Source organism: Pseudaeromonas sharmana (assembly GCF_042649925.1).
Lineage (GTDB): Bacteria > Pseudomonadota > Gammaproteobacteria > Enterobacterales > Aeromonadaceae > Pseudaeromonas > Pseudaeromonas sharmana.
The window spans coordinates 519,044-576,443 of record NZ_JBHSAF010000014.1 but is presented as its reverse complement, the minus strand read 5'-3'; the positions used below and the strand labels follow the sequence as shown (position 1 = coordinate 576,443).

Sequence of the window (57,400 nt, the reverse complement as noted above, 5' to 3'; positions counted from 1 at the left end):
TCAAGCAGTGTCCTTGGACCTGCCACCGGGGATTGCACATAGAGGATCAGCCCGGGGTGGCGGTTGAGTGGCAAATTGCCGGTGCCGACGACATAACCCAGTTGTTGCCGGGTGCGGAGTTCATTGAAAAACGGCGATGACAGCAGGTGATTGGCCAATGTAAAACAGGCAATGTCCTGCGGACTCGGTCGGGGTGACTGGTAGTAGACCAGCACGGCCGAGTCGGCATGGACACAGTTGCGTTCACAGATCTGGGTGCCATGTCCGGCGATATCGATCAGTCGGCGCTGTGTCTCTCGGCTGGGCAAACTCAGCGGCGTCAGTTCCCGCTCCAGTAGCCCGGCAATCATGCGCACATCCTCTTCCAGCCAATCGCCATGTGCCAGAACTTCAAGGTGGACGGCTTTGTACAATTGGCGGACAAACTCGGGCAGTTCTTGATGTGTCGCCCGTTCGAGGTGCGGAATTAACTGCTCGACTGGCGGGTTGTTGGGTTGTAGCACGCTGGTTAGATGGGAAAAGAGCTGCGAGATGGGCCGCCCCTTGTTTTGATTCTGCCAGTTTTGCAGCAACTGTTGCCGGATAATGGCAAACCGGGTCGGATCGACACGGCCGAAGGTGCGATTCTTCAGTATCAGTTCCAGTAGCCGCGGCAGACGGCTGCTAAATCCTGACAACTGTAAGGTGTAGCCTCCCTGATGGGCATAGAGGTCGTAGCTTAAACCGGCAATTTCGGCCGGATAGGTCAACTCATTGAGATGATCGATCAGCAGCTCTACTGTCAGGCGCATCAAGGCGATATGCCGTGGTGAGCGCACGGCGTGCTCGCTATCGACGGCAATATATAGCGAGCCTTTGGGGACCGGATATTCGGCATCGTGCAGATGCCAGACGCGAATGCCACTGCGCTCGATCAGACACTGCGGGATGGCGTGAACATGCTCGACGGGGTGTGCCATCGGGCGATCACAAATAAATGGATTCGGCTCCGGCAGCGTCAGTCCGCTTGGGCACACCGGCGTTTTCCAGCGACGTAGCCAGACGCTCTCTATGGGTTCGACTTTGTAGGGGGTGCCGTACCACTGCGCACTCTTGTCGGTGCTGACCCCTGGTGCAGCTAGCTGGATGCGCATGTTCTCCGGCACCATTAGATCGAGCATCGCCAGGGTTTCTGCCGGGTTGAACCACTCCATCAAGTAATCACCGTTGACGGCATGTTCAGGAGCATAGTGGTGCAGGTTGACCGCCAGATGAGCCACATTATCAATAGGCCGACTGCCCTCCTGGTAGCGGTAGAGCAGCTCCAGTACCGAGCGCTTTTCCTGATAGCGCCATGCCTCAAGTCCTTGCTCGCGGATGAGGGCCAGGTAGGCAAACAACATCTCGACGATGCTGCCTTCATGATGTAGCCCTTCCGGTGTTAGACCAAAGCTGATGGCAAAATCTTTGAAATTACTTCCGCCAACGCCGCTGCCGGCCGAGAGCGTATTGATCCAGCCCTGGTTTCTCAGCCAGGAGAACAGGCTGCCTTTACCCTCATAGCCCAGAAGGTGGCTGATAAATGTCAGGGGTTTGGTGCGATACAAACGTTCTATACCGGGCAAGGCGAACGTGACCACCAGTTTGCGGCTCTCGCGCACGGGCTGGATCTGGATGCGCAGCGCCAAATCCTGTGGCCGATACAGCGGGACATCAATATTGGGTGATGGCAAGGCCCGGTAGGGGATTGCCGAAAAAAAACGCTCCACCCATTGCCACTGCATGGCCAGTGAGTGGGCGGAGTGTATCACCAGGGTCATACGCTCGGCACTGTACTGGTTGCGATAGAAGTCGAGCAGTTCATCGCGGATATCACTGCCATCCCGGTCGCCGAGAGTCTGCCAGTTGCCTACTGAAAACTTGGAGAAGGGGTGCTGCGGATTGACGGTTTCCTTATGCACCTGATAGCTACGCCTGACATCATCAGTCAATTTCAGCCGATATTCGGAGTCGATGGCGTTACGCTCCTTGTCGACCAGTTCGGGCTGGAATGTCGGACAGATAAAAAACTGCGAGAAACGGTGTAAGCCTTCGGCAAAGGCCTGATGTTGCAGATCAAAGTAGTAGTTGGTGAATTCTGTTCCCGTCCAGGCATTGTTACTGCCACCATGACGTGAAATAAAAGCCTGATACTCACCAGGCTCCGGATAGGTCTCGGTGCCAAGAAACAGCATGTGCTCCAGAAAGTGCGCCATCCCCAGCCGCTGTGGCGGATCTTGAAAATGGCCGACGTTGACCGCCAGTGCGGCGGCTGATTTTTCGCAGCGCGGATCTTCAATCAGCAACACGCGTAACTGATTGGTTAGCACATGGTAGGCATAAAGTTTGTGATCATTCGGGCTTTGCTGGATCGTGAGACTCGGCGTCGGAGAAACCATGTGGGGACTCATTTTATTGATCTGCAAGGTTATTATTGACCGCTGCGCCATGGGGTGCAAACCGTTTATGTGCTTTGCCCATTGTGGCTATCTCGGCAACTCAGTAAACTCGCTGTGTTTGAAATCGGTAATGGGAACCGGGATTGATGAAAGTTGTAGTGATGCGTCATGGCGATGCCGTTTTCGGTGCGGACAGCGATGCCAATCGTGCCCTGACTGAGATGGGGCGTCAGCAGTCCCGAGCCATGGCATTGTGGTTGCAGCCCCAATTGTCCGGTGCATTGCGCGTGCTGGTCAGCCCGTATCTAAGGGCCCAGCAGACCTGGCAGACCATTGCTGATCTGTTTCCGCATGCTCAAGTCGAAACAGTGGACGAGCTGGTCCCCCATGGACATGCGGCCAGCGTGGCAGACTTCCTCTGCGCTATCGAGCCAGAGAGTGAGCAATGTCTAATCATCAGTCATTTACCGCTGGTTGGATATCTCGTGGCTTCCTTGTGTCCGGGGGTCAATCCCCCCATGTTTGTGACCTCGGCGATGGTGGGAATAACCCTGACAGCAGGCCGGGGGCAACTGGAATGGCAGCAAGCACCCCAGCGATGACATGAACTGTGATCCTCCCTGCTATTGTGGAACAATCATCTGCGTAAATGTGACAAGGCAGACATTTATCTCAGTTTGAAGGAACTTTTTCGCGTACTCTAGTGTCTACTTTCATGCAGGACACGAAAGGGATACCAATAATGAGAATCTTCAAAAAATACTTGCCACTGATGATTGCCAAGTATGTGAAAACGTTTTTTAAGGGAAGGCTGTATATCCATGGACGGGGTGGATATGAGTTCGAGGGGGGGCAACTGAAACTGCCCAAGCAGGCCGATATGTTGCACAAAACGACGGTCAGCGAAGTGAACTCGACGATTTCACAGTTATCGAAGGCAGCGTAAGCCGATATCAAAACGCAGAAACAAGTATCGAGGGCCGTCATTTGACGGCCCTCTGTCGTTTAGAACCAAAGGCCGAGCATCAAGGCGCCGGCCAGGGTGAGCAACACATTCGCAACCGCATAGGTGCCGGCATAACCCAGTGCGGGAATGGAGCTGTCTGCCAGATGATTGACGACCTCCATGGCCGGTGCCGAGGTGCGTGCGCCTGTGATGGCGCCAAGCAGCAGTGCCGGGTTCATCTTCAGGATATGGATGCCAAACAGGTAACCTACCAGTACGGGGACGACGGCCACCAGGGCACCGACCAGCAGCACCACCCATCCGGTTTCATTTAAATGGCTGGCCAGTCCAGTTCCGGCCTTGAGACCTATGCTGGCCATAAACAGGGTCAGGCCCAGGTCTTTGATAAAGCGCAGGGCACCCGGCGGTATGTAGCCCATGGTGGGATGGGTTGAGCCGAGGTATCCCATTAGGATACCGCCACACAACAGCCCGACGGCATTGCCAATCCCGAATTGGAAGTGTCCAAATACCAGCGAAATACTGCCAATCAGCAGGCCACAGATGAAGAAAGTACTGAAAGCGACCAGATCCGATGCCTGGCTATGAATGCTGATGAAGCCGATGCGGCTGGCGAGCCGCTCGAGGCGATGGCGTTCGCCACTGATCTGCAAGACATCCCCTTTTTGCAGCATGATGTTTCGATCCAGTGGCATTTCAATCTGTGAACGGACAATGCGATTCAGGAAGCAGCCTTTGCCGGTCAGATCCAGCTCTACCAGATAACGACCGACATAGTTGTCGTTCTTGACGACGATCTCTTCCGTCACGATCTGCAGATCCAGCAAGTCACGGTCAAATACCTCTTTCCCGGTCCGATAACTTAGATCCAGTTTTTCGTGACTCTCCGGGTAGCCAAGCAGGGCGATATCGTCACCCTGTTGCAGAACGGTGTTGCCATCGGGGCTGGCGACAATGATACCGTTGCGACGCAAGCGTTCGACGTAGCAGCCGGTATGTGGGTAGATTCCCGTTTCCCGCAGCGAACGGCCATCGATCCAGCGCGCCATTTCCGGGCCGACACGGTAGGCTCGAATAATCGGCAAATAGGTCTTGTGTTGTCCGCCGCCGATGCCCCGTTCGCGCGCTATCTTGTGGCACTCGGCACGCAAGTCGAGGCCGAACAGGGATGGCAGGTAACGAACCAGCATCAGTAGCCCAATCAGCCCAATCATATACGTCAGGGCATAACCAACGCTCATGTTGTCGAGCATGGCGCTGATGCTGGCATTGTGTGGCAGATTGAGATAGCCACTTTGCAAGCTGTCCTGAGCACCGACCAGCGCGGGGGTCGAGGTCAGGGCGCCGGCCAGAATACCGGCAGCCAGGCCTGGGCCCAGGTCAAACAGCGACGCGAACAGGTAGGTCAACAGCATGGCGGTTGCCAGAATGACCAGCGACAAGCTGATATAGCGCAGGCCATCACGCAAGAAGACACTGAAAAAATGTGGCCCGGCCTCGATACCCACGGCGAAGATGAACAGCATGAAGGCGATGTTGCCTGCGGCAGGATTAATCGCGAATCCGAGATGGCCAAACAGCAGGGCGCTACTCATGACGCCAACGGTGTTACCCAGTTGAAAATTACCCAGACGGACTTTACCGAGCAACAAACCGAACACCAACACCATGAAGATCAGCATGACATCGTTCATGTGCAGCATGTTGCTAATATCAAGAATCATATATTTGCGAGGAGGTGGCTAGATATGCTGACAATTATGCTGGATGGTAGTTTTTTAAAGAAGCTGTTAGCCGAGAAAAAACAGAAATTCTAGCTGCCAATGCAATAGGAGGCGCTGGGTTAGCCGGTTTATACTGCCCGCCCGTTTTTGCTTGCTCATGATATCAAGATGGTTGCATGCGACTTGCCCCTGACCGAGCACTTCAGTGCACTGGATCAATTGCTGACTTGCTACGGCGAGTTTTGGTTATGTCAGCCATTTCACTGGCGGGATCTTTGCTGGCGCCATAGCCATCCTGAACTCTGTACCGCACTCGATGAACTGACATTGTCCCACTTGCAGGCGATGGAGGAGATGCCGTGTCGAGTGCAGTGGCTTGCGCCCTGGCTAGCGCACCTTCCTGATTTGCTGATGTTGTGTTCCATTGTGCAGCGTCAACCGGAGTTGCCGGCGTTGCCAGCCAGCATGGCTGCGTTCATTCCGGGTCGCAAATGGCAACAGATCCGGCATTTTGAAGCGGCGACAGGGGAGTTTGGCTTGCCGTTCCTGGAGTGGTGTGCCGGCAAAGGGCATCTGGGGCGAGTGCTGGCTTGGCGCCGGGATGTCGAGGTGGAGTCGTTGGAGTGGCAGTCTGCGTTGTGTGCCGATGGCAGGGCGCTGGCGCAAAAACAGCGCGTCCGGCAACAGTTTCATTGTGCCGATGCGTTTGCCGCATCCAGTGCGAGCCTGCTGCGAGCCGAGCAGCACGCGGTGGCGCTGCATGCCTGTGGCGATCTGCATGTTGCGTTATTGCGGCAGGGCGTGGCCGCAGGCGTGAGGGCAGTGACGATTTCGCCATGCTGTTATCACCTGATTCGCGATAGCCAGTATCAACCTCTTTCACAAGCCGGACAGGCGAGCCGGTTGCAGCTGTCGCGCAATACGCTAAGGCTGGCGGCTCAGGAAACGGTGACCGCTGGCGCGCGCGAGCGGCGCCTGCGTGACATTGAACTCCGTTGGCGCCTGGCTTTTGATCTGCTGCAACGAGCATGGCGGGGTGAGGACAGCTATCTTCCGTTGCCGACCCTCCCCGGCCAGCTGTTGACGGGGGATTTTGCAACGTTTGTCGCCTGGGCTCTGGAGCGCAAGGGGCTGGCTGTGGCACGGCCCTCGCAGCAGGTTTTGTCGCAGGCGTTGTGCCAGGCTGAGGCTCGCGTGCCTGTGGTCGCCCGTATGGAGTGGGTCCGTCACCTGTTCCGGCGGCCGCTGGAGTTGTGGTTGGTGCTGGATCGCGCGCTTTATCTGCAAGAGCAGGGCTATCAGGTCAGCATTAGCGAGTTCTGCGGGCGTGCGCTCACGCCTCGCAACCTGTTGCTTGAAGCCTGGCGAGCGCGTTGAGCCAGGCTAACGACGTTGCGCGATACCAGGGTCACTTTGTTCAATTAATACCAGAAGCGCGGCATCGCCCCCCCATTCGCGAGGAGCCTGGTGAAAGGCCTCGACAAACGGATGTTGGGCCAGCCAGCGTGGCACCTGCTGCTTGAGGATATTCTGGCCGTGGCCATGCATGACACAGGCACAGCGAATTTGCTCGCGGCGGCAGGCTTCCAGCAGGGCGGCCAGTTCCAGCTTGGCCTGTTGCTGGCTGAGGCCATGGAGATCCAGCAGCATGTCGGGGTAGTAGTCGCCGCGACGCAGTTTTTTCACCTCATAACTGGAGACATCGCCGCGTACATAACGCATCGGTCCTTCGTCACTGAGGTGGGGGATAAATTCGTCAGAAAAATAGTGGCTGCCCCCCAGGTTTTCCCGGACTTCCCGTTGCAGTGCTTTCTGCTTGACCGTCCTGTGGACGGGACTTATGGTATCCTGCTTTATTTGACGGGTACCGGCTACGGCCTCGCGGAACAGGGCGAGTTCCTGCTCATCCAGCGCGCTGTTTTTCTTCATTAATCAGGTACCTGAATAACTCTCGGACACATGATCCGATTCTACTCGACCCGGAGGCGGTTTTGGAAAAGATAATCATCGATGAGGCGGTCAACGAGCTCAAGACCGTCAATGACCTGATGCGCTGGGCCGTCAGTCGATTCAATGAAGCCGGGCTGTTTTATGGGCATGGAACCGATAATGCCTGGGATGAAGCGGTGCAACTGTTATTGCCGGCCCTGCATTTACCGCCGTTGATCAGCGAAGAGATTCGCACCGCCCGTCTGACCCGCGCCGAACGCCAGCTTCTGGTCGAGCTGATTGCTCGGCGGGTCGCAGAGCGCATTCCCGCGGCTTACCTGACCAATAAGGCTTGGTTCTGTGGTCTTGAGTTTTATGTCGATGAGCGGGTCATAGTGCCCCGCTCGCCGATTGGTGAGCTGATCAACAAGCGCTTTGCACCCTGGTTGTCCCAAGAGCCGAGCCGGATCATGGATATGTGCACCGGTTCGGGCTGTATCGCGATTGCACTGGCGCAGGCGTTCCCAGAAGCCGAAGTGGACGCCATTGATCTCTCGGCGGATGCGCTCGATGTCACCCAGATCAACATCGACATGTATGGTCTGGAGCAGCAGGTGATTCCGATGCAGTCGGATCTGTTTTCGGCGCTGCCCGCTGGCGATAAATACGATCTGATCGTCTCGAATCCCCCTTATGTGGATGCCGAGGATATGGCCGATCTGCCCGATGAATTCCAGCATGAACCCGAACTGGCGCTGGCTGCGGGTGAAGATGGATTGATCCTGGCCAAACGCATTCTGGCGCAGGCTCCCGACTTTTTACATGAACATGGCGTGCTGGTGGTCGAGGTAGGCAACAGTTATGTGCACCTGGCCGCTCAGTATCCGGATGTGCCGTTCCACTGGGTCGAGTTTGAACAGGGTGGACACGGTGTCTTTATGATGACCAAGGCCGAGCTGGATGCTGTGGCCGATCGATTTGCCGCATACAGGAGTTGATGACGCTATGGCAGGGAACAGTTTTGGACAACTCTTCCGGGTTGCAACCTTTGGCGAGAGCCACGGTGTGGCGTTGGGGGCCGTAGTTGACGGTTGCCCACCCGGACTGGAATTGAGCGAGGCCGATCTGCAACAGGATCTGGATCGACGCAAGCCCGGGACGTCTCGGTTCACGACCCAGCGCCGCGAGCCGGATGCGGTGCGGATCCTGTCTGGTGTTTTTGAAGGCAAGACTACCGGGACCTCGATTGGATTACTGATTGAAAACACCGATCAGCGCTCGAAAGATTACTCGGATATTCAGGATCTATTCCGTCCGGGGCACGCTGACTACACCTATCACCAAAAATACGGTGTTCGCGATTACCGCGGCGGCGGACGCTCCTCGGCGCGTGAAACCGCCATGCGTGTCGCTGCCGGTGCCATTGCCAAAAAGTACCTCAAGCAGGTCCATGGCATCGAGATCTTCGGCTATCTCACGCAACTCGGCCCGATCCGTGGTGAGCGTTTTGAGCGCGACATTATCGAAACCAACCCCTTCTTCTTTGCCGATCCGGACAAGCTGGAGGAGTTGGATGCGTTCATGCGCGATCTAAAGAAAGAGGGCGACTCGATCGGTGCAAGGCTGCAGGTGGTTGCCCGTCATGTCCCGGTGGGACTAGGTGAACCGGTGTTTGATCGTCTCGATGCGGAGATTGCTCATGCCATGATGGGCATCAACGCAGTGAAAGGGGTCGAGATCGGTGATGGTTTTGGCGTCGTGGAGCAGCGTGGCTCGCAACACCGCGATGAGATGACACCACAGGGATTTCTCAGCAACCATGCCGGTGGCATTCTGGGCGGTATTAGTTCGGGTCAGGACATTGTCGTCAGCATGGCGCTGAAGCCGACCTCGAGCATTACGGTACCGGGCAAGACGATTACCGTCAGTGGTGAACAGACCGAGATGATCACCCGCGGTCGTCACGACCCGTGCGTCGGCATTCGTGCTGTTCCTATTGCCGAGGCCATGCTGGCCCTGGTGCTGATGGATCATCTGCTGCGCCACCGGGCGCAGAATATGAATGTTCAGACGGTAACGCCGAAACTCAAGTAAGACGTGCAGAATGTAAAAGGCCGTGCGAATGCACGGCCTTTTTGTTGCGCTGAGAGGCGGTTAGTCCTCGATCTGCTTGTGCAGCTTGACCGCCTTTTGTTGGCTCTTGCGCAAACGCAGATTGAGCATCTCGACACCCAGTGAAAATGCCATCGCAAAGTAGATGTAACCTTTGGGAATATGCAGGTCGAAACCTTCGGCGATCAGTGCGACCCCGACCAGGATCAGGAATGATAACGCCAGCATCTTGACTGTCGGGTGAGCATCGACAAAATCACCGATTGCCTTGGCGGCAAACATCATGATGCCGACGGCTATCATGATCGCGATGACCATGACAGGCACATGGCTGGCCATGCCTACGGCGGTGATGACAGAGTCGAGGCTGAACACTATGTCCAGGATGGCGATCTGGATCAGCGTCGCAATAAAGCCGCGACCCGCCACTTCGGCCGCCGAGGTGGGCTCATCATCCCCTTCGAGTGAGCCGTGGATCTCGTGCGTACTCTTCGCCAGCAGGAAAAGACCACCGATGATCAGAATCAGGTCACGACCAGAGATCGCCTCGCCAAGTAGCGTAAACAGGGGCTCGGTCAGACGCATGACCCAGGCCAGGGATAACAGCAGCATGATGCGTGTCAGCATGGCACCGGCCAGGCCCAGAATTCTGGCGCGTTGACGTTGAGCCGGCGGTAATTTGCTGACCAGAATTGATATAAAGATGATGTTATCGATACCGAGCACGATCTCCAGCAGTGTCAGGGTGGCCAAAGCCATCCAGGCGCTGGGATCCAGTAACCATTCGAACATGAGTCTATCCTGTAATGTGTAGAGGGCATCCGTTGAAACGCGGGCGCTAGTCTAGCAGCCTGGTCGGATTTCATAAACTTTTGACGCGCTAGCAAGATGAGAAAAAAAACGCCATCGGAGTATCGGCAGCGCTGGCAAAACCAACCATGCTCAGGCAGTATCTGCGCCTTCGCCAGGCTCACCGGCCAAGGCGAATAACCAAGCCTTATCCCTGGCCCAGGAAAGTGATCGGAATTACATGAACATACACGAATTCGAACAACTGCTGCTTGCTCAAATTGATGCCATGGTGGCGCACGGTTCTGATGATGAACTGTTCGCCAGTGGTTACCTGCGTGGTCATATCTCGTTGGCGGTTGCCAACTGTGAAATCCATGGCAAAACCTTGGTTCGCGATGTCGAGATGAATGTGTTGCGAAGTTTGCAACAAGCTTGCTTGAACGGTGAACTGAACGATCAGGATCAACGCCTGGTGGATGAGATGTGGCAACGGTTGCTGCGACAGGTCAGGCAGCAAACTGCCTGATAGCGTCAACTAACAATAAAACAGCGGGCCTGGCCCGCTGTTTGTCATTTTGCGATTAGAGTGCCTCTTCTGCCAGCCGAGCCATCGCCTGGTCTGTCACATCGTAAATCAGGATCGCCAAGTGACGGATTTCACCGGTAAAGTCCGGTAACGGCATGATGGTCACATTCTGGTACATGTGCTCCGCTTCACCTGTGATCGGTCGGTAATTGGAGAAATGAAACAGATAAGGGCGCTGTTCCCAACTGATGAAGGCCTTGTTATTCAAGGTGCGCACCATGGTCAATTTGCGCTCCAGCCAGATTTTGTCCAGTTCGGGATAGATGTCGAATAGCACCTTGTCCTTCACCTGGTAACTGAGTTGGCTGGAGTGGCTCTCCATGAAGCCATTCCATACCTGAATGCGGTTCTCTTCGTCCAGGATCACCAGACCCACTTCCAGGTTTTGAATGATGGTCATTAGCCAGTGGAACTCTCTGATCTCCATACCTGTCTCCTCACATCAGATGTTCGATCTTGTGATTCATGAACTGAATAGAATCTTCGGTGAACAGCAGCAACAGATCGCACTGCACCTGATGATTGCGGATCTGGTAGTTGATTTCGATGGCAAGCGTGCGTTTCCAGCGGTGCTTGTTAGCCTGGATCAGCTCCTCGATCGGTCTGTGTTGTCCCAACACCACAGGATGACCTTGGCTGAATGGCGTATCCAGCTGATTGGCAAAACCGCGCAGGAATGCGCCGATCAGTACATTCGACATGTCCATTAACAGCTCCAGTTCGGTGGCCCTTGTCATGGAACCGTCGTGCCCCATCAGGCGACCCAGATCGGCAAAGCTGGAGTCGTGGAACAGCACCAGCGCCTCGCCGGCGATGCCTGCGCCAATAAAACCCTGACACACGGCGGACAGCGTCTCGGCGCCCGCGGCAGAGTTCAGCGCCATGTGCAATTCGCTGACTTCAAGGACGTTGACATTGGGTATGGGCAATATGACGAAGCCACCCAGCATGCGGGCCAGCAGGTCGGCGGCCTGACCCATGGCAACGTTGGCCAGCTCCTGGTAAACATCCCTGGCTTCGACGGTCAGATTAACACCGCCGCTATCGGGTCGATCGAGTAACTCACCGGGTTGATACAGGCCCAAGCGTCGCAGCAGATGACTTATTTGCTCGCTGCTGCAGGGTTTTTTGATGAAGTCCAGTGCACCCAGTGCCATCACTTCAGACCGGGCTTCCGGCTGAATGTCGCCGGAGACGACGATGACACGGCTGCGGATATTTTCATCGCGTAACGTTCGCAGAACCTGGTAGCCGTCCATCACAGGCATCGTCAGATCCAGAAAAACCAGATCACCATGTCCGCTGAGGATCTGCTCGACACCCTGTTGCCCGTTTTCGGCAAAGTGCAGTGTCACAGACCAGTCATCAGGTAACGCACGGGCCATCTGTTTTCGCGCAAAGGCAGAGTCGTCACAGATCAATATGTTCAAGGCCAGCCCTCTACAATGATTCATTTCAGATTCAGTATATGAACTACGGCGGTAAACGCCTGCCTAAAGAAAAGGCAATCGATGGCGAGCAGGCTTGTCAAACGCCAGAGGCTTGATTCAGCTCACGCTTTGTTACTCGAAAGGAGAGGACTCAGACTGGTATATTCGCGAAAACATAAGGAGCGGCTAATGAACAGTACCATCGAAACCTTGCAAGCCCATGCCTCGGTGCGGGCCTTTACCACCCAGACGATCAGTGACGCTCAGCGGCATGCCATACTGGCTTCGGCACGCCAGACATCCAGCTCCAGTTTTTTACAGATGGTGACCATCATTCGCATCACAGACGCGGCACTGCGGCTGCGCCTGGCGGCGTTGGCCGGCGAACAGGCGTATGTCGCCAGTGCTGCCGAATTCTGGGTGTTTTGTGCCGATTTGAACCGTAATCAGCAGATAGCACCAGAGGCCAAATTGGGGTTTGCCGAACAGTTGCTGATGGGGGCAATTGATACGGCGCTGATGGCGCAAAATGCACTGACGGCGGCTGAATCGCTTGGTTTGGGCGGGGTGTTCATCGGTGGTTTGCGTAACAATCCTGGCGAGGTGACCGCGGCTCTGGATCTTCCACGCCACGTTTTACCCTTGCTGGGCCTGTGCCTGGGGTATCCTGCGGCGCCGGCAGAACAAAAGCCGCGGTTGCCTGAGGAGCTGGTCGTGCATGAAAACCACTACCAGAGGCTGGATCCTCATCTGTTGGAGCAGTATGACGCCCGTATGCTCGATTACTATTCGGCGCGCAGCAGTAACAGCAAGCAACAGAACTGGAGCGGTCAGATCCGTGCGATTCTCTCCAAAGAGAGCCGTCCGTTCATGCTGGATTACCTGCACGCGCAAGGTTTTATCACGCGCTAATGACAGTGCGCACGGTCACATTCTCTGACAGGGTAGCGGGATTCTGATATTCTGCGTCGCCTGCAACCTGTCGGAGTTTGACATGCGCCCGTTTGCCTGGTTATCGCTGTTTCTCGTCGCAATTTATTTCGTTTACGGGGCCTATATCCCGTTCTGGTCATTGTGGTTGGCATCCCGTGATCTTAGCGCCGACCAGATCGGACTATTGATCGGTGTCGGATTGGCGATCCGCTTTGCCGGTCAGTTGCTGATCATGGGCAAAGCCAACCGGGCCAGTCTGTTGATTCCAGCGTGTCGCTATCTGGCTTTGGCCAGTGCGGTCTGTTTTTTGCTGTTCTACGGGGTGTCGGGTTTCTGGTCGATTCTAGCCTTGATGCTGGTGGCCAATTTTATCTATCCAACCCTTTTGCCCCTAAGTGAAGCGTTAGCCGCGCGAATGATGCTGCAGGTAAAACTCGACTATGGTCGCGTACGGTTATGGGGCTCGGCGGCGTTTATTCTTGGTTCCATGCTGGTTGGCGCACTGGTCAAGCAAAGTGGGGCCGACTGGGTGTTACACACCATGATAATAGGCCTGCTGGCCTTGATACTTTGTACCTGGCTGCCGATGTCGCCAGCGCCGCAGGATGCCATTTCCAGTGGCCAAAAAACCGGCTTTTTACCCTTGTTGCGGCAAAAGCCATTTCTGATGTTTTTGCTCGTCGTGTCATTGCTGCAGGGGAGTCATGCGGCCTATTACGGCTTTAGCGCCTTGCATTGGAAGGCGCACGGTTATGCCGAAAATGTGATCGGCTATCTGTGGGCTGCGGGGGTGGTTGCTGAAATTTTGATGTTTGCCATCAGCAAGCGGCTGTTCAGTCGTATTGGCTATCAGCAGATGTTTCTGATTGGTGCGGTCGGTTGTGTCATTCGCTGGACTATTTTGGCTTCCACGACTGCGCTTCCCTGGCTGGTGATCGCTCAGTTGCTGCATGCGGTCACATTCTGCGTCAGCCATCTGGCTGCTGTCCGGTATATGACGCAACAGATGCCCAGTGATCAGCTTATTCCGGCACAGACGCTGTATGCCGCCTTACCGACAGGCATGTTTACTGCGGTGCTGACCATGCTCTCTGGGGTTGCGTATCAACACAGTGGCGGTATGGCGTTCTGGGGCATGGCCGTATTGGTTCTGCCAGTCTTTGTGCTGCGGGTACCGGGGCAAAAAAAGCCACTCAGCACGCACGTCAGCTAACCACCAGCTAACAAAAAGGCGGCCTGTAGCCGCCTGTTGAGTGCGAATCCGGTTACCATTTACGCTTGGGCTGAAACAGGACATCCAGATCGTCCTTTTTCTCCTGTAACTCTTCGAGCTCTTTCTGGTTTGCCTGCTCGATCTGTTCCGTCATCTCGCGCAACGCCATGCGCATCTCCTCTTCCCGAGTGATGAGCCAAGCGTCTTTGTCATGGATGGAGGCCAAGGTACTGATGCCTTTATTCAACAGTTGTTTGGCGGAGCCAAATTGCCGATTCACTCGGGCATCCAGAGCGCGTTGGATCAGGTTGGCGATGTTGATTTTCAGCAGCAGCAACTCAAGGCGGCGATCCTCGGTAACAAACGCTTGCGGATCTATTTTGCCCTTGTTGTGTTCAATACGCACCACAGCGCGGATCTTCTTCACGATCTGCAGCATTTGCAGCGCCTGGCGATCCGACTCCGGTGAGCGGAAAATACTCTCTTCGTTATGCTGGTAATTCTCCTGCACGTAGTTGATTTGTGCGGTGACGTCCTGGATCCGTTGCTTGACCGAGGCCAGTGCCGGATTGGCGGCGGAGATGATACGCAGTGCATCCAGTATGCGGTTTTGCAATAGCAATACCAGCGTTTTGGTGTACGGCAGCCGACTGGCGTTGAGTAATAGCTCGTCGGCTTCATCGATGATGTTTTTCTGCCGTGAAATGGTGATACGGCGGTCGGTTTCCTGCTTCTGCTTGTATTGCTGGACGATGTTATAGGTGATCACCAGAAACAGCAGCGCTCCGATCGAAAACAGCACCAGAGTTAATACCATGGTGGTTTCTACCTCTTGGGTCATGACAGACACTAATTGCTTGATACTACTACAGCTGGCAGGTGTGGGGTAGGGACGCAGGGCACAGTTTGACGGCAGACTGGTTTCGCTGATGCCGTCCAACGCGATGAGACGCCAAAGCTGCAGGAAAAAGAAGCCTTTGAACTAATCTTTGTTAGTATTAGTCCACACGCTCTTATTCTGGAATGCTATGAAACTACAGCAGCTGCGCTACATCGTTGAGGTAGCCAACCACAGTCTGAATGTCTCGGCGACCGCAGAGAGTCTCTATACCTCGCAGCCTGGGATCAGCAAACAGGTGCGGATGTTAGAAGACGAGCTCGGGGTGCAGATTTTTGAACGCAGTGGCAAGCATCTGACCCAGATCACCCCTGCCGGGCGGGATATCCTGCGCATTTCGCAAGAGATCCTGGCCAAAGTCGAGAGCATTCGTTCTGTGGCCGGGCAATATACCAACCCGGATCAGGGCACCTTGAATATCTCCACCACCCATACCCAGGCGCGTTATGCCTTGCCCGAGGTGATCCGTGCCTTCATCAAGCGTTATCCCAAAGTGTCATTGCACATGCATCAGGGATCTCCGGCACAGCTGAGCGAGTCGGTGGCAAAAGGCACCACAGATTTTGCTATCGCCACCGAGGCCTTGCATCTGTATCAGGATCTGGTGATGTTGCCCTGCTACCACTGGACCCGGTGCCTGCTGGTGCCGAAAGGCCACCCTTTGACCTTGTTGCCACGTGTCGAAATCGAAGATTTGGCGCAGTATCCGCTTGTCACCTATACGTTCGGCTTTACCGGACGTTCCGAGCTGGATGCCGCTTTCAATCGCACCGGCATGGAGCCGCGCATCGTTTTTACTGCCATCGACGCCGATGTCATCAAGACCTATGTTCGTATGGGATTGGGCGTCGGGGTGCTGGCCAGCATGGCCATCGATCCGCAAACGGATACCGATCTGGTGCGAATCGACGCCCGTCACCTGTTCCAGTCCAGTACCACCAAAATCTGTTTCCGTCGCGGTATCTTCCTGCGCAGCTACATGTATGACTTCATGGAGCGTTTTGCTCCCCATCTGACGCGTGATGTCGTGGACAAGGCCCTGGCGATGAAGACGCCGTATGAAGTTGAGCAACTGTTTGTGGGCATTGAACTCCCGGAGCGTTAAGCTGCGAGTCAATCACACGGCAGAATGCGGATCGCCAGCCCGCCGCGAGAGGTTTCCCGATAACGGGCGTCCATGTCCTTGCCCGTGGCATACATGGTTTCGATGACCTTATCCAGCGAGACGCGTGCCTTGCTGGTGCGGCGCAGTGCCATGCGTGATGCGTTGATCGCCTTGACGGCCGCGATGGCGTTGCGTTCGATGCAGGGGACCTGCACCTGACCCGCAACCGGATCGCAGGTCAGCCCCAAATTGTGCTCCATACCGATCTCGGCCGCCTGACACACCTGATCTGGACTACCGCCCATCAAGGCGGTCAGTCCTGCCGCTGCCATGGAGCAGGCGACACCCACCTCACCCTGACAACCGACTTCCGCTCCGGAGAGTGAGGCATTCATCTTGTAAAGCAGGCCAATCGCGCCAGCCGTGAGCAGGAAATGACTGGCCATGGTGGCATCGACGGGTTGAACAAAGCGGTCGTAGTAGGCCAGTACGGCCGGCAGAATACCCGCCGCGCCGTTGGTCGGGGCCGTGACAATCCGGCCTCCGGCTGCATTCTCCTCGCTGACGGCGAGTGCGAAGGCATTCACCCAGTCGATAACCAGCATCGGATCCCGCGACAACGCCTCACTGCTGGCAAGCTGACGATAGAGTGCCGGTGCCCGGCGAGGTACCCGTAATGGCCCGGGAAGCACGCCTTCGGTCCGGCTGCCTCGCGCAATGGCCTCCTTCATCACACGCCAAATTTGCTGACACTCAGCCGCGACATCGCGCTCTGGCTGCAGTTGTTGCTCGTTGCAGAGCATCAGGCTGGCAATAGAGATCTCCGCCTGCTGGCATAGGCCTAACAGCTCTTCGGCGCTGGCGAAGGGATAGGGAATGGTGGTTTCAGCACTCTGGCGTGCATGGAAATTGTCCTCGCGAACGATAAAACCGCCGCCCAGCGAGTACCAGGTCTGTTCCAGGCACACAGCCTCACCCTGGTAGGCCACCAGGCGCAGCCCATTCTCGTGCAGTGTCAGCGGCGTGGGTTCAAAAAACAGATGGATCGCGTCGAAGGCCAGGGGGTGCTGGCCATTGAGCCTCAACTCGCCGCCAGCTTGCCAGCGCTGAAGCCGCAGCGGCATGCTGGATACGTCAATCTGCTGTGGTTGTTCGCCGGCGAGTCCAAACCAGATGGCCACATCTGTTTGGTGACCGCGACCGGTCAGCGCCAGGGAGCCGTACAGGGTGATGTCGATACGGGTTACTCGATTGAGTTGTTTCTCGTCCGCCAACTGCTGACTGAAGTGGGCGGCAGCCAGCATGGGGCCCACGGTGTGAGACGATGAGGGACCGATCCCGATTTTAAAAAGTTCGAAAATTGACAGCATAGTTGGACGCAGAAAGGCTACAGGATGGAGTTGTATTTTGCAGTGAAGAGTATATTTAATAAAAAATATCGCAAACAAAATATGAATTAGTTTAATCGGCTATTTGCGTGGCCAGCTGCCACAGCATACGGGCGGTAGCGCCCCAGATCAGGTGTCCTGACAGCACCATGCCATAGACAGTCTGCCTCTGGCCTGAACGCGTGACGGGCCACTGTCCATAAGCCTTGGTTTCCAGCAGCGGAGCAAGAGGGACGCTAAAGGCTGCGGCAACCTCGTCCGGCGCCGGCTGCAAGTCCAGGGGGGAGGTCAGCAGACCCAAATAGGGTGTCACCATAAAGCCGCTATGGGTCCTATGGGGAGGGAGTTGCCCCAGCAAGTGCACGGCGTGAGGGGGGATGCCCAGCTCTTCGTGTGTCTCGCGCAGCGCGGTGGCGGCCAGCGAGTGATCCTGGGCATCATGGCGGCCGCCGGGAAAGCTGATTTGTCCTGGATGATGACGCAGATGGGGGCTGCGCAGCGTGAGTAACACTTGCAAGCCTTCGGTCCGCATGATCAGCGGGATGAGTACCGCTGCGCGCTGCCAGGGTTGCCTTAGCGTAGTCGGCGCCACGCTATCATCCGCCAACGGACGTAACAGGCTAAAACGCATGCGTAGCCTCGCCAGTTGTTCTTCACCCCGCGTCATGCGTTATTCGCCAGCAATGGCAGGATCCGCCCCAGTTTGTCGAACGTCTCCTGATACTCGGCCTCAACCCGGGAGTCGGCAACGATACCGCCACCGGCCCAGACATAGAGAGTCTGCTGACAGGCGATCAGGGTGCGGATCGTGATACTGGTATCCATGCGGCCGTGGCGGCTCAGGTAGCCAATACTGCCGCAGTAGGCATTACGCCGCTGTGGTTCAAGCTCTTCGATGATCTCCATCGCGCGAATTTTTGGGGCGCCGGTGATTGACCCGCCGGGAAAGCAGGCTCGTAGCAGATCGGTGGCTGTCAGGGTTGACGGCAGCTCGCCTTCGATGGTCGACACCAGATGATGAACGGCAGGGAAGGATTCCACTGCGAACAGTGACGGAACCCGGACCGTTCCCGGAATGCAGACCCGGCCGATGTCATTGCGTAGCAGATCGACGATCATCAGATTCTCGGCCCGGTCCTTGTCGGCCTGGCGCAGCGCTTCGGCGGCGGCGGCATCGGCGGCAGCTTCGCTGTGGCGCGGCCGGGTACCCTTGATTGGTTTGGTCGAGACGCGCGCCCCTTCCAGGCTGAGAAACCGCTCCGGTGAGAGGCTTAAAATGGCGGCGTGCGGCAAACGCAAGAAGGCAGAAAAGGGCGCCGCGTTGCCGCTACTGAGCCGACAATAGGCCTCCCATTCGGACCCCTGGTATCCGGCGCAGAAGCGTTGTGTCAGATTGATCTGGTAACAATCACCGGCTGCCAAGTAAGCCTGAATACGGGCAAAGCGCTGTCGGTAACCTGCCTCATCCATGTTGGCCTGCCACTGCGTCGTGAGGCGGCAGGGCGTGAGCGACGCGGTCTGTTGCTGTTGCCACCACAGCCAGCGCTGTTGCCAGGCCGTTTCATCACCCTGAACCAACAGCGTGGCCTGACGGTGGGCCTTATCCAGGATCCAGGCCCAGTCATAGATGCCTTGCGCCATATCCGGGACAGTAATATCGGCCTGTGACAGCACGGGGAGCCGTTCAAAACGCCGTCCGAGATCATAACCAAACAAGCCGATGGCACCACCAATAAACGGCAATTCACCCGCATAGGGGGGGGCACCAAGCAGGGCACTACTGGTTTGTTGCAGCAACTGCAGGGGGTCGTCGGTCGAGACTCGCGCGGGCCGATGGGTTCCGGGGTACTCAATACGGGTTGTGGCCCCTTCGGTAACAACCGTGGCCACCGGATCGGCACTGATGATATCAAAGCGGCTGTCGGGGTGCTGCGCGCTGGCGGATTCGAGCAGCATGGCCCATGGCTGCGCCTGAAGGCGGGCAAACAGATCCCGCGCCGGCGCCGGGCCGTCAAGATGCAATTCGGCAAACGAGAAATGATGTAGGGTCAGTTGTTCGGACATCAAGATACCTGTGTTGCGTGTTCCAGCCCACCAGTGGGCACTGCGTCATGGCACGCTCTGGTCGCGCAGCGTATCATAAGGCAGCACAAGGACAAAAACTGACAGCCCGAGGCAGCTGTCCCCCGCCATGCGGGGTCACCCGGTAACGGAGAAGACCATGACCGTCATCAAACAGCACGACTTCATCGATTCGATTTTCGATGCGTTGCAGTACATTTCCTATTATCACCCGCTGGACTTTGTTGAGGCGCTGCATGCGGCGTATCAACGCGAAGAGAGTCAGGCCGCCAAGGATGCCATCGCGCAGATCCTGATCAATTCGCGAATGGCGGCAGAAGGGCATCGTCCCCTGTGTCAGGACACGGGCATCGTCACCTGTTTTGTCAAGATCGGGATGCAGGTGCAATGGGCGACGGAGATGACGGTACAGCAGATGGTGGATGAGGGCACGCGTCGGGCCTATACCCATCCGGATAACCCCTTGCGTTTATCGATCTTGGCTGATCCGGCCGGCAAGCGGGTCAATACGCGCGACAATACGCCGGCCGTGGTCCACGTCGAAATGGTCCCGGGAGACAAGGTCGATGTGCTGATTGCGGCCAAAGGGGGGGGCTCGGAGAACAAATCCAAGCTGGCGATGTTGAATCCGTCTGATTCCCTGGTTGACTGGGTGCTGAAGACAGTGCCAGGCATGGGGGCAGGCTGGTGTCCCCCTGGCATGTTGGGAATTGGCATCGGTGGTACCGCTGAAAAAGCCATGTTGATGGCTAAAGAGTCGTTGATGGAGTCCATCGATATCCAGCAGCTGAAGGCGCGCGGCGCCAGTACGACAGAAGAGGCGTTGCGCCTGGAGTTGTACGAAAAAATCAACCAGCTGGGCATCGGTGCCCAGGGGTTGGGTGGGTTGACCACGGTGCTGGATGTGAAAATCAAATCGGCCCCAACCCATGCGGTTGGCCTGCCGGTTGCCATGATCCCCAATTGCGCGGCAACCCGACACATTCATTTTACTCTGGATGGCTCCGGTCCGGCTGAGTTGGTTCCGCCCCCGCTGTCAGCATGGCCGCAGATCGAGTGGGAAGGGGCCGCCAGTGCGCGCCGGGTGAACCTTGATGGCATCAGCAAAGCGGAGATTGCCAGCTGGAAGGTCGGCGAGACGTTACTGCTGTCCGGGACTATTCTTACCGGCCGCGATGCGGCCCATAAGCGGATCCAGGATTTGCTCAAGGCAGGCAAGGCGCTTCCGGAAGGCGTCAATCTGGCGGGGCGCTTTATTTACTATGTTGGCCCTGTCGATCCGGTTCGTGACGAGGTGGTTGGGCCGGCAGGACCGACGACATCAACCCGGATGGACAAGTTCAGTGAAACCATGCTGGGCGAGGCCGGGTTGTTTGGCATGATAGGCAAGTCCGAACGCGGGCCTGAGGCGGTGGCGGCAATTAAACGCCATGGCGCTGCGTATCTGATGGCGGTGGGAGGAGCAGCCTATCTGGTATCCAAAGCGATCAAGAAGGCGCGTAAGGTGGCGTTCGAAGATCTGGGTATGGAGGCTATCTACGAGTTCGAAGTTGTCGACATGCCGGTCACCGTGGCGGTAGATAGTCGCGGTGAGAATATCCATGACATAGGACCCGCGCACTGGAAAGCGATATTGCAACCTGTCGATATCAAGACGATCGGCGAGTGACAACAAGGGAGGCCATTTGGCCTCCCTTGTCGCAATAATGAGCAAACACATTGTTTTATATGAAATTAGTATTGTAATCGCGGCACAGTTTTCCTATCATGCCGCCCGTCGTCAGCGCTGCTGCGCTTGGGGCAGGCGAGATTCCACGCCTAAACAAGGAATCAAAAAAACGGTGAGGTGTCCGAGTGGCTGCCCGAAGCCAGCGAAGCTGGCGATAAAGGAGAGCACGCAAGGCGTGCGACGCAGCCACAGACCACTGAACTGGAAAAAGGTGAGATTCCACGCCTAAACAAGGAATCAAAAAAACGGTGAGGTGTCCGAGTGGCTGAAGGAGCACGCCTGGAAAGTGTGTATACGGCAACGTATCGAGGGTTCGAATCCCTCCCTCACCGCCATCTTCAAACAGAAGCTGCAGTCATGCGGCTTTTTTTATTTGCGTGATAATCGCCACCTGCCTGGTCTGGTGATGCTCCGGGCTGTATCTGGCCTCTTGTTACCCACAGCACAACACGACCGTTTCCTCCGTGCCTGTACCCACCATCCTGTCTCCTGATTTGCAAAGCCTGCGTCATCCCCCCGTTCATCGCCGGCCGGCGCTGATGGTTTTGCTCTGCGGGCACGAGGGCTCAGCTTGACTGCCGGATCGCTGCGACCGCAGGGGCTTGAGTGCTGACCAGCCTCTCTTTTGGTTTTTCCTCACAGAAGCGAGACCGCAGTCTGGCTATGCTTGATCATGTCGCGCAAGCTGTCCTGACAGGACAGGCTGTCGCAACGTGTGCAGCAGAGTGACCCAAGGAGTGTGGCCATGCGTATCAAAAACAAGATCATTGCTCTAGCCAGTATTCCACTGATACTGGTGGTGTTATTGATCAATCTGAGCAGCTACATGATCAGTCGTGCCGATCTGCAGCAGAAGCAGGTTGAGCTGCGCGAGCAACTGATCAGTGAGAAAAAGGCGCAATTGGGCAAGTATCTGGCGTTGGCGGAAAGCGCTGTTGCCAACGTCTATGCACAAGCGGATACGCCGGAAAACCGGGAGACCGTTAAGCAGATACTGCGTGAACTGCGATATGAAGCCGATGGCTATTTCTTTGTCTACAACTATCAAGGTATCAACCAGGTGCTGGGTCCCAAGCCTGAACTCGAAGGCAAGGACCTCTCCCAGCTCAAGGATGCTGACGGCAAGCAGTTTATCCAGGCGATTATCACCTCTGCCCGTCAGGGCGATGGCTTTGTGCAGTATCAATGGCATAAGCCGTCGGTCAATCGCGATGTGGCCAAATTGAGCTTTAACAAGACCCTTGATAAGTACCAGTGGGTCGTGGGTACCGGATTCTATATCGACGACATCGAAGCTGAATTGGCCCGGCACATGCAGCTTGGTCAACAAGAGACGATCACGCTGTTGCTGCGCAACATAGCGGTGTCGTTGGCGGTATTAGTGCTGACTATCGTGGCCACCCTGGTGATTGGCAATCGGATCACCCGCCCATTGGAGGCGGCTGTTGCGGCACTGAACAACATAGCCAGTGGTGAGGGTGACCTGACGCGGCGACTAAGTGCCACCAGCACAGACGAAGTCGGGACCTTGAGTCTGGCCTTTAATCATTTCATCGAGCAGATACAGTCGCTGGTATCGCAGGTCGGCGTGACCAGCAGCCATGTCTTTGATGTTTCGGCCCGCCTCAAGGACTCCTCGTCGCAGTTCATTACCCAGATGCAGGGACACAGACGCGAAACCGAACAGGTGGTCACTGCCGTCACAGAAATGAGCTCTACGGCGCAGGAGGTGGCTTCCAGTGCGGCCAATGCGGCGACAGCGACCAGTGCGGCCAGTGCCGAGGCGGTCCAGGCGCGTGAGGTCGTGGCGGTAGCGACCCACAGTATCAATCAGCTGGTCAGTGAGGTGGATCAAGCGGCCCATGTGATTCAGCAACTGGCGCAGGAAACTGGCAAGATTGGCTCTGTGGTCGAAGTTATTCGCGGCATTGCCGAGCAGACAAATTTGCTCGCCCTGAATGCGGCCATTGAAGCCGCACGGGCGGGTGAGCAGGGACGAGGTTTTGCCGTGGTGGCTGACGAAGTGCGCTCGCTAGCGGGACGAACCCAGCAGAGCACGGTGGAGATCAACAGCATGCTGCAGCGGCTGCAATCCGGAGTGGCGGAGGCGGTCGAGGTCATGCAATCGAGCCAGGCGCGCAGTGAAGAGACCATTCACGAGACCGGAAAGATCTCCAATTCGCTGGACGGCGTAGCGGCGGCAGTGGACACCATCAATGAGATGAATCTGCAGATCGCGACCGCTGCAGAGGAGCAAAATGCGGTGGCCGAGGAGATTAATCGCAATCTCGTGGCCATCCAGCACATAGTGGAGCAGTTGACTCAGGCGGCAGATGAGTCGCAACAGAGTACGGAAGAGTTGGTGGATACAGGAAATGTGCTGAAAAATCTGGTCTCGCGCTTCAGATACTAAGCCGATTGGTTTCCCCATCAGGCGGCCCTGTGCCGCCTTTTTTGATCATGGATGCGTGGCTGTGGCTAGATCGCGGGTAGGGCACCTGCCCGCTTGGGCTGCCCCAGGACGACGAGGGTGGTGAAGCTGCGCACCTGCTCTTCATCATGCAGCACTCGGCGCGTGAAGGCCTCGTAGCTGGCCATGTCGCGGGCGGCGACATGTAAGACAAAATCCTGCTCACCCGTGACATACCACAGATCCATGACCTCTGGTTCGGTTTGCAGGCGGGCAATCAAGGCATCGACAATTCGGCTGTGATCGCGTTCGAGCGAAACCAGCACCAGCATGGTCACTGGCCAGCCCATGGTTTTCGGGGCCACCAGGGCGATCTCGCGCTCGATAAGACCCGATTCGCGCAAGGCCCTGAGCCGACGATAGCAGGCTGGGGCAGAGAGCCCGACGCGCTGCGCCAGCTCGGGAATCGGTAAACGAGCATCTTGTTGCAATGCGGTGAGCATCTGCAAATCGAAGCGGTCCAGCATGGTGTTTCCTGTATGGATAGAAGTGATAAAATTTATCGCAAGCTGGCGATAATAGAACGAATTTATCGCGAACAAACGATATATTTTATCGCTATCGTGTTATCTGGTCTGTGTTATGTCCCATTCTGTTATCGATTCCCGGTCATCTTTTTGGCAGGTGCTGGCACCGTTGGCGGCCGCTTTTGGTGCCATGTTGTCCATTACACTGGGGGCTTCACTGGCGAAGAGCCTGTTCCCCTCTGTTGGGCCCGCGGGCACCACAGTACTGAGATTGGGGATTGCCGCGCTCATGCTGTCGCTGGCATTCCGGATCTGGCGGTTACGACCTACGCTTCGGCAATGGCGGGCCATAGTGCCGTATGCCTTATCGCTCAGCTTGATGAATCTGCTGTTTTACATGGCGATTTCGCGGATCCCGCTGGGGAGTGCCCTGGCGATAGAGTTTGTCGGCCCGTTGACAGTGGCTCTGCTGGGCTCGCGGCGACGTATCGACTTTATCTGGATTGGACTGGCCGTGATCGGGTTGTTGCTGATCCTGCCATTAAGTGGCACGGCTCGGGTCATCGATCCTGTTGGCGCGGTTCTCGCGCTGGCCGCTGGCGTCTGCTGGGGGTTGTATATTGTCACTGGTCGGCGGGCCGGGCAGGCCATGGGGGCCAGCACTCCAGCGTTTGGTATGGCCATCGGTGCCCTGGTTGTCATGCCGTTTGGCTGGGCGCAAGCCGGGAGTGGCTTGCTGGATCCGAACATCCTTTGGCTGGCGGTTGCAGTCGCCGTGCTCTCGAGTGCTGTGCCTTATACGCTGGAAATGTATGCGCTGCGCCGTTTGCCACCCCATCGCTTTGGTATCTTGACCAGTGGCGAACCGGTGGTTGGGGCATTGGTCGGTTGGATTTGCCTCGCTGAGAGTCTGCCACCGAGCCAGTGGCTGGGGATAGCGGCCATCATCGCCGCGTCGGTCGGTACCACGCTTGCGGCCCGTCGGGGATGACCGTTTTCACCCCGATGCCGGCGTTCCGTCGGAGCTCAAGGCCTGCTAGGCTCTCTTCTTTGCTATTGACCATAGGCCGCGCCAGGAGCTGCCCATGACTACGCTTGATGATTTTGACTTGCAGATCCTCTCCTTGTTGCAAGGCAACGGCCGCCTGACTAATCAGGAGCTGGGCGCTTTGGTGGGGCTGTCTGCTTCCCAGTGTTCGCGTCGGCGGCTTGCCCTAGAACAGGCTCAGCATATCCTGGGTTATCACGCGCGCCTGGCTCCCGAGGCGCTTGGCATGACGATGCTGGGGTTGATTGAGGTGCGTTTGCTCAACCATACCCGCGAATGTGTCGAACGTTTCCTGCAGGTGCTGGTTGAGGTGGATGCGATCATCGATGCCTACCAGACCACGGGGGACGCCGATTATCTGCTAAAAGTGGCGGTTGCGGACTTAGCAGGGTTGAGTCGGTTGATCAGCGATATTCTGGCGCGGCATGGCAGTGTGGCACACCTCAAAACTGCAGTCGTACTCAACCGGCTCAAAGAGAATGGCAGTCCGATGCCAGCTATTCTGTCCCTCTGCGGGCGGTAGCTGGTTTATCGTGCGCGCTTCAGTCAATTGATGCGTGTTAATTGCAATAAAAGGCTAATGTTGCAAGCAATGTTTATATAAAATGCAATGACTGCTTAAATTGTGCATTCGATTTATGTGGTGACGCAGCCCGTCTATTTGCCCATCGAGGCCGTCGCTTGACCTGTACGGATCGCCATGTCTTAAGGTGGTTGCGGTGATGCGGGCTATGACTGGACCTGAACCGGCCGATGAATACCCTGTGACGGTGTGAACTGACTATGGATAACGTTATTACTCCGCAATCGCTCTCCCACAGCTGGCTTGAGGACACGCTCGCCCTGCTGTTTGGTACCTTGATGATCTCGTTCGGTGTGGTGTTGCTGCGTCAAGCTGGTGCGCTCACGGGGGGCACGGCGGGTCTGGCTTTTTTGTTGCACTACCTGGCTCACATCCCGTTTGGCGTGGCTTTTTTTGTACTGAATCTGCCGTTTTACTATCTGTCGGTACGCCGGATGGGACGAGCGTTTACGCTGAAGACCTTCTGTGCGGTGGCGTTGTTATCGCTGTTTTCCGATTTGCATGGCCACTTTATACACATCGACAGCCTGAACCCCGTTTATGCCACCTTGTTTGGCAATGTCATCATGGGGGTCGGCTTTATCGTGCTGTTCCGGCACAAGGCCAGCCTGGGTGGCCTGAATATTCTGGCGCTCTATCTGCAGGATAAGAGCGGTATTCGTGCCGGTAAATTCCAAATGGTGGTCGATGCCTGTATCGTAGTGGCGTCCCTGCTGGTGGTGAGCCTGCCGATGCTGCTGGCGTCGGTCCTGGGTGCCGTCATCCTGAACCTGATTATTGCCATGAATCACCGCCCGGGACGTTATGCGGTGTAATGGATGATACTGACGTAAAAACGGAGTGTAAGACTGTGTTTCAAAACGTAGACGCCTATGCAGGCGATCCGATTCTGTCACTGATGGAGACCTTCCGTCAGGATCCGCGAGCCGACAAGGTCAACCTGAGTATCGGCCTGTACTACAACGAAGAGGGCGTGATCCCGCAATTGGCTTCAGTGCGCCAGGCGATTGCCGATCTGCATACCCAGATGCAGCAGGCGAGCCTCTATCTGCCGATGGAAGGTCTGGCTGCGTACCGCACTGCGGTACAACGCTTGCTGTTTGGTGCCGACTCTGCGGCGCTGCAGGCCGGGCGTATCGCCACCATCCAGAGTCTGGGTGGTTCGGGCGCCTTGAAAGTGGGGGCAGATTTTCTCAAGCGCTATTTCCCCGAGTCTGAGGTCTGGGTTAGTGATCCAACGTGGGAAAACCACATCGCAATTTTTGCCGGTGCCGGTTTCAAGGTGCACAGCTACCCCTATTTCGATGCCGCCACAGGCGGCGTCAATCTCGACGCCATGCTCTCGACGCTGCAGCAGCTTCCGGCGCGCAGCATAGTGCTGCTGCACCCCTGCTGCCATAATCCGACCGGGGCTGATCTGAGCGACGCCCAGTGGGATCGGGTGATTGAGGTGCTCAAGGCGCGCGAGCTGATCGCCTTCCTCGATATCGCCTATCAGGGGTTTGGTGCCGGACTGGAGGCAGACACTTACCTGATCCGTGCCATCACCGCCGCCGGCTTGCCGGCGCTGGTCAGCAACTCGTTCTCCAAGATCTTCTCGCTGTACGGTGAGCGTGTCGGTGGTTTGTCGGTGCTGTGCGACAACGCCGAGGAAGCGGCGCGTGTGCTGGGACAACTGAAGGCGACAGTGCGGCGGAACTACTCCAGCCCGGCCAATTTCGGTGCGCAAGTGGTGGGCAAGGTGTTGAACGATGCCGCGCTCAACGCCCAGTGGCAGTCCGAAGTTGATGCCATGCGTAGCCGGATAGAGCAGATGCGCGCCGTGCTGGTGTCGGCACTTAAACAGGCGTTGCCGGAGCGTAATTTTGATTTTCTGCTGACCCAACGTGGCATGTTCAGCTATACCGGCTTCAGTGCGGCGCAGGTTGAACGTCTGCGCGAGGAATTTGGTGTTTATCTGATCGCCAGTGGACGGGTTTGCATGGCCGGCCTCAACCACAGCAATGTCGCGCGTGTTGCGGCGGCCTTCGCCGCGGTGCAATAAGCCCTGTCAGGCCTGTCGTTCAGACCGGCCTGTGTTTCTCCCCCTGCGGCTTCATTCACGCTTCTCTGCTGCTGTGGCATAATGTGTCTCGTCAGCACCTAGCGCGCTGACATCTCCCCTCCAGCAATTATTGAAGGAGGCCTCAATGGCCAAGAAGCAGGGTGTGCGCAATTTCGTGCACAAATACAGCATCGAACTCAACCGGGCAACGGTAGAGATCGACAAGAAAAAAGCGTTCAAACGCGGCTATTGCAAGCATAAAGGGGGCAAGCAGGCCCCCTTTGATTTTCTCAATTTGTGTGTCGTGCGCTCAGCGTTGACCGCGGCTTACGCATGGTAACTACCGGCACATTGCCTGGTATCCCTTCATTCGAACAGCGCTTGCTGCATGAGCGCATGTCGTGTAACGAACTCTTCCTTCCGGGCGCCATGCTCATCTTCCTCTGGTGATCCTCTCCGTAATCTGAGCCGTATCCGCCACTGAGTCGATCCCGAAGGTTGTTGGCCTGTAAAACTGCTGTTAACGTCTGCAGGATCATAATGTGTTTTTGCAAGGAGGCGATAATGAGCCCCGAGTTGCCTGTTCTGGCACCGCTGTCACCGACGCTTGATCTGAACGGTGACGATGTTGCTACCAAGCGTCGTGAAATTCGTGATTATTTTATTGAGACCTTTGAGCGCTACGAGTCGCTGTTTCGCTGTCTGGCCTGTCCCGAGGCCTGGTATCAAAAAGCGATACCGCTACGACATCCGCTGATCTTCTACTACGGCCATACCGCGGCGTTTTTCATCAACAAGTTACTCGCCGGACGCTTCATCACCAAACGTATCGATCCGCGGATCGAGTCCATGGTCGCCATCGGTGTCGACGAGATGAGCTGGGATGACCTGAATGACAGTCACTATGACTGGCCGAGTGTCGAGGCCCTGGCTGATTATCGCCAGCAGGTGCGCACCCGGTTGCTGGAGTTCATCGATACGATGCCGCTCTCGCTGCCGATTGATTGGCACAGCCCGGCGTGGGCTGTGCTGATGGGCATCGAACACGAACGCATCCATCTGGAAACTTCCTCAGTGCTGATCCGGCAGTTACCGCTGGCCCATGTGCAGCGACAGCCACAATGGCCGGTTTGTCCGCAACGGCGACAGCTCAGGGCCGAGGTTCCGACCAACAGCCTGATCAGCGTGCCGGGAGGCGAGCTGCGTCTGGGCAAGCCACAAGCAGACACCACCTATGGCTGGGACAACGAATATGGCCAACGCAAGGTGACGCTACCGCCGTTTCAGGCCAGCCGCATGCTGGTGAGTAATGCCGAGTATTACCAGTTTGTGCTGGCCGGCGGTTATCAGCAGGCGCAATGGTGGAGTGAGGAGGGCTGGCGTTGGTGTCAATTCGCCCAGGCGCGCATGCCGACCTTCTGGGTCGGAGATCCGCAGGTGGAGAACACGCTGCAACTGCGTACCCTGTGTCAGCAGATCACCATGCCGTGGGATTGGCCGGTAGAGGTGAACCAGCTTGAGGCGGCGGCATTCTGCAGCTGGAAAGCGGCGCAGACCGGCTTGAATATCACTTTGCCGACCGAGGCGGAGTGGTGTCAGCTGGCATCGCAACTGGCGGGGCCGGAAGGCGAGTGGCCCCAGCATGCTGCCAACCTGAATCTTGCGCACTGGGCCTCCTCCTGTCCGGTCGATCGCATGGCTCAGGGTGATTTTTACGATTTGGCGGGCAACGTCTGGCAGTGGACGCGTACCCCGATCGATGGTTACGACGGCTTTGCCATTCACCCCTTGTACGATGACTTCTCGACCCCGACCTTCGATGGCCGCCATGATCTGATCAAGGGGGGCTCTTGGGTTTCCTCGGGCAATCTGGCGATCCGCCATTCGCGCTATGCATTCCGCCGGCACTTTTTTCAGCACGCCGGCCTGCGTTATCTGGTCTCGGATTATCAGGAGAATGCCACCGTCAATCCGTATGTCGCGGATCTGCCGGTAGCGCAGGCGTTGGAGAGCCAGTACGGTGCTCCGGCAGCCGAGCTGGCGCTGCCTGAGGCGGCCACGATCAATCCGTGGGTCACATTGGCAGCCCTGGCTGCGCGCCATCAGCCCGCTGGTGGGCGCGCACTGGAGATGGGCTGTGGGGTGGGACGAGGCAGCTTTGAGCTGGCGCGCTATTTTGCGCATGTCGATGGCGTGGATTTTTCGGCGCGGTTTATTGATGTCGCCCTGATGCTGGCGCGCCAGGATCGCTTCCGCTATGCCTTGCCGCTGGAGGGCGCGTTGCCGGACTATCGTGAGACACAGCTGTCATGCCATGGTATCGGTGCTGAGCAGATAGCCCGCGTACACTTTAGTCAGGGTGATCCCTGTAACCTCAAGCCGGTGTACCAGGGCTACGATCTGGTGCTGGCGGTCAACCTGCTGGAGCAATTGCGCGAGCCGGCGCGCTTTGTGTCCGAGATAGTCCAGCGGCTCAACCGTGGTGGTGTCTTGCTGCTCAGCTCGGCATACCAGTGGCAGGAGGCGATCACACCGCCGGAAAACTGGCTCGGTGGGCGCCGCGAAAACGGTGAGGCGCTGGGTAGTTATCAGGCGCTGCAACGCTTACTGGCTCCCTATTGTGATGAGCTGGCTGCGCCGCAGGCGCTGTTGTTCTGGCGTCGTGATAACGCGCGTCATCTGCATGCGTTGCGCTCCGAAGTGACCTGTTGGCGGCGGCGTTAACGTCAGCGAGATTGAAAAACAGGCCCTGACGGGCCTGTTTTTTTTAGTGGTTTGCACTTTTGCAGTGGCAGCGGGAATGCCGTTCGGTGACAAAAGACACCCATCCTGAGCGTCAATACTATGCTGTAAAAGGTGAGCCTACTCTCCTTGGACTGGAGGGAGCATGAATGCACGTTCAGATCACAGGAAGGTCCTGTGTCAGCAGCTGGAGTCCTGGTTACGACGCCTTAAAGCGACGTCCGCTGAAGAGCCAGTTCCTGACGCCGAAGCCTGGCAGTCGCTGCTGCGCCAGTTTCAGCAACAGTTGCCGTTTGCCGGCGACAGCAGTTACCTGATTTTCTTTGAACAGGCCAAGACGCCTCAGTTGCTGATCGATCCGCATGATGGGCACATAGTGCAGGCCAATACGGCCGCAGCCCGTTTCTATGGTTACTCCAGCGAGCAGCTCTGCGCGATGCGCATCAGCCAGATCAACTGCTTGACGCCGGCCCAGATCCAGAGCGAGATGGCCAAAGCGCTGGCCGAGCAGCGCAGTTTCTTTCAATTTCCGCATCGACTGGCCAATGGTGACATTCGCCAGGTCGAGGTGTACAGCGGGCCTGTACAGCTGGATGGTCAGGATCTGCTCTATTCGATTATTTACGATCTGACCGAACGCCTGAATGCCGAAGCCAGGCTGCAGATCAAGCGCCAGCGCTTGCAGAATATTCTGCGTGGCACCCAGGCCGGAACCTGGGAGTGGAACCTGCCGGAGCGGCATATCGCCATCAACCAGCAGTGGGCACAGATGCTTGGCTATGACGCCGCACTGTTGCAACCGTTAACACCGGAGCGCTGGCAGGCGCTGGTTCATCCGGAGGATTGGCCGCGCATCAACGAGGTGTTGTCTGCTCATCTGGCCGCTCAAAGCAGCCACATCGAATGTGAGTTACGCATGCGGCACCGGCACGGGAACTGGGTCTGGGTGCTGTGCCGAGGCCAGGTGATGCGACAGGATAGCGACGGCAAGCCACTGCTCATCGCCGGTATTCACCTGGATATCACCGCACGCAAGCAAGTCGAGTTGGCGCTACGTGACAGCGAGGAGCGCTACCGCGCACTGCATGACAGTTTGCCGCTGGGCTGCGTGCTGCTCGATACGCAGCTATCGATCCTGGCGGTCAATCAGGAGGCGTGTCGTATTTTTACGCTGACCACCGACGAGCTGATTGGACAGGATCTGCTGCACGCCGGCTGGCAGCGACTGCGTGCAGATGGCCAGCCGCTATTGATGAGCGACCATCCAGTGCGCCGCTGTATTGACAGCGGTCAACCCGTCCGGGATGCCATCATGGGGGTGCGCCAGCCTGCCACGGCTGTAGTCTGGCTGCGAGTTAATTGTCAGCCGTTGCTGCATCCGGGGGCGGAACGGCCCCATGCGGTGATCGCCACCTTGCAAGACATCACCGCCGAACGTCAGCAGCAACAAGCACTGCAACTGGCGGCCAGCGTCTTCACTGCGGCGCGCGAGGCGATCTTGATCACCGATGTGCAAGGACAAATCGTTCAGGTCAATCAAGCCTTTAGCGAAATGACCGGCTATAGCTCGGCAGAGGTGGTCGGGGCGAATCCACGTTTACTCAAATCTGGGCATCAGGACAGCGCGTTTTATCAGGTGTTTTGGCAGGCGCTGCTGACGGTGGGCCACTGGAGTGGCGAATTGTGGAACCGGCGCAAGAATGGCGACATCTTTGCCGAGCAGGTCACGATCAGCGCTGTCTATGGGGAGGGGGGCGACATCTGCCATTTTGTCTGTCTCGGTACTGATATTTCGGAGCGCAAGCAATACCAGCGGCAGCTCGAACAGCAGGCCCACTATGACCTGTTGACCGGTTTGCCGAATCGTATGCTGCTGACCGACCGCCTGCCCGAGATGATGAGCCGAAGCGCGACCGGCAACGACACGCCACTGGTGGTGGCCTATATCGATCTGGATGGCTTCAAACAGGTTAATGATCTGCATGGCCATGCGGTCGGTGATCTGCTGTTGATGGCACTGGCACGGCGTATGCGCATGACGCTGCGGGAACAGGATTTGATCGCACGCTTGGGGGGCGATGAGTTTGTCGCCCTGATCCAGGGACCGGGCAATCAGGCGGAACTGTTACTGCTGGTGAAACGGCTGCTGCGGGTGATAGCCAAACCGGTGCAGATCCGTGAACTGCGGTTGCAGGTCAGTGCCAGCATCGGCATGGCGCTGTATTCGCCGCAACAGGACAGGGATGCCGCGACATTGCTGGCGCGGGCCGATGAGGCCATGTATCGCGTCAAGCAGCAAGGCAAGAATGGCTATTTGTTGCTGGAGTAACGACGCCGGCACTGACCTTGTGATCTTAGGTTTGGCGCTCGCCTGACCATCGCATTGCTTAAAAGAACTGCCGTGTTGTCGGCGGTTCTTTTTTATTCACCAAATTGGTTGGCCATGAATTAGCAGATGTGCCGCAATGGCGCATAAAGTGAATTATCTAGGCATGTTATTTTTTATTTAATTTAAATAAAAACACTATGGGTGGCGTAATTAAATAATCAAATCGCATGACGTTTTTAAAATAACAAAGATAGTTCGCTTTAGTGTAACTGCATAATTTTTATGGCATAAATCATGCTTTTTATGATGAGTTCTATGTGGTGGCTGGTATTTATATTTAATTGATAGTGAGCTCAATATTAATTGAGGTCGGTTGATGGCTGTTTTTTCCTGATGCCGATGCTGCTTGTTTTAATATCTCGCTCATCGTCAAAATGCAGGGGATTGCATGCAATTAACAACGCGTTTTAGATATTTATTGTGCTGTTTGCTGGCGGGCTTCATCGGTCTGGCACTGATGGTCGGCTGGTCATTTCGCACCATCGCCATCGATGGCGATCTCTATCAGGCGCTGATTGCGCGCAAGGATATGACGGCCGATGTGTTACCCCCTCCGCTCTATCTGATTGAGACCTATCTTGACACGCTGTTGCTAGCCCAACAGCCGGTGGCCGAGCGGCAAGTGATGGCTCAGGAGTTGGTGCGCTTACGCCACGAGTATGCAGACCGGTTGGCGTACTGGCAGCAGCAGCCTCTGTCGGGTGCCATGCATCAGGCCTTGTTTGGGCAGGCGGCACGCTCGGCAGAGCAGTTTTTCGGCCTGCTGCAGCAACAGTGGTTGCCGGCGTTGGCCAGTGGTGATCCTGCGCGTATCGAGACGGCTCGCCGTGCACTCAGAAGCGCCTATCAACAACACAGACAGGATATTGACGCCGTGGTGGTGCTGGCGAGCAGCGAGTACGAAACGGTGCGGGCCGAGGCCGCCCGACAGCGGACCGTTACGCTCTGGGGGCTGGGTGGCAGCTTCAGTCTGCTGTTTGGCTTGATTTTAGGGCTGAGCTACTGGATCCAGCGCAGCGTATTTCAGACCTTGGGTGGTGAGCCGGCGCTGGCCCGGGCCGCGGCCGAGCAGATGGCCACGGGCAATCTGGCCCATGCGCTGCCGAATCATGGGCGCTGGAGTAGCACGCTGTTTAGTGCGATGCAGCAGATGCAAGGCGGCCTCACCGAGCTGATCCACCACATCCAGCAGCAAAGCCGGCATATCGATCAGGCGGCGGACAAGCTGGTCTCTCAGGCCGGGGAACTCTATCTGCGGGTTGATAACCAGAATCAGGCATCAAGTACCATGTCCAGTGCCATCGAAGAGATGCTCAGCAGTATTCATGGCATCTACCGGCTGGCAGAAGAGGCCACGGCGTTGGCGGTACAAGCCAGCAGCGAAGCGGTAAACGGCAGTCAGCGTCTGGAGCGGGCGTGTGTGGCCACGCGCGGTGTCATGCAAGCGGTAGAGTCCAGTGCCGGGACCCTGCAGGTCTTGGCGGCGCACAGCGAGGAGATCTTGCAGATCACCGAGGTGATCAGTCTGCTCTCGTCGCAAACCAACCTGCTGGCGCTGAACGCAGCGATCGAAGCGGCGCGCGCCGGTGAAAAGGGGCGGGGCTTTGCGGTGGTGGCCGATGAAGTGCGTCTGTTGGCCAAACGCACCTCGGCGGCGACGGTGGAAATCGATAGCAAACTCACCAGCATGGTGGCGGTCAGTCAGGCCGCCGTGAGCAGTGTCCGCGAGGCGCAGGCCTTGGGCGTGACAGGGTATGAACAGACACAGCAGGCGCACCGTTCGTTGCAGATGCTGGAACAAGAGGCGCAGGCACTCCAGGCGCGGATAGAGGCGGTTTCCGACGCGCTGCGTGAGCAGCAAATTGTCAGTCAGGAGCTGGGACATCATCTGGCCCAACTGGTCGGCTGGGCGGAGGAGAATGCCGATACCGCCGAGGTAACCCGTCAGGAAGCCGAGTGGCTCAGCCGCAAGGCGGGTGAACTGCACAGCGCCACGGCGCGTTTCACCCTGGCGTGAGCCACCACAGAACGGGCCCGCAGGCCCGTTCATCGTCACTGTCATTGTCATTTCATGCTGCGGTGCTGGCGCGCAGCGTTCTGGCGGCCGCCACCATGTTGCGCAGCGCTGGCAGCACCTCGGCCCATTGCCGGGTTTTCAGGCCGCAGTCCGGGTTGACCCACAGCCGTTGTGGCGGGATCCGTTCGGCGGCCTTTTGCATTAACTGCACCATGTGGGCCTCGGTCGGGATGTTCGGTGAGTGAATGTCATACACACCGGGGCCGATCTCGTTGGGATAGTTGAAGTCATCGAACGCATCCAGCAACTCCATGTCCGAACGCGAGGTCTCGATGGTGATCACATCGGCATCCATCTGGGCGATCGCGGCGATGATGTCGTTGAACTCCGAATAGCACATGTGGGTGTGGATCTGGGTTTCGTCATCGACGCCATTGGCGCTGATACGGTAACAGTCGATGGCCCAGGCCAGATACTCGTCCCACTGGGCGCGACGCAGTGGCAAGCCTTCTCTGAGCGCCGCCTCGTCGATCTGGATGATGCTGACACCGGCACGTTCCAGATCCTGCACCTCCTGGCGAATGGCCAGCGCCAGTTGCTGGCAGGAGACGGCGCGGGGTTGATCGTCGCGCACGAACGACCAGTTCAGGATCGTGACCGGTCCGGTCAGCATGCCCTTCATCGGTTTGTTGGTCAGTGACTGGGCATAACGGGTCCACGAGACCGTCATCGGTTGCGGGCGCTGGATATCACCAAACAGGATCGGCGGTTTGACGCAGCGTGAGCCATAGGATTGCACCCAACCGAATTGACTGAACACGTAGCCGTCGAGCTGCTCGCCAAAGTACTCCACCATGTCATTACGTTCGGCTTCACCATGCACCAGCACATCCAGTCCCAGTGCTTCCTGCTCCCGTACCGAGCGGGCAATTTCGGCCTGCATCGCGGCCTGATAGCCGGCGGCATCCAGGCGTCCGGCGCGGTAGTCGTTGCGGGCGGCGCGGATCTGCGCCGTCTGCGGGAATGAGCCGATGGTGGTCGTCGGATAAAGCGGCAGATCCAGACGCAGTGCCTGCTTGGCGGCGCGCACCGCGTAAGGGCTCTGGCGTTGCCCCAGCGCCGGGCTCAAGGTGGCGAGCTCCGCCTGGACTGCCGGTTTGTGTACCCGTGTCGACTGGCGTCGGCTGGCCAGTGCGGCCGCGTTGGCGGTCAGCGCTTCGGCCACGCTGGCGCGGCCGTCATTCAAGGCGCGGGCCAGCAGCGTCAGCTCGTCGAGTTTTTGTCGGGCGAACGCCAGCCAGTTGCGGATCTCGCGATCCAGCTGCTGTTCGCTCTCCAGATCCACCGGCACATGCAGCAGCGAGCAGCTGGGAGCCAGCCAGAGGCGATCGCCCAGTTGTGCCGCCAGTGGTGTCAGCCACTCGAGCAGGGCACACAGATCGCTTTTCCAGATGTTACGGCCATTGATCACCCCGAGCGACAACACGCGATCGGCGGGCAATTGCGCCAGCAGTGGCGCGATCTCGTCACGGGCATTGACTGCATCCAGATGTACGCCGGCCACCGGCAAGCGGGCCAGCAGTGACAGATTATCTTGTAATGGCCCGAAGTAGGTGGTCAGCAGCAAGCGGACGCGGCTGTCGGCCAGTTGCTGGTAAGCCTGCTCAAATCCCTGCTGCCAGCGCCCATCCAGATCGGTCACCAGGATCGGCTCATCCATCTGCACCCAATCAATCCCCGCTGCGGCCAGCGCGGCGAGCAGTTCGGCATAGACGTTTACCAGCTGCGGCAGCAACGCCAGTTTGTCACTGCCATCCTTGGCCTTGCCGATGGCCAGATAGGTCAGCGGGCCTATGATCACCGGCTTGATCTGTGTGCTCAGGCGACCGCCATTGACCTGCCGCGCCTCGGCAATCTGCGTGAGCAGCCGGCTGGCATCGAGCTTAAACCGGCTGTCGGCGGTGAACTCCGGCACTATGTAGTGGTAGTTGGTATCGAACCATTTGGTCATCTCACCGGCGGCGACGCCGTGACAGCCTGCACAGTGCGCGCCGGCTTGTTCGCCGTGCTGCACCGCGTGATCGGTGTGCACGGAGCGGCCACGGGCGACGCGGAAATAGTTATCCAGCACATCGCCCTGATAGCCTTGCACCCGCTGCGGCAGGTGGCCGAGGGTAAAACTCATGTCGAGCACCTGATCGTAAAACGAGAAGTCACCCACCGGCAGCCAATCCAGATCGGCCTGCTGTTGCCAGTGGCGCTGCCGTAACGTGCTGCCGACCGCCTGTAGCTCATCGCGGCTGCACTCGCCGCGCCAGTAACGTTCGAGGGCAAATTTCAATTCACGCTGCGCACCGATGCGCGGAAAGCCGAGATTATGTGTGATAGCCATGCTGAACTCCTTGTCGAATGGCCGCCGTCGTTGCAGCCGGATACGTGGGGTGATGGCTCATGCTAGGCAACGGCATGCATGAAAAAAAATGATATGATTTCATCAATCGATGAATTTATCTCACATATTGGGAGGGCGGATGGCGATTCTGGAACGTAGTCACTTGAGCATTATGCGTGCGGTGGAGCAACAGGGGTCATTGACCGCGGCCGCTGAGGCACTGCACCTGACGCAGTCGGCGCTGAGCCATACCATGCGCAAACTCGAGGCCCAGCTGGGGGTGGCGATCTGGCATCGCGAAGGGCGCAGCCTGCGGCCAACCCAGGCCGGTGAGTACCTGCTGGCCGTGGCCAACCGCCTGGAGCCACAGTTGATCTATGCCGAAGAGAAACTGCAGCAGTTTGCCCGTGGTGAGCGCGGCACGCTGCGCATTGGCATGGAGTGCCACCCCTGTTACCAGTGGCTGCTGAAGATCGTCTCGCCTTACCTGGCGCAGTGGCCTGGCGTCGAGGTGGATGTGCGCCAGAAGTTCCAGTTTGGCGGCATCGGTGCGCTGTTCGGCTATGAAATCGACATGCTGGTAACCCCGGATCCGTTGCACAAACCGGGGCTGATCTTCGAACCGGTCTTTGACTATGAGCAGGTGCTGGTGGTCGGCGCCGATCATCCGCTGCGGCAGCAGGAGTATGCGTTGCCAGCCGATCTGCAGCGCGAGACGCTGATTACCTATCCGGTCCCCAGCGAGCGGCTGGATATCTTCACCCGCTTCCTGATCCCGGCCGGCATCCAGCCGCGCAGTCAAAAGGTGATCGAGACCACCGACATCATGCTGCAGATGGTCGCCAGTGGCCGCGGCGTGGCGGCCCTGCCGCGCTGGCTGGTGGATGAACAGGGGGCCAACTTTGCGGTTTACCCGGTCCAGCTCGGCCCGGAGGGGATCCCCAAGCAGATTTTCCTCGGCTACCGCGAGGCCGATGTCGATCTCGACTACCTGCGCGCCTTCATCACACTCGCGCAGCGCTATCGCCAGCAGCTGGCCTGAACCTGGTATCCGCATTCGGCGCGATTGAGCCGTCTGTCGCTGTCATGGCTGTGCCGTGGCCCATTGACTCAGGCGTTGCTGCGGGTCTGCCAGCGGAGCACCGGCCACTGCTGGCGGCGCGCCTCCAGCAACAGACTGGCCGCTGGATTGACCACCCGGGGCTCGCGGACATGCTTGAGCAGTGGCAGGTCGTTGATCGAGTCACTGTAGCCGTACTGCGCTATGGCGTCGTGGGCGTGTAGCCGTTGCCACTGCTGCAAGCGGGTTACCTTGCCGTCACGAAAGCTCAGTACACCCTGGGTGCGGCCGGTGTAGCGACCCTGCTGTTGTTCCAGTTCAATGGCCAGCACATGGCTTTGCGGGATCTGCAAGGCGTTGGCAATCGGACGGACTATGTGTTCGCCACTGGCTGAAATCAGCACGATCTCGTCGCCCTGCGCACGGTGCCATGCCAACTGGTCGAGCCCCTCCTGATACAAACGCGGGGCGGCGACCGCCTGTGCAAAGCGTTGGCAGTGATCATCGATCTGCGAGCAGGCTTTACCGGCCAACGGGCGCAGGGTGAAGTTCATATACTCTTCCATCGCCAGCTCGCCGCTGTAGTAACGCTGCATCATTGCTTCTTCTTCGGCCAACATGCTGGCGGGAGCCAGCTTGTGTGCCACCATGTACTCAAACCACAAACTAGCAGAATCGCCATCAATCAGGGTGTCATCCAGATCAAACAGAGCCAACGCCATCAGGCTACCTCACACAGTTCGGGTTCGGCAAAATGGAGTCCGACGCGGGTGCCGGCCGCTAGCAGGGTGGCCGCTTCGCGATTCAGGGCATCGACCTTGAGCATGACGCCGTCACAACGGACACGATAACGTATCACATTGCCCAGCAGTTGATGGTCGACGATCTCGCCAAGGTGTGATGTGTCGCCGACGTCGACGAGGGTGATCGACTCTGGACGGATCGCCAGCGTTTGCTGGCAGCTGCGGCGCAGCAGACGACTGGCCGCATCAGGCTCCAGCAGATTGAAATGGCCGATAAACTCGGCAGCAAAACGGTTGGCGGGGCGGGTGTATAAACTTTCAGCACTGCCATGTTGCACAATTCTACCATCATGCATCAACACGATTCGGTCGGAGAGGGTCAGTGCCTCTTCCTGATCGTGGGTGACAAAGACGGTGGTCACCCCCAACTGTCGTTGTATGGTCCGGATCTGTTCGCGCAGGTGGCGACGAATGCGGGCATCCAGCGCCGAGAGTGGTTCATCCAGCAGCAACAGCCGGGGGCGAACCACCAGGGCCCGCGCAAGCGCGACCCGTTGTTGCTGGCCGCCGGAGAGTTCACTCGGTAATGCGTTCGCCTTATCACTCAATTCGACCAGCGCCAGTATCTCTTCGACGGCGCGAGTCCGTTCCGGCAGCGCCATCTTCTGCATCTTCAGTCCAAAGCCGACGTTTTCCGCGACCGTCATATTGGGAAATAGGGCATAACTTTGAAACACCATGCCGATCTGCCGCTGTTGTGGCGGCAGATGGGTAATATCGCGTCCGTCCATCCGCAACAGGCCTTGATCCGGGCGGCTTAATCCGGCCATACATCGCAACAGTGTGGATTTGCCGCAGCCACTGGGGCCTAGCAGGGTTAAGAACTCGCCTTCGGCGATGGTCAGATCCAGCGTATCGAACACGGCTTTGCCGGCATAGTGTTTGGCCAACTGGTGGATTTGGAAGAATGACATAGGCACTCCCTAACGATTAAAGCGACGCGCCAACCAGGTCAGCAACAGGGTGATCAGGAAGTAGCTGATCACCACGGCACTGGTGTAGTGACCGCTGGTGGCGCGCATGTTGTAGAGGTAAATCTGCAGTGTTTCGAAGCGCGTACCGACCAGCAGGTTGGCAAACACGAATTCGCCCATCAAAAACGAGAACGACAAAAACAGCGAGGCGAACAGGCTCTTGCGCAATGCCGGCAGAATGACCAGTAAAAAGGCCCGTGGCGCCGAGGCGCCCAGCATCTGGGCCGCGGCCATCAGATTGACCAGATCCAGACTCTGCAGACGATTGGCCAGTGAACGGTAGAGAAAGGGCAACAGTATGGTGAAATAGCAACCGAGCAGAATCCACGGCGTGCCGATCAGCGGCAGGCGTTCGTCGGCGTAGAGGCTGAGCAGGCCGACACTGGTCACCACCGGCGGCATCGCAAAGGGCAGCAGGATCAGCAATCCCATCAGGCGATCCAGACGCGGTGCATAGTAGAAGACCACAAAGCTGGCCGGGACGACCAACAACACCCCCAACAGTAAACTACCACCACAGACCAGTAGCGAGCGCAGCAACGCTGCCAGAAAGCGGGGCTCGGCCCAGAGCTGCAGATACCAGCCGAGACTCAAACCATCGGGCAAGATGGTCGCGCCCCAACGGCTGGAGAACGAATAGAGGGCGGTTGCCAGTATCGGTAGCAGCATCAGGGCCATCAGGCCATAGAGCACGACTTTGGGTAACAGTTCGCTATGACGAGAGATCATGGTGTGGCTCCTTGACGACTGGCGCCGCCATTGACGCGTTTGAGCAGCAGATGATTGGCCCAGGCGATCAGTGCCAATAACAACATCAGCAGTACTGAGAGTGCCGCAGCCAGCTCAGGTTCGAGGAACAGATCCCCGGCCACCAGGCTGGCAATGCGGATCGTCAGCAGGTTGTAATTGCCGGATGTCAATGCGTAGGCGGTTGCATAGGCACCCATGGCGTTGGCAAACAGCAGGATGAAGGTGCCGAGGAGGGCCGGAGCCAGCACCGGTAATGCGATATGCCACCAGTAGCGGGCACGGGAGGCTCCCAGCAGTGCGGAGGCGGCCTGCCAGTCATCATTCAGGTTGTCAAACGCCGGGTAGAGCAGTAGCAACGCCAGCGGGATCTGAAAATAGGTGTAGATCAGCAGCAGGCCGTGCATCGAGTAGAGGTTGAACCCTTCAATACCCAGATATTGGCGTAACCAAAGCGTCACCGCGCCGTTGGTACCCAGAATGACGATAAAGGCAAATGCCAGAGGCACCCCGGCCATGTTGCTGGTCATGTTGGTGAGTGCGATCACCCCATCCTTTAGTCGTCCCCCCACGCGGCGCAATGCCGCCGCGGCGATGCCGGCGACCATTAATCCGGCCAGGCTGGAGCCGAAAGCCAGGTAGAGACTGTTGCCGAAGGCCTGACGGTAGAAAGGCGAGCCCAGCAATTGTGTAAAACGTTGCAAGGTATAGACGCCATCGACCGTCACGGCACTGTGCACAATCCATAGCAACGGGGCCAGCGTGAAGATGACTAACACCAATAACAGAGGTAACAACCACAGCAGCGGCATCTGGCGACGCCACCACCAGGATGCCGGCCAGCAAAAGCCGGTACGGGTGCAGAGCCGCTGTCTGGTCAGTGTCGGTATCAAGACGGGTTCACTCATCAGGGACGCTCCTTATGGGCCAGCAGGGCTGGACAGGATGGCAATGCGTGCGTCACTCCCAGCAAGCTGGCAATGGTGCCGGCCAGTTCATGCTGTCCGGGTTGAATGTCCGGTCGGTGGCTGAAGGCGTCACCGTAAACAAAGAGTGGCACGTCGCGCTCGCATGGCAGGCTGCCGCCGTGGCTGCGATCGTTATTCATGCCATGATCGCTGGTGATGATCAGTTGGTAACCCTCAGCGCGCCAGTCTGACAGGTATTCAGCAAGCAGGGTGTCGAAGCGTCGCGCCGCATTGCGGTACTGTGGACTGTCGAGGCCATGCTGGTGACCGGCGTCATCCACATTCATCGGATGGATAAACAGCAGGTCCGGCGCATAACGGCGCAGCAAGTCGTCGGCATCCAGCAGCAGGTGATCATCCGGATAGTGGTCCTGATGATAGAAACGGCCATGCTGGATCGGCAGTTCCGGTGCCTCGGTCACGCGGTCGCGTCGTGGCTGATAGGGGCTGCGATTATAGAGTTCACTGATCCAGTGATACGCTGCCGCAGCGGTAGTGAGGTGGTGATCTCTTGCCAGATGAAACAGGCTGGGGCCATTGGACAGTCGCTGGACCCCGTTGTGCACTATGCCGCTGTGCACCGGGCGACGCCCGGTCAGCAGCGTCTCGTACAGCGGACGGGACAGCGATGGTAGCGCGGATTCGATGCGATAGAGGCTGGCATCGCCTGCCTCGCACAACGCCAGCAGATAGCCCATGCTGTCACGGGCTACCTGCCAGGCGAGGCCATCGATCACAAGATATATGACCTTGTTTGCCATGGATTACTTCTGATACATCATGACGTTCTCCTGCCACAGACGTGGCAGCTCCTTGGAGGCACTGCTCCAGGCATCGAAATCCTTAACCGGCTTGGCACTGGCGTATTGCGCCGCCGGGATCAGCTTGGCTTCGACCTCGGCAGGCAGCGCCACACTGCTGCGGATGGGACGGGCATAGCCTTTGGCCAGATTGATTTGCCCAGCATCGCTGAGAATGTACTCCCGTGCCAGCTTGGCGGCGTTCGGGTGCTTGGCGTACTTATTGATCAGCGTCGAGTAACCGGAGATCACAGAGCCATCAGCCGGTATGACCACGGTGAAGCGTTTGGCATCAATCTGGTCTCGGTAGTTCAGGGCATTGAAATCCCACAAAATGGCCACTTCAACTTCGCCCTTCTCGATATAGGCCAGGGTCGGATCGGTCAATGACAGGCGCCCTTGCTTGGCCAGGTCGGCGAAGAGATCGAAGGCGGGCTGCAGGTTCTTCTCATCGCCACCGCCGGCGATGGCGGCAGCCAGAACGCCGTTGTTCGCCTGGGAGGCGACACCGACGTTGCCGACCGTCACTTTATAGGTGCCTTGGCGCAGATCGGCCCAGCTCTTGGGAGTCTGCTTGACCAGATCGTTGTTGATCATGAAAGCGATGGTGCCGGTATAGGCCAGCATCCAGTGACCGTCAGCATCTTTGGCCCAGGCCGGGATCTCTTCCCAGTGTGTGGGCTTGAACGGTTGCGTCACGCCCTTTTGCACCGCGATGGGGCCAAATGCATGCCCAACATCACCAATATCGGCCGTGGCATTGGCTTTTTCCGCGGCAAATTTGGCGATCTCTTCCGCCGAACTCATGTCGGTATCCATGTGTTTGAGGCCATACAGGCGGCCAAGATCGGCCCAGGTATCCTTCCAATTTGCCCAGCTATCGGGCATGCCAACACTGTTGACTTCGCCTTCAGCCTTGGCGGCAGCGACAAGCGACGCATCAGGGGCGGCGACGGCGGGGATGGACACAGACAGGGCAACGCTGAGCAGACACGGGGTCAATCGTTTCATGGTTTCCTTTCCTTTGGACTAGGTCAGACAGATAGGCCTTAGCAACAGCCATGCCTGATTATCAAATCGCCAGCGTGACAGTGCCGTGACAGCAAAATGAAGCTTTCTTGACCAAGGCGTGGTCAGAGCAGACCTTTGTCGCGGGCTGTGCTATTGATGGCACATCACTTGTGTCCGTAGAAAAGGAAGTCGTATCGCATGGCGCAAAATTGGACTAGTCCAGTTGAGGGGCCGTTGACGCAGATGGCGCTGATCAGAAACACCCTCCAACAACAGATCCGCGAGGGCTTGTTGCAGCCAGGTATGCGTTTGCCTTCGGAACGCGAATTGAGCGAACGCTTTGCCACGACCCGTATCACGCTCAAAGAGGCACTGGCGGCACTGGAGGCCGAGGGAGAGATCTATCGAGAGGAACGCCGGGGCTGGTTTGTCTCTACACCACGGCTGATCTATGACCCACGCTACAAGAGTCACTTTCATGCCCTGGTCGAAACCCAGCAACGTAAGGTGGAAACCCGGGTCCTGAACGCCGGCCCTGTGGTGGCGACACCTGCGTTGTGTCGGCAGATGTCATTGCCGGCGTTGAGTGGTTTGTTACAGATCAATCGTCTGCGCCAACTCGACGGGCGCCATGTCCTGTATGTCGAACATTTTTTGCTGCCGTCGCGCTTTCCTGATCTGTTGCGTCATGATCTCGGACAATCCCTGACCCGATTGTATGCCGAACAGTATGGCATCCGTTATGGCCGTGCCCATTTTGATATTGTTTCCACCGCGGCACGGGGGGCGGTGGCCCGTGCCCTGTGCCTGGCCGATGGGGCCCCTGTGCTGTTAATCACACGTATTAACTATGATGAGCAGGGCGCGCTGATTGATTGCGACCGCGAATACTGGCGACACGATGCCGTGGTGATCCGTATCGATAGCCAGCCCCCGGCAGAGCTCGCCGAATAAGCGAGCCATTATGCGCGAATGACCGGTACTGCAAACCATCAGGTGTGCGTTTGGGGACTCCTAAGCTGAGGATGCCGCAACGACGTCTGCTTTAATCCCGCCTGACGCCTGGTCGTCGATCAGCCCCGCTGAGCGGGAAAGACGCAGGGACATGACGCACTCGCGTGGTTATCGATGTTGTTGCTGAACAAGAGCGGTGCCTTAGCGTCCGATGCCGAGATTGACCAGCAGCATATAGCAGGCCGTGCCGGCCAGTATGCTTAACAGTGGCTGGCGTCGCCACAGTTGCAACCCGGCAACGACGGTGACCCCCAGCAGCGACGGTAGTGCTTGCTGCCATTGTTGCCACTGCTGGATGCCCATCGCATACAGGGTTAGCAACACCATCATGGCGACAGGTAGGCGCTGTGCCAATCGCTGAAAGCGTGGCTGATGCAACAGCCAGTGACGGGCCAGAAAGGGCAGCGCCCGTAGCAGCAGTGTTGCGGCTGCCATGATGAGGATGGCGAGCAGATAATCGAAATCACGCATCAGCGCCTCCTGATGGCGGCATGGGGCGTCCTGGCCAAGCCAGCAGAATCATGACCAGCGCCAGCGAAGCGGCCAATAAAAAGTACTGCGGAAGTCCGAAGGCAAACGCCATGGCACAGCCGAGCCCCAGCGCCAGGGCCGCATAATCGCGGCGTGCCCGCACCTGCTCGACTGCCAGCACAGTGAACAGGGCGGTGAGCGCAAAATCGAGCCCGTTAAGCCCAGCTGGGAGGCCGCTGGCCAGCAGTAATCCGGCGAGCGTCCCCAGGATCCAGTAACTGTGATTGAGCGCCACCACCAGAAGCGCCTGGCGATGGCCGTGGACTTGGCCAGAGGCAGTCAACAAGGAGTAAGTTTCGTCGGTGATACCAAAAATGAAATAGAGCCGTGCAGAGACCTGTGCCGGTAAAAGATGATAAAGCGACAGCCCATAAAAGATATGGCGAAAGTTGACTAATAGCGTAGCGACCAGGATCTCCAGCCATCCGGTATGCAGGCTCAGCATGCCAACGGCCAGGTATTGCAGGGCGCCAGCATACACCAGCAGGCTCATCACGGGGGCCCAGTACCACTCCAGGCCTGCATTCATCCACAGCACACCGAACACGGCACCCAGTGGCAGGTAGCCCATCATGACTGGCAGGGTCAAAGAGCAGTAACTTCGTAACGGCAGTGACATCTTGTCAAATTAGCATCAACATCCATCAAGGGGCTGACACTATGTGATAACCCCCGTCAAATCAAGCCTTGCTGTTTGACCCCAACCGGTGGCTATGTCCACAATTTGACCCTTGTTTGTGTATGGATACACGGTGTTATCACAGGAGTAACAGGATGTTGGAACCCGCAAATCCTCCAGATGAGATCGAGCGGCTCTCTGTGCTGAAGGGTATCAAGCTGCTTGATACGCCACCGGCCGAGCAGTTGGATCGCATTACCCGGCTGACGGCCCAGGCCTTGCAGGTGCCGATTGTGCTGGTCTCGTTGCTGGATAGCGATCGGCAGTGGTTCAAGTCGCGCTTCGGCCTCGAGACGCAACAGACAGCACGCAATATCTCATTTTGTGGGCATGCCATTTTGCAGCGCGAGATTTTTGAGGTCGCCGACGCGCGACGGGATCCGCGTTTTGCCGACAATCCACTGGTAACCGGTGACCCTGGCATCGTGTTTTATGCCGGCCATGTGTTGTGCTCACTCGAAGGCCTCGCGTTGGGGGTCTTGTGCGTAATAGACCATCAACCGAGAAGTCTGAATAGCGATGAGCGTAGCCAACTGCACGATTATGCCCGCCTGGTGGAGGAGTTTCTGCATGATCTGCAGCGTCAGCAGCAGATGCAGCTGATGACCATGGATCTGCAACTGAGCGATGCGCTCTTCGAGCAGACGTTTCGTCACGCCGCCGTCGGAATGGCGCATGTGGCACTGGATGGCCGCTGGTTGCGTGTGAATCAGGCCTTGTGTCGCATGACCGGCTATAGCGAGGCGCAACTGCTGACGCGTAATTTTCAATCCGTCACCCACGCCGATGACCTGGAAAAGGATCAGATGCTGATCGGCGCCTTGCTGTCCGGCGAGCTCAATACCTACTCGCTGGAGAAACGCTATCTTGCTGCCGACGGGAGGCCGTTCTGGATCAGCCTTTCGGTTACCTTGCTGCGCAATGCCGACGGTTCACCGCGCCATTTTATCTCGGTGGTGGTTGATATCGATGAACGCAAGCAGGCGGAGCTCGCACTGCGCCAACTGCAACAACAGCTTGAGATGCGGGTCGAGGAGCGGACCCGGGAATTGGCGGTAGCCGTCGAGCAGCTCAACCGCGAGATTGATCAGCGCATTGCCGCACAATCAAGGGTTAATGCCGAGAAAGAGCGTTTCCAAAGCACGCTGGAAAACAGTCTCGATGCCTTTATCGAGCTGGATGAGATGGGTCGTATCACCGGCTGGAATCGCGCAGCCGGCAAGCTGTTTGGCTGGTCGGCCAAGGACTGTATTGGCCAGCCGTTACGGGTGTTGCTCTCGCCGGCGGCGGTGAGTGAGGGGGAGGATGTCCGTGACGTCCTGCTCGACGCAGCCCTGCTCCATCAGACGCGGCGGACCGAGGCTTGGGCTCGACATCAGGATGGGCGCCTGTTTCCGGTGGAGGTGACGGTGGCCGATCATCGTTTGGACGGGAGTCGCTACTGCATCGCGTTTTTGCACGACATCAGTGTGCGTCAGCAAAACGAGGCCAGGATCCGTGACAGCGAAGCTCGTCTCCGGGCGATCACCAATAATATGCCTGCCTTGATTAGTCAGCTTGATCGGGACGAGCGTCACCTGTTTGCCAATCGGGCCTACCGTGATTGGCTGGGATTTGATGAGCTGCGCCCGCAGGATTTGAGCCTGCAAGCCGTGCTGGGCGCCGAAAACTATGCCGTTGCGGTACCCTTGATCGGCAGGGTGTTGCAGGGCGAGCGGGTAGAGTGGGATGCCAGGCTGCAGACCCGACAGGGCGAGGTGGATGTACATGTCATGCTGCTACCTGCACAGGATGCTGATGGCTTCTATCTGCTGGCGATGGACATCAGCGAGCTCAAACGCTTGCAGCAACGTCTCGAATACGATGTCACCCACGATGCGCTGACCGGTTTGCCGAACCGGCGTGCCTTCCTGACGGCCCTGGAGCAGGCAACCTTGCGGGCAGCGCAGGGACGGCGCGGAATGGCGTTGTTGTTCCTCGACCTGAACGGTTTCAAGCAGATCAACGATCAGCATGGTCATGAGCTGGGAGACAAGGTGTTGCAGCGCTTTGCCAACGAGATCAGCCGGGTCGTCAGGCCGACCGATACCGTGGCGCGTCTGGCGGGCGATGAATTCACCATCATTCTCGACGAATTGCAGATGCCTATCGAGGATGCTGAGGAGTGCTGTCTGCGCTTACAAGAGGCGTTAACGCAGGTTCATCAGATTGATGGGACACCCCTGTCGCTGTCAGCCAGCATAGGTGTGGCGCTATGCCTGGCCGGCGAGACAATTTCGGCGGCGGCCTTGCTGGCAAGGGCGGATGTGGCCATGTATCGGGCGAAAAGCAGTGATTGTGGTGGCTATGCGATCAACTGACACCGGAATCGGTATTGACTTGCAGCAAGCGCTTGGCAACCCAGGCCAGCACGCCTCGCGGCAACAGCTGGCTGCAGCAGGTCAGTATGCGGTTATACCAGCCCGGGACTATGATAGCGCGCGATTGTCGCAAGCCATGCAGACCGGCCGCCACGACGTTGGCCGCCGGGAGCATGAAATGGTTCCAAAACGGTGTGATCGGTTGTCGGGCAATGTCAAAAAAGGCTGTCCGGGTCATGCCTGGTGCCAGCACGCTGACGTGAATGCCGCAATCTTTTAGCTCCTCGCGCAGCGCCACTCCCCATTGCAGAACAAACGCCTTGCTGGCGCCATAGGCGGCATAGCCGGGCAGGGGAAGAAAGGCAGCGATGGACGAGATCAACAAGATAGACCCGCTGCCGCGAGCTTGCATGCGTTGTGCAACCAGTTGGGTCAAACCGGTCAGGGTGTGCATATTCAGCTGTAACATGGCCTGGATCCGCTCATGGTCTTGTGCGATGAAGGGGCCAAAACAGCCGACGCCGGCATTGTTGATCAGCAGGTCCGGCACCAGTGCCAGCAAATCCAGCTCGCCGACCAAGCGGATGTCGGCGCCGGGCTGACTCAAGTCCTGGGCAAAGGTGTGGCAGCGGATCCCATGCCGTCGCTCCAGCTGACGGGCCAGCTGTTGCATCACCGCTTCGCGTCGGGCGACCAGTAGCAGGTTGTAGCCTTGTGCTGCCAGCTGATGGGCGAATTCTACGCCCAACCCGCTGGAGGCACCGGTGATCAGCGCCCAGGCTTGGGTGTGCATATCGTGACTCCTGAGGGGGGTGTGCAAATTAACAGGGATTGATGGGGTTGCAGCTTCATCATGGCCGGTTGCAGTCACCTGTGTCCAGGCCGATACAGTTTCCGCAAGAGCATGATTGTCAGGTATGCGGTCGCGGCCAGCAATAGCAGCGGGAAGATGATAAAGGCGCCGGTATAACGCAAGCTGATGGGCTGAACCGTGCCGGACTGGATCTGATAGCGGGCCCAAAATACATAATGGCTGGTGTAGTAGGTCAGATCGAAGAGGCCGTCGGGTGTCTGCAGCAGCCGGACAGCGCTCCCATCTTCGAGCGGCCAACTGAGTTCGCGACCCTCGGTCAGCAGTAACGGCGCGTAGCGGGTGGGCGACTGTTGGTATTCGCGCCAGAGCACGACGCTAACCGAACCCTGGTCACGAATGGCAATCGGAAAGTTTGGCGCAATGGCTGTCTGTCCACTGAGGTAGTGTTGATAGGTCAAAAGCCAGGGTGCCAGCACCACGCACAGGGTGACAACTGCGCCCAGTTGCAGTAGCTGACGGATTAGGCTGCGATAGCGGCTCATCGGCGAGTCTTCTGGTTACGCGGGGGAGCAAGTCGGTTCAGGCGCCATAACCAGAGCAGAAAAAATGGCAAGCCGATCATCCAGAGTGCGAACAGGCCATCCAGCCAATAGTAATCGCTCCAGCCTGGACGATAGCACTCACCGTTCGCCGGGCAACCAAGTGCCTGGCGCCAATATACGGCGGCCAGCTTACTCAGAGCGCCTGCCAGCAGGTAGCAGGCCAGCCCAATCCAGCCGCGTGTTTTGAGGGTCATGCTGTCTCTCCGATCACATCGCCGCGTCTCATCAGGCTGCATAGTAATCACTGTCTGGAGGTAATTGAAAAGGTTGGTATTTCGTTTGCGGGACAGCTAACACTTTTTGCGGTGTCGACTGGACGCCGCCGCATGGGCTACGCAAAATGCGCAACTTTTATGCAGAGATGAGCTCGTTGCAGATGCCCGCTTTCTTCGCCCGTCACCGCACAGTGTTGTGGGGTTGTTTACTGTTCGTCCTGTTGATATTGGCAGTTAGCCTTGTTTCTGGGCTGCATGGTCGACACAACGCCCCGCCAACCCTGGTTATCTGGAGTGCGCGAGGGGTGCCTGAACTACAACAGCTGGCTCGCCGTTATCAGGCTAAAACCGGCGTTCAGATCAAGATTGAAGCCCCCGCTGACTTTGTCGCGCGTTTTGAGCTGCTGGCACAACAGGGGGCGGGACCGGACATTGTCATCTGGGCGCATGACCGCTTTCCCGGCTGGTATCAGGCCGGCCTGCTGGAGCCTGTTGCTGCCTACGTGTTCGACAGGATCCACTGCCGGCCACAGGCACTGGAGGCCCTGCGTGCCGGCGAGAGCGTGATAGCGTATCCGTTACAGATGGAAACCTTGTTGCTGTTTTGGAATCCGCAGTTGATCGCCACTGCGCCGACTGATTTGATGCAGCTGTCACATGCTCCTCACAAGGCTGATCAACCGCGGATTGGCTGGGAGATGACCTCTGCTTATTACAGCTGGCCCTATGTTACCGCGGGTGCGGATGGGGTGTTGAGCGCACAACCTGAGCGACCGATGCATCTGGCTGCCAGTAGCAACACCACCGTATTGCATAATCTTGCGCTGCTGCAACGGGGGAGGGAACAGGGCTGGTTGGCCGCTGATCTGAGTTATGAGCAGGTCATTGATCAGTTCAGCCGTGGCCAGTTGGCCATGATGCTCGGTGGGCCCTGGGATCGGCAACGGCTGGAGCAGGCAGGAGTGCACTATCGGTTGGCTCCTGTTCCCGATTTGGCTGGTCAGGATGCGCACCCGTTTTTCGGCGTTCTGGCTGCCGGCATTAGCACGCAATCCAGAGAAAAAATGCTGGCAAGGGAGTTTATCGAACAGACAGTACTGACACCCTCTGGTATGGCATTGTACCAGTCAGGCCGTGATGCGGGATTAGTCGCCTGTTTTGGTCAGGCGTCTGCCGATCCCTTCAGCCGCAGCCTTGAGCAGGGGATCGCCAGCGGGGTAGCGATGCCAGGCCATAGTGGCATGCCATTGTTTTGGAATAGCATCCAAAGTGCATTAACGAATCTGTTCCAGCAGCGGTTGACGGACACGCAGGCCCTGCAGCAGGCAGAACGACGTATCAATCGACAGCCATAGTGTGCCGTGTCGCCTTACTCGAGCGGCATGTCAGCAAAAAAAGAGCGGCGCGGACGCCGCTCTGTCGTGTTGTCACTCAATGTTTCGCCAGTTCCGTATCAGCCGCAGCAGAGTCCAGATAGAACGAGCCTGCCCAGGTGTCAAAGCGACCACTAGGGTCTATGGTTTGCCCATCTGGCTTCCATACACCCAGCGAGATGGTCTGGTAGGCGTCATACCAGCCCCATGGCTGGCTTACCTTGGGTTGCAGCAAGAACAGGGTTCCCGCGGCATCGTTGATGATCCAGCCGGTTTTACCATATCCATCCAGTCCATTGTTCACCAGTTGGATAGGCACTTTTTTCCAGGTTGACCAGCTTGCATCATCGGTGATGGCTGGCAGGTTGGTTACCCAGTACCAGGTTCTGGGCGTGCCATCGGCGTTATAGCGGATGGAGGTGGTCAGCAACTGGCCATCGTAATCACTCAATCCTGGCAGGTTGCTGCTGGTAATTTGATCCACCGTCACCCCTTGCTGGCGTAAGGTTGTGATTTTACCGATCAGGTCAGTGACATTCTGACTACCCCATTCGGCAAAGCGGTGACCAACCCAGATATCGTTGACCTCCTTAAAGAAGATTTTGACATCCTGGCCGAGATCATCCGTTGCTGCCGTGAAGCTGGTTTCATCAATCGGTGTGGCGGGGTGATCATCCAGGTGATAGTTATGCCAACTGGCCTGTTCGATCTGTACCGTTGGGCTGCTACTGGTCAGGATGGACACATAATCATTGAACTTATAGCCATCCGGATGACTGGCATCTTCGAGACGGGTATTGGTGCTGCTGTCGAGCAAATAGCGCGCGCCGCTGGTCGTCGTGATGGTCTCTGTGCCTGAAGTCGCCGTCTTGATGCTGTATTCATACCAATACGGCGTCATGGCCACACTGTTTTGCCAGTTGTAGTCGGCATACTCTTCAAACAGGTCATCTTGAGGATTTGGCCAGATGGGTTTGGCGTAAATTTTTTCCTCAGAGCCGTCCGGACAACTCATCAATTCGGTTGATGTATTGATGCTGCCGTCGGCCAACCAGTCCTGCTCATCTTTATGCGAGGTACAACCATCGTCACGCGTCAGATAGGTGTCTGTTTCTGCATAGGGTTCAAACTCCGTGTAATTATCATCGGAATTGTTCACATAAGCGGGGTTCGCTGCCATGGTGCTGCTGTCGAACCAGTCTGCAGGGGTGGTGTACGGCGTGGTGGTCTGATCTTTGGGCGCCGAGTATTCCAGGTAGGTCTTGATGGTGGTATTGCCATTCTTCGACACGGTGAAATGTTGGGCAATGTCGACGGTAGAGAAGTCATCCCCATCCAGTTTGGCTTTGAAGTCACCACCGTCATACTGCCGCAGCAGGTTCATGCTGACACCTTCCGCCTGAGGTGAATCTTCATCATACAGCACCCAGTAATCTGCACTGGTCTCTGTTTCATGACCAACTTCAAACGATTCGCCAGTAAAGGCGAAGACGCCGTCCTTGTTCAGATCCTTGTGCCACCAGGAGAGTTGTTCAAACGAATCGTCTGCTTTTTTGATCTTCTTGCTACGGTATTCGTTATAAATCAATGGCTTTCCATTGAGTTCTTCGACCGCAGCAGCCGTGGAGTCCCAGTAATAATTGATCCCCTCTTCCGAGATCTCCTTGTGACCATCCAGAAAGCGACTGACTGTTTTTGTTGCTACCAGCTTCAAATGCAACGATGCCTTGGAGTGGTCCTCCATGTAGTGGTAGATCTTTTCCTCGGTCGTGACTTCATCCGCCTTGGCGCGTAACGGATCCAGCGGCAACTCATCGCTGTTGTCGCCAATCTTGTCGCCATCACTGTCTTTGCTCTCGCCCGGATCGGCGGGGAAGGCATCAGCGTTATCACCGACCTGGTCGCCGTCACTGTCCTTGCTTTCGCTGGCATCCAGCGGGAAGGCATCAGTGTTATCACCGACCTGGTCGCCGTCACTGTCCTTGCTTTCGCTGGCATCCAGCGGGAAGGCATCACTGTTATCGCCAACCTTGTCGCCGTCGCTGTCCTTGCTTTCACTTGCATCCAGTGGGAAGGCATCGCTGTTGTCGCCGACCTGGTCGCCGTCGCTGTCCTTGCTTTCACTGGCATCCAGTGGGAAGGCATCGCTGTTGTCGCCGACCTGGTCCCCATCACTGTCTTTGCTTTCGCTCGGGTCAGCAGGAAAAGCATCATCTGAATCACTGATACCATCGCGATCGCTATCGGCAATCGGCGTCGCATTCCCCTGATCGTCAATCACGACATTGATGCTGTCAGGATCAGTCTGCTCGTCGACAGGATTCTGTGACAGGTATTGATCGAGTGCCTGGCCAATGTTGCTACTGATCTCCAGTAACTGACTCGGGTCATCTGGTAGCGATTCGGGAAGTTGATCCGTCAGATTCACCGCGTAGATTTGTACTTCCTTATCACCGGACGAGATGAAGTCGCCAAGTATCTGCTCAGCTTGCAGCCCCAAGGCCTCAGCAATCGCGTTGACGGCGCTATCACGATCCAGCGTCGGATCCTGCTGCATCTTCATGTCAACCAATGTGCTCAGGGGCGTGACGTCAGCCACCCCAGGTGGGGCGGATAGTGTAAAGCTGGAGGTAATAGGTCCGCGCGTGAGATCGACCGTCTCACCGGCAATGGCCTGGACGAGCAGACGGTACTGCTCAGGACTATCGATTTGGCTGACATCCAGCGTGGCCTTGCCGCTGTCATCGGTCCGCGCATTGGGCTCATCGGTTTCAAACAGATTGTTGCGATTGGTATCCAGCCAGACCAGTGCATTGCTGAGATAACCATCAATCGCCGTTGCTTCTAAGGTGGTGCTTTCGTTAGTGTCATCGCTGCTGCCACAGCCGAAGAGGACTGTACTGACAGCAACTGCAAGAACATTGAGTATCAACCGTGGTTTCATGCTGTGCTCCTTGATTTGATGCTCAGGAAACACCCCGTTGTTTCCCGTCAGGCGTACAACTCCCTACACGCCAAGGAAAGTGTGAGCCATGCCATCAAAAAGCGTTAATTTGAGTTAACTATCACTAAGGATTTGTGCCGCGGCTTGACGGCGTGGCGTTCATCGCCGCGACAACGAGAGCTGCTCGAAGCGGTACGGTTTTCTTCTACATGTGTTGTTGTAGACCGTTTGCCATGATGGCCGATGGTGCTGAAAGCCGAGGGTGGGGCTCGGTGCAGTGTTTGGGACTGAAACAACTAGTACGGGCTGGGTGAGCATAGGATGAGGCAAGGGAATAAATAACAACCACAGCTTGCTGAATACAGCTGAAATCGTCGGCTTTGCTGATCCGGGCGATGAGATAAAAAATGAGTAGACAGCAAAAATCCCGCTCGAAAGCGGGATTTTTTTGAATTTGGTGCGTCCTAGTGGACTCGAACCACCGACCCCCACCATGTCAAGGTGGTGCTCTAACCAGCTGAGCTAAGGACGCAAGATTTTGTTTTTATTGATGAACAGTTTTCGAATGGTGCGTCCTAGTGGACTCGAACCACCGACCCCCACCATGTCAAGGTGGTGCTCTAACCAGCTGAGCTAAGGACGCATCGTATTCGAAAATCTCATCATCAATTATGGTGCGTCCTAGTGGACTCGAACCACCGACCCCCACCATGTCAAGGTGGTGCTCTAACCAGCTGAGCTAAGGACGCACACATTCTCAAGGGCTTTGCCGCTTAAGTGGGGCGCATATTAACGAGCTTCTACGCGACTGGCAAGCCTTGAAACCAAGAAATGCAAGTCTGTGAGTGCGTTTGCTTTTTTCGTAATCAATCCGCCCTGTAAGGGCAGAAAATTACAGCAGGCTATCAATGGAAAAGGTGGCATCAGCCACCTTTTTGAGGTTACTCGGTATCAGGTTCGTCTCAGGCGGCTACCGTCTGGGACGTCCCGCTACGCTGTTTTTCCTGGATCCCTTTTAATACGCTGCTTGCCGTGGTCAACAGGCGATCAATCAGCGGCTCTGTAAAGGTTAGTGGTGGTTCGATGCGGACTGTTTTTGCATTGATCAGGGTGCCTGCGACCAGAATGCCAGCCTCAAACATCCCCTTGGCAAAACTGTATCCCAATTGATTGTGCTGGAATTCTATAGCCTGCAATAAACCCTGTCCGCGAACCGCCTGGATCAGATCCGGGTAGTCCTCGGCCAAATCCTGCAACCCACTCAACAGATATTGGCCTACTCGAGCAGCTTGCTCCGGGAGCTGTTGTTCCAATAAAACGTTCACGGTTGCTATGCCCGCGGCGCAGGCGAGCGGGTTGCCACCAAAAGTCGTGGTGTGCAGGAACGGATTGTCAAACAGCACAGAGAACACCTTCTCGCTGGCTAACGTGGCGGAGATAGGCATCACGCCGCCACCAAGCGCCTTGGCAAGGCACAAAATATCTGGTTCAACTCCGCTGTGTTCACAAGCGAACATCTTGCCTGTTCTACCCATGCCGGTCTGAACTTCATCGATTATCAGCAGCGCTCCTACTTCATCACAGAGTTTTCTAACTCCGGGGAGATAATCCGCTGGAGGAAGAATGACACCACCTTCGCCCTGGATTGGCTCGAGAATCACAGCTGCGACACCATCGCCGGTATTCAGACTGGCATACAGGGTGTCACGCATCGCCTCAAGATCGCCAAAGGGGACGTGACGGAAACCTGGTACCAGCGGGGCAAATGGTTTGCGGAACACGGCCTTGGAGGTTGCGGACAAGGCACCAAGGCTTTTGCCATGAAAGCCACCGTTGGTGGCGACAAAGGCCGTTTTGCCATGCGGAGTCTGGTAGGCTTTCGCCAGCTTGATCGCGGCTTCGACCGACTCGGTTCCACTGTTGCCGAAGAAGCAGTATTTCAAATCGCCTGGGGCCAGGCTGGCCAACATCTTGGCAAGCAGGGCGCGCAATGGGTCCAGGAGCTCCTGGCTATGCAGCGGTTGCTTGGCAAGTTGCTGTTCGACGGCTTGCACGACGGTGGGATTGCGATGGCCGACGTTGAAGATTCCAAAACCGCCCAGACAGTCGAGATACTCTTTGCCGTTGGTATCAATCAGTGTGTTAGGACCAGATGCGCGCCATTCGATGGCGGCGAATTGTCCGCCTGCAGTGACGGATTTGCGATATTCGAGGAAGCCGGGGTTGATGTGTTCACGAAAACCGCTGATGGTCTGCTCGTTCAGCCAGCGGGTCTCTTCGGCGTTTAGTTGGGTTTTACCAATCAGCTCCAGTGCCTGACGCGATAATGCCAACGTTGATGATATGTCCTTATGCATACAAACCTTCCCAGGGCCTCGCCCGATTATGTGCCTGTATTTAATCTAGATGACCGCACAAAATATGGCAAGTGCTTGTTTTAAAAGAAAAATGCACCATTAGGGAGCTTTGACTGCTTATGCAGTAACTCGCTAGAGGCAGGCGAAAATGAGACGGAGAGCACGAAGAGCGGGTCGCTGGGATATAGTGGGTAAAATGGGGGTTATCAAGCGGATTAATGATATTTAGTATCTCTATTATCCTATGAATATGACAGGCGGTAGAGAATTGTCTGGTTTGACCAGTGTTTGTTTAAAATTGAGGATTTATGCAGCGAATATGGCAAAGTAACCGGACATACCCGCTGCAAAAGTGGCTATTTATGCTGAAAACGGCCAAAAATAACCCTCAATCGAGTCCCGAGCATGAGGGCTGCACTAGAAAGACCCACAATAAAGCCGATCCAGAAGCCGAACGGCCCCATTTTGGGGCAAATCCAGTCTGTTAACCCCAAAATTATACCGGTGGGTAAGCCTAGCCCCCAATAAGCCAGCATGGTGATGAGGAAAATAGCCTTCGTATCCTTATATCCACGCAATGCGCTGGAACTGACAACCTGCACTGTGTCAGAGAGTTGATACACGGCAGCAAAAATCATTAACTGTGCTGCCAAGGTGATTACGACAGGATCTTGTGAATATTGATGGGCAA

At 57.1% G+C, this 57,400-nt stretch carries 49 protein-coding genes and 4 tRNA genes (2 of these 53 cut by a window edge); 24 read left to right on the top strand and 29 right to left on the bottom strand.

What is annotated here, in order from left to right; genetic code table 11:
• On the bottom strand, positions 1-2,417 hold the 5' portion of the coding sequence (locus tag ACFOSS_RS12345; RefSeq protein ID WP_377152928.1) for an insulinase family protein. 391 nt of this gene lie to the left of the window's left edge; only the first 2,417 of its 2,808 coding nucleotides appear in the window; it begins with the start codon at positions 2,415-2,417; its stop codon lies off the left edge, out of view.
• Positions 2,418-2,563: 146 nt separating this feature from the next.
• Between ACFOSS_RS12345 and sixA the strand changes: the two genes are divergently transcribed.
• Both sixA and ACFOSS_RS12335 read left to right on the top strand, forming a co-directional pair.
• Positions 2,564-3,019: a phosphohistidine phosphatase SixA gene (gene sixA, locus ACFOSS_RS12340; protein ID WP_377152926.1), complete on the top strand. Its 456-nt coding sequence runs from the start codon at positions 2,564-2,566 to the stop codon at positions 3,017-3,019.
• A 140-nt stretch (positions 3,020-3,159) separates the two neighbouring features.
• Positions 3,160-3,363: a DUF1107 domain-containing protein gene (locus ACFOSS_RS12335; RefSeq protein ID WP_377152924.1), complete on the top strand. Its 204-nt coding sequence runs from the start codon at positions 3,160-3,162 to the stop codon at positions 3,361-3,363.
• Between the two features lie 59 nt (positions 3,364-3,422).
• Here the strand turns inward: ACFOSS_RS12335 and ACFOSS_RS12330 are convergent, their stop codons facing one another.
• Entirely contained in the window at positions 3,423-5,108 is a 1,686-nt protein-coding gene (locus ACFOSS_RS12330) for an aspartate:alanine antiporter (RefSeq protein WP_377152922.1), read from the bottom strand.
• Positions 5,109-5,276: 168 nt separating this feature from the next.
• Here ACFOSS_RS12330 and ACFOSS_RS12325 point away from each other — a divergent pair, with 168 nt between their 5' ends.
• Positions 5,277-6,485 carry a methyltransferase gene (locus ACFOSS_RS12325; RefSeq protein ID WP_377152920.1) on the top strand — a complete coding sequence of 403 codons (1,209 nt, stop codon included), beginning with the start codon at positions 5,277-5,279 and terminating at the stop codon, positions 6,483-6,485.
• 6 nt (positions 6,486-6,491) lie between these two features.
• Here the strand turns inward: ACFOSS_RS12325 and smrB are convergent, their stop codons facing one another.
• Positions 6,492-7,037, bottom strand: a complete 546-nt coding sequence (gene smrB, locus ACFOSS_RS12320; RefSeq protein WP_377152918.1) for an endonuclease SmrB — start codon at positions 7,035-7,037, stop codon at positions 6,492-6,494.
• Between the two features lie 62 nt (positions 7,038-7,099).
• Between smrB and prmB the strand changes: the two genes are divergently transcribed.
• Positions 7,100-8,035, top strand: a complete 936-nt coding sequence (gene prmB, locus ACFOSS_RS12315; RefSeq protein WP_377152916.1) for a 50S ribosomal protein L3 N(5)-glutamine methyltransferase — start codon at positions 7,100-7,102, stop codon at positions 8,033-8,035.
• A 7-nt stretch (positions 8,036-8,042) separates the two neighbouring features.
• Entirely contained in the window at positions 8,043-9,131 is a 1,089-nt protein-coding gene (aroC, locus tag ACFOSS_RS12310) for a chorismate synthase (RefSeq protein ID WP_377152914.1), read from the top strand.
• Between the two features lie 60 nt (positions 9,132-9,191).
• Here aroC and ACFOSS_RS12305 read toward each other — a convergent pair whose 3' ends face one another.
• Positions 9,192-9,941: a TerC family protein gene (locus tag ACFOSS_RS12305; protein ID WP_377152912.1), complete on the bottom strand. Its 750-nt coding sequence runs from the start codon at positions 9,939-9,941 to the stop codon at positions 9,192-9,194.
• A gap of 238 nt (positions 9,942-10,179) precedes the next feature.
• Between ACFOSS_RS12305 and ACFOSS_RS12300 the strand changes: the two genes are divergently transcribed.
• Entirely contained in the window at positions 10,180-10,467 is a 288-nt protein-coding gene (locus ACFOSS_RS12300) for a YfcL family protein (RefSeq protein ID WP_377152910.1), read from the top strand.
• Between the two features lie 55 nt (positions 10,468-10,522).
• Here the strand turns inward: ACFOSS_RS12300 and ACFOSS_RS12295 are convergent, their stop codons facing one another.
• Together ACFOSS_RS12295 and ACFOSS_RS12290 are read right to left on the bottom strand one after the other, a co-directional pair.
• Positions 10,523-10,954 carry a hypothetical protein gene (locus ACFOSS_RS12295; RefSeq protein ID WP_377152908.1) on the bottom strand — a complete coding sequence of 144 codons (432 nt, stop codon included), beginning with the start codon at positions 10,952-10,954 and terminating at the stop codon, positions 10,523-10,525.
• A gap of 10 nt (positions 10,955-10,964) precedes the next feature.
• Entirely contained in the window at positions 10,965-11,957 is a 993-nt protein-coding gene (locus tag ACFOSS_RS12290; protein ID WP_377153940.1) for a response regulator, read from the bottom strand.
• 189 nt (positions 11,958-12,146) lie between these two features.
• Between ACFOSS_RS12290 and nfsA the strand changes: the two genes are divergently transcribed.
• Together nfsA and ACFOSS_RS12280 are read left to right on the top strand one after the other, a co-directional pair.
• Complete coding sequence (nfsA, locus tag ACFOSS_RS12285; RefSeq protein WP_377152906.1) at positions 12,147-12,869, top strand: oxygen-insensitive NADPH nitroreductase; 723 nt, start codon at positions 12,147-12,149, stop codon at positions 12,867-12,869.
• Positions 12,870-12,951: 82 nt separating this feature from the next.
• Positions 12,952-14,103 (top strand): 3-phenylpropionate MFS transporter, encoded by a 1,152-nt coding sequence (locus tag ACFOSS_RS12280; RefSeq protein WP_377152904.1) that lies wholly within the window; start codon positions 12,952-12,954, stop codon positions 14,101-14,103.
• 52 nt (positions 14,104-14,155) lie between these two features.
• Here ACFOSS_RS12280 and ACFOSS_RS12275 read toward each other — a convergent pair whose 3' ends face one another.
• Entirely contained in the window at positions 14,156-14,944 is a 789-nt protein-coding gene (locus tag ACFOSS_RS12275; protein WP_377152902.1) for a DNA repair protein, read from the bottom strand.
• A 187-nt stretch (positions 14,945-15,131) separates the two neighbouring features.
• Between ACFOSS_RS12275 and cysB the strand changes: the two genes are divergently transcribed.
• Positions 15,132-16,106: an HTH-type transcriptional regulator CysB gene (cysB, locus tag ACFOSS_RS12270; RefSeq protein ID WP_377152900.1), complete on the top strand. Its 975-nt coding sequence runs from the start codon at positions 15,132-15,134 to the stop codon at positions 16,104-16,106.
• 8 nt (positions 16,107-16,114) lie between these two features.
• Here the strand turns inward: cysB and ACFOSS_RS12265 are convergent, their stop codons facing one another.
• The 3 genes from ACFOSS_RS12265 to pabB form a co-directional block, all read right to left on the bottom strand.
• The gene (locus ACFOSS_RS12265) at positions 16,115-17,476 is read right to left on the bottom strand and encodes an L-serine ammonia-lyase (RefSeq protein WP_377152898.1); all 1,362 of its coding nucleotides are present in this window, start codon (positions 17,474-17,476) and stop codon (positions 16,115-16,117) included.
• 91 nt (positions 17,477-17,567) lie between these two features.
• Complete coding sequence (locus tag ACFOSS_RS12260) at positions 17,568-18,161, bottom strand: CoA pyrophosphatase (RefSeq protein ID WP_377152896.1); 594 nt, start codon at positions 18,159-18,161, stop codon at positions 17,568-17,570.
• Positions 18,158-19,558: an aminodeoxychorismate synthase component I gene (gene pabB / locus ACFOSS_RS12255; protein ID WP_377152894.1), complete on the bottom strand. Its 1,401-nt coding sequence runs from the start codon at positions 19,556-19,558 to the stop codon at positions 18,158-18,160. The genes ACFOSS_RS12260 and pabB overlap by 4 nt, the downstream gene beginning before the upstream one ends.
• Before the next feature lie 157 nt (positions 19,559-19,715).
• Here pabB and ACFOSS_RS12250 point away from each other — a divergent pair, with 157 nt between their 5' ends.
• From ACFOSS_RS12250 to ACFOSS_RS12240, 3 genes are all read left to right on the top strand, one after another.
• The gene (locus ACFOSS_RS12250; RefSeq protein WP_377152892.1) at positions 19,716-21,245 is read left to right on the top strand and encodes a fumarate hydratase; all 1,530 of its coding nucleotides are present in this window, start codon (positions 19,716-19,718) and stop codon (positions 21,243-21,245) included.
• Between the two features lie 307 nt (positions 21,246-21,552).
• Positions 21,553-21,640, top strand: a tRNA-Ser gene (locus ACFOSS_RS12245).
• 410 nt (positions 21,641-22,050) lie between these two features.
• Entirely contained in the window at positions 22,051-23,718 is a 1,668-nt protein-coding gene (locus ACFOSS_RS12240; RefSeq protein WP_377152890.1) for a methyl-accepting chemotaxis protein, read from the top strand.
• A 65-nt stretch (positions 23,719-23,783) separates the two neighbouring features.
• Here the strand turns inward: ACFOSS_RS12240 and ACFOSS_RS12235 are convergent, their stop codons facing one another.
• Positions 23,784-24,242, bottom strand: coding sequence for an Lrp/AsnC family transcriptional regulator (locus tag ACFOSS_RS12235; protein ID WP_377152888.1), 459 nt, complete (start codon positions 24,240-24,242; stop codon positions 23,784-23,786).
• Positions 24,243-24,357: 115 nt separating this feature from the next.
• Between ACFOSS_RS12235 and ACFOSS_RS12230 the strand changes: the two genes are divergently transcribed.
• The 8 genes from ACFOSS_RS12230 (at position 24,358) to ACFOSS_RS12195 (ending at position 35,065) form a co-directional block, all read left to right on the top strand.
• Positions 24,358-25,233, top strand: coding sequence for an EamA family transporter (locus ACFOSS_RS12230; RefSeq protein WP_377152886.1), 876 nt, complete (start codon positions 24,358-24,360; stop codon positions 25,231-25,233).
• A 94-nt stretch (positions 25,234-25,327) separates the two neighbouring features.
• Positions 25,328-25,813 carry an Lrp/AsnC family transcriptional regulator gene (locus ACFOSS_RS12225; protein ID WP_377152883.1) on the top strand — a complete coding sequence of 162 codons (486 nt, stop codon included), beginning with the start codon at positions 25,328-25,330 and terminating at the stop codon, positions 25,811-25,813.
• Positions 25,814-26,073: 260 nt separating this feature from the next.
• Positions 26,074-26,688, top strand: a complete 615-nt coding sequence (locus tag ACFOSS_RS12220; RefSeq protein WP_377152881.1) for a YitT family protein — start codon at positions 26,074-26,076, stop codon at positions 26,686-26,688.
• 35 nt (positions 26,689-26,723) lie between these two features.
• Entirely contained in the window at positions 26,724-27,917 is a 1,194-nt protein-coding gene (locus tag ACFOSS_RS12215) for an amino acid aminotransferase (RefSeq protein WP_377152879.1), read from the top strand.
• 145 nt (positions 27,918-28,062) lie between these two features.
• Positions 28,063-28,257, top strand: a complete 195-nt coding sequence (locus ACFOSS_RS12210; RefSeq protein ID WP_377152877.1) for a DUF7230 family protein — start codon at positions 28,063-28,065, stop codon at positions 28,255-28,257.
• A 224-nt stretch (positions 28,258-28,481) separates the two neighbouring features.
• The gene (gene ovoA, locus ACFOSS_RS12205) at positions 28,482-30,641 is read left to right on the top strand and encodes a 5-histidylcysteine sulfoxide synthase (RefSeq protein WP_377152875.1); all 2,160 of its coding nucleotides are present in this window, start codon (positions 28,482-28,484) and stop codon (positions 30,639-30,641) included.
• 163 nt (positions 30,642-30,804) lie between these two features.
• Positions 30,805-32,988: a PAS domain S-box protein gene (locus tag ACFOSS_RS12200; RefSeq protein WP_377152873.1), complete on the top strand. Its 2,184-nt coding sequence runs from the start codon at positions 30,805-30,807 to the stop codon at positions 32,986-32,988.
• A gap of 448 nt (positions 32,989-33,436) precedes the next feature.
• Positions 33,437-35,065, top strand: a complete 1,629-nt coding sequence (locus tag ACFOSS_RS12195; RefSeq protein ID WP_377152871.1) for a methyl-accepting chemotaxis protein — start codon at positions 33,437-33,439, stop codon at positions 35,063-35,065.
• Between the two features lie 52 nt (positions 35,066-35,117).
• Here the strand turns inward: ACFOSS_RS12195 and metE are convergent, their stop codons facing one another.
• Positions 35,118-37,457, bottom strand: coding sequence for a 5-methyltetrahydropteroyltriglutamate--homocysteine S-methyltransferase (gene metE, locus ACFOSS_RS12190; protein ID WP_377152868.1), 2,340 nt, complete (start codon positions 37,455-37,457; stop codon positions 35,118-35,120).
• Positions 37,458-37,596: 139 nt separating this feature from the next.
• Here metE and ACFOSS_RS12185 point away from each other — a divergent pair, with 139 nt between their 5' ends.
• The gene (locus ACFOSS_RS12185; protein ID WP_377152866.1) at positions 37,597-38,499 is read left to right on the top strand and encodes a LysR family transcriptional regulator; all 903 of its coding nucleotides are present in this window, start codon (positions 37,597-37,599) and stop codon (positions 38,497-38,499) included.
• A 68-nt stretch (positions 38,500-38,567) separates the two neighbouring features.
• Here the strand turns inward: ACFOSS_RS12185 and ACFOSS_RS12180 are convergent, their stop codons facing one another.
• The 6 genes from ACFOSS_RS12180 to ACFOSS_RS12155 are packed head-to-tail and all read right to left on the bottom strand — an operon-like array spanning position 38,568 to position 43,820.
• Positions 38,568-39,239 carry an HAD family hydrolase gene (locus tag ACFOSS_RS12180; RefSeq protein ID WP_377152864.1) on the bottom strand — a complete coding sequence of 224 codons (672 nt, stop codon included), beginning with the start codon at positions 39,237-39,239 and terminating at the stop codon, positions 38,568-38,570.
• Positions 39,239-40,234 carry an ABC transporter ATP-binding protein gene (locus ACFOSS_RS12175; protein ID WP_377152862.1) on the bottom strand — a complete coding sequence of 332 codons (996 nt, stop codon included), beginning with the start codon at positions 40,232-40,234 and terminating at the stop codon, positions 39,239-39,241. The genes ACFOSS_RS12180 and ACFOSS_RS12175 overlap by 1 nt, the downstream gene beginning before the upstream one ends.
• A 9-nt stretch (positions 40,235-40,243) precedes the next feature.
• Positions 40,244-41,023, bottom strand: a complete 780-nt coding sequence (locus ACFOSS_RS12170; protein WP_377152860.1) for an ABC transporter permease — start codon at positions 41,021-41,023, stop codon at positions 40,244-40,246.
• The gene (locus ACFOSS_RS12165) at positions 41,020-41,949 is read right to left on the bottom strand and encodes an ABC transporter permease (RefSeq protein ID WP_377152858.1); all 930 of its coding nucleotides are present in this window, start codon (positions 41,947-41,949) and stop codon (positions 41,020-41,022) included. Before ACFOSS_RS12165 ends, ACFOSS_RS12170 begins: the two co-directional genes overlap by 4 nt.
• A complete protein-coding gene (locus ACFOSS_RS12160; RefSeq protein ID WP_377152856.1) occupies positions 41,949-42,770 on the bottom strand; it encodes an alkaline phosphatase family protein in 822 nt (273 codons plus the stop codon). The genes ACFOSS_RS12165 and ACFOSS_RS12160 overlap by 1 nt, the downstream gene beginning before the upstream one ends.
• A 3-nt stretch (positions 42,771-42,773) precedes the next feature.
• Positions 42,774-43,820 (bottom strand): ABC transporter substrate-binding protein, encoded by a 1,047-nt coding sequence (locus ACFOSS_RS12155; RefSeq protein ID WP_377152855.1) that lies wholly within the window; start codon positions 43,818-43,820, stop codon positions 42,774-42,776.
• A gap of 243 nt (positions 43,821-44,063) precedes the next feature.
• Here ACFOSS_RS12155 and ACFOSS_RS12150 point away from each other — a divergent pair, with 243 nt between their 5' ends.
• Positions 44,064-44,774: a UTRA domain-containing protein gene (locus ACFOSS_RS12150; RefSeq protein ID WP_377152853.1), complete on the top strand. Its 711-nt coding sequence runs from the start codon at positions 44,064-44,066 to the stop codon at positions 44,772-44,774.
• A gap of 201 nt (positions 44,775-44,975) precedes the next feature.
• Here the strand turns inward: ACFOSS_RS12150 and ACFOSS_RS12145 are convergent, their stop codons facing one another.
• The gene (locus ACFOSS_RS12145; RefSeq protein WP_377152850.1) at positions 44,976-45,305 is read right to left on the bottom strand and encodes a branched-chain amino acid transporter permease; all 330 of its coding nucleotides are present in this window, start codon (positions 45,303-45,305) and stop codon (positions 44,976-44,978) included.
• Positions 45,298-45,984: an AzlC family ABC transporter permease gene (locus ACFOSS_RS12140; RefSeq protein WP_377152848.1), complete on the bottom strand. Its 687-nt coding sequence runs from the start codon at positions 45,982-45,984 to the stop codon at positions 45,298-45,300. Before ACFOSS_RS12140 ends, ACFOSS_RS12145 begins: the two co-directional genes overlap by 8 nt.
• Positions 45,985-46,139: 155 nt before the next feature.
• Here ACFOSS_RS12140 and ACFOSS_RS12135 point away from each other — a divergent pair, with 155 nt between their 5' ends.
• Entirely contained in the window at positions 46,140-48,404 is a 2,265-nt protein-coding gene (locus ACFOSS_RS12135) for a PAS domain S-box protein (protein ID WP_377152846.1), read from the top strand.
• On the opposite strand, the gene ACFOSS_RS12130 is transcribed toward ACFOSS_RS12135, so the two are convergent.
• The 3 genes from ACFOSS_RS12130 to ACFOSS_RS12120 form a co-directional block, all read right to left on the bottom strand.
• On the bottom strand, positions 48,397-49,197 hold the full coding sequence (locus ACFOSS_RS12130; RefSeq protein WP_377152844.1) for an SDR family NAD(P)-dependent oxidoreductase: 801 nt from the start codon (positions 49,195-49,197) through the stop codon (positions 48,397-48,399). The genes ACFOSS_RS12135 and ACFOSS_RS12130 overlap by 8 nt on opposite strands.
• 74 nt (positions 49,198-49,271) lie before the next feature.
• A complete protein-coding gene (locus ACFOSS_RS12125) occupies positions 49,272-49,760 on the bottom strand; it encodes a hypothetical protein (RefSeq protein WP_377152842.1) in 489 nt (162 codons plus the stop codon).
• A complete protein-coding gene (locus tag ACFOSS_RS12120) occupies positions 49,757-50,014 on the bottom strand; it encodes a hypothetical protein (protein WP_377152840.1) in 258 nt (85 codons plus the stop codon). Before ACFOSS_RS12120 ends, ACFOSS_RS12125 begins: the two co-directional genes overlap by 4 nt.
• Positions 50,015-50,160: 146 nt before the next feature.
• On the opposite strand from ACFOSS_RS12120, the gene ACFOSS_RS12115 reads away from it, so the two are divergent.
• Positions 50,161-51,390: an extracellular solute-binding protein gene (locus tag ACFOSS_RS12115; protein ID WP_377152838.1), complete on the top strand. Its 1,230-nt coding sequence runs from the start codon at positions 50,161-50,163 to the stop codon at positions 51,388-51,390.
• 76 nt (positions 51,391-51,466) lie between these two features.
• On the opposite strand, the gene ACFOSS_RS12110 is transcribed toward ACFOSS_RS12115, so the two are convergent.
• The 6 genes from ACFOSS_RS12110 to ACFOSS_RS12085 form a co-directional block, all read right to left on the bottom strand.
• Positions 51,467-54,352, bottom strand: a complete 2,886-nt coding sequence (locus ACFOSS_RS12110) for a hypothetical protein (RefSeq protein WP_377152836.1) — start codon at positions 54,350-54,352, stop codon at positions 51,467-51,469.
• 455 nt (positions 54,353-54,807) lie between these two features.
• Positions 54,808-54,884, bottom strand: a tRNA-Val gene (locus ACFOSS_RS12105).
• Between the two features lie 34 nt (positions 54,885-54,918).
• Positions 54,919-54,995, bottom strand: a tRNA-Val gene (locus ACFOSS_RS12100).
• 29 nt (positions 54,996-55,024) lie between these two features.
• A tRNA-Val gene (locus ACFOSS_RS12095) sits at positions 55,025-55,101 on the bottom strand.
• A 213-nt stretch (positions 55,102-55,314) separates the two neighbouring features.
• Entirely contained in the window at positions 55,315-56,709 is a 1,395-nt protein-coding gene (locus tag ACFOSS_RS12090; RefSeq protein WP_377152833.1) for a putrescine aminotransferase, read from the bottom strand.
• Between the two features lie 356 nt (positions 56,710-57,065).
• Positions 57,066-57,400 carry the end of an MATE family efflux transporter gene (locus ACFOSS_RS12085; protein ID WP_377152830.1) on the bottom strand. The gene runs 1,015 nt beyond the window's last position, so only the last 335 of its 1,350 coding nucleotides appear in the window; the start codon falls outside the window, past its right edge; the stop codon is at positions 57,066-57,068.

Excerpts from the sequence above, each read along its gene's own strand:
- ACFOSS_RS12145 (WP_377152850.1), bottom strand. The coding sequence starts at position 45,305 with ATGCGTGATTTCGATTATCTGCTCGCCATCCTCATCATGGCAGCCGCA.
- aroC (WP_377152914.1), top strand. The coding sequence starts at position 8,043 with ATGGCAGGGAACAGTTTTGGACAACTCTTCCGGGTTGCAACCTTTGGC.
- ACFOSS_RS12275 (WP_377152902.1), bottom strand. The coding sequence starts at position 14,944 with ATGACCCAAGAGGTAGAAACCACCATGGTATTAACTCTGGTGCTGTTT.
- ACFOSS_RS12225 (WP_377152883.1), top strand. The coding sequence starts at position 25,328 with ATGACTACGCTTGATGATTTTGACTTGCAGATCCTCTCCTTGTTGCAA.
- ACFOSS_RS12280 (WP_377152904.1), top strand. The coding sequence starts at position 12,952 with ATGCGCCCGTTTGCCTGGTTATCGCTGTTTCTCGTCGCAATTTATTTC.
- ACFOSS_RS12180 (WP_377152864.1), bottom strand. The coding sequence starts at position 39,239 with ATGGCGTTGGCTCTGTTTGATCTGGATGACACCCTGATTGATGGCGAT.
- ACFOSS_RS12140 (WP_377152848.1), bottom strand. The coding sequence starts at position 45,984 with ATGTCACTGCCGTTACGAAGTTACTGCTCTTTGACCCTGCCAGTCATG.
- ACFOSS_RS12155 (WP_377152855.1), bottom strand. The coding sequence starts at position 43,820 with ATGAAACGATTGACCCCGTGTCTGCTCAGCGTTGCCCTGTCTGTGTCC.
- smrB (WP_377152918.1), bottom strand. The coding sequence starts at position 7,037 with ATGAAGAAAAACAGCGCGCTGGATGAGCAGGAACTCGCCCTGTTCCGC.
- ACFOSS_RS12220 (WP_377152881.1), top strand. The coding sequence starts at position 26,074 with ATGGATAACGTTATTACTCCGCAATCGCTCTCCCACAGCTGGCTTGAG.
- ACFOSS_RS12125 (WP_377152842.1), bottom strand. The coding sequence starts at position 49,760 with ATGAGCCGCTATCGCAGCCTAATCCGTCAGCTACTGCAACTGGGCGCA.
- ACFOSS_RS12240 (WP_377152890.1), top strand. The coding sequence starts at position 22,051 with ATGCGTATCAAAAACAAGATCATTGCTCTAGCCAGTATTCCACTGATA.
- ACFOSS_RS12150 (WP_377152853.1), top strand. The coding sequence starts at position 44,064 with ATGGCGCTGATCAGAAACACCCTCCAACAACAGATCCGCGAGGGCTTG.
- ACFOSS_RS12200 (WP_377152873.1), top strand. The coding sequence starts at position 30,805 with ATGAATGCACGTTCAGATCACAGGAAGGTCCTGTGTCAGCAGCTGGAG.
- ACFOSS_RS12185 (WP_377152866.1), top strand. The coding sequence starts at position 37,597 with ATGGCGATTCTGGAACGTAGTCACTTGAGCATTATGCGTGCGGTGGAG.
- ACFOSS_RS12170 (WP_377152860.1), bottom strand. The coding sequence starts at position 41,023 with ATGATCTCTCGTCATAGCGAACTGTTACCCAAAGTCGTGCTCTATGGC.
- ACFOSS_RS12325 (WP_377152920.1), top strand. The coding sequence starts at position 5,277 with ATGGTTGCATGCGACTTGCCCCTGACCGAGCACTTCAGTGCACTGGAT.
- ACFOSS_RS12210 (WP_377152877.1), top strand. The coding sequence starts at position 28,063 with ATGGCCAAGAAGCAGGGTGTGCGCAATTTCGTGCACAAATACAGCATC.
- ACFOSS_RS12115 (WP_377152838.1), top strand. The coding sequence starts at position 50,161 with ATGCGCAACTTTTATGCAGAGATGAGCTCGTTGCAGATGCCCGCTTTC.
- ACFOSS_RS12160 (WP_377152856.1), bottom strand. The coding sequence starts at position 42,770 with ATGGCAAACAAGGTCATATATCTTGTGATCGATGGCCTCGCCTGGCAG.
- nfsA (WP_377152906.1), top strand. The coding sequence starts at position 12,147 with ATGAACAGTACCATCGAAACCTTGCAAGCCCATGCCTCGGTGCGGGCC.
- ACFOSS_RS12165 (WP_377152858.1), bottom strand. The coding sequence starts at position 41,949 with ATGAGTGAACCCGTCTTGATACCGACACTGACCAGACAGCGGCTCTGC.
- metE (WP_377152868.1), bottom strand. The coding sequence starts at position 37,457 with ATGGCTATCACACATAATCTCGGCTTTCCGCGCATCGGTGCGCAGCGT.
- ACFOSS_RS12305 (WP_377152912.1), bottom strand. The coding sequence starts at position 9,941 with ATGTTCGAATGGTTACTGGATCCCAGCGCCTGGATGGCTTTGGCCACC.
- ACFOSS_RS12295 (WP_377152908.1), bottom strand. The coding sequence starts at position 10,954 with ATGGAGATCAGAGAGTTCCACTGGCTAATGACCATCATTCAAAACCTG.
- cysB (WP_377152900.1), top strand. The coding sequence starts at position 15,132 with ATGAAACTACAGCAGCTGCGCTACATCGTTGAGGTAGCCAACCACAGT.
- ACFOSS_RS12120 (WP_377152840.1), bottom strand. The coding sequence starts at position 50,014 with ATGACCCTCAAAACACGCGGCTGGATTGGGCTGGCCTGCTACCTGCTG.
- ovoA (WP_377152875.1), top strand. The coding sequence starts at position 28,482 with ATGAGCCCCGAGTTGCCTGTTCTGGCACCGCTGTCACCGACGCTTGAT.
- ACFOSS_RS12090 (WP_377152833.1), bottom strand. The coding sequence starts at position 56,709 with ATGCATAAGGACATATCATCAACGTTGGCATTATCGCGTCAGGCACTG.
- ACFOSS_RS12235 (WP_377152888.1), bottom strand. The coding sequence starts at position 24,242 with ATGCTGGACCGCTTCGATTTGCAGATGCTCACCGCATTGCAACAAGAT.
- ACFOSS_RS12300 (WP_377152910.1), top strand. The coding sequence starts at position 10,180 with ATGAACATACACGAATTCGAACAACTGCTGCTTGCTCAAATTGATGCC.
- ACFOSS_RS12135 (WP_377152846.1), top strand. The coding sequence starts at position 46,140 with ATGTTGGAACCCGCAAATCCTCCAGATGAGATCGAGCGGCTCTCTGTG.
- ACFOSS_RS12260 (WP_377152896.1), bottom strand. The coding sequence starts at position 18,161 with ATGACGCGGGGTGAAGAACAACTGGCGAGGCTACGCATGCGTTTTAGC.
- ACFOSS_RS12195 (WP_377152871.1), top strand. The coding sequence starts at position 33,437 with ATGCAATTAACAACGCGTTTTAGATATTTATTGTGCTGTTTGCTGGCG.
- ACFOSS_RS12330 (WP_377152922.1), bottom strand. The coding sequence starts at position 5,108 with ATGATTCTTGATATTAGCAACATGCTGCACATGAACGATGTCATGCTG.
- ACFOSS_RS12250 (WP_377152892.1), top strand. The coding sequence starts at position 19,716 with ATGACCGTCATCAAACAGCACGACTTCATCGATTCGATTTTCGATGCG.
- ACFOSS_RS12230 (WP_377152886.1), top strand. The coding sequence starts at position 24,358 with ATGTCCCATTCTGTTATCGATTCCCGGTCATCTTTTTGGCAGGTGCTG.
- ACFOSS_RS12110 (WP_377152836.1), bottom strand. The coding sequence starts at position 54,352 with ATGAAACCACGGTTGATACTCAATGTTCTTGCAGTTGCTGTCAGTACA.
- ACFOSS_RS12335 (WP_377152924.1), top strand. The coding sequence starts at position 3,160 with ATGAGAATCTTCAAAAAATACTTGCCACTGATGATTGCCAAGTATGTG.
- pabB (WP_377152894.1), bottom strand. The coding sequence starts at position 19,558 with ATGTCCGAACAACTGACCCTACATCATTTCTCGTTTGCCGAATTGCAT.
- ACFOSS_RS12175 (WP_377152862.1), bottom strand. The coding sequence starts at position 40,234 with ATGTCATTCTTCCAAATCCACCAGTTGGCCAAACACTATGCCGGCAAA.
- sixA (WP_377152926.1), top strand. The coding sequence starts at position 2,564 with ATGAAAGTTGTAGTGATGCGTCATGGCGATGCCGTTTTCGGTGCGGAC.
- ACFOSS_RS12130 (WP_377152844.1), bottom strand. The coding sequence starts at position 49,197 with ATGCACACCCAAGCCTGGGCGCTGATCACCGGTGCCTCCAGCGGGTTG.
- ACFOSS_RS12265 (WP_377152898.1), bottom strand. The coding sequence starts at position 17,476 with ATGCTGTCAATTTTCGAACTTTTTAAAATCGGGATCGGTCCCTCATCG.